This is a genomic window from uncultured Faecalicoccus sp. (assembly GCF_944327125.1).
In the GTDB taxonomy this organism is placed as follows: Bacteria; Bacillota_I; Bacilli_A; order Erysipelotrichales; family Erysipelotrichaceae; genus Faecalicoccus.
The window spans coordinates 1-48806 of sequence record NZ_CALVGO010000005.1 but is presented as its reverse complement, the minus strand read 5'-3'; the positions used below and the strand labels follow the sequence as shown (position 1 = coordinate 48806).

The 48806-nt window shown below is 41.8% G+C and carries 43 protein-coding genes, 2 tRNA genes, 1 pseudogene and 1 riboswitch; of the genes and pseudogenes, 34 read left to right on the top strand and 12 right to left on the bottom strand.

Translation table 11 applies throughout. The features are described from left to right. The 3 genes from Q0K03_RS01510 to Q0K03_RS01500 all read right to left on the bottom strand — a co-directional run. The coding region (locus Q0K03_RS01510; protein ID WP_297236996.1) for a hypothetical protein at positions 1–182 on the bottom strand (182 nt) is incomplete at its 3' end. A 58-nt stretch (positions 183–240) separates the two neighbouring features. After that, complete coding sequence (locus Q0K03_RS01505; RefSeq protein ID WP_297236995.1) at positions 241–1128, bottom strand: HNH endonuclease signature motif containing protein; 888 nt, start codon at positions 1126–1128, stop codon at positions 241–243. A 47-nt stretch (positions 1129–1175) separates the two neighbouring features. Beyond that, a complete protein-coding gene (locus Q0K03_RS01500; RefSeq protein WP_297236993.1) occupies positions 1176–2504 on the bottom strand; it encodes a class II D-tagatose-bisphosphate aldolase, non-catalytic subunit in 1329 nt (442 codons plus the stop codon). Positions 2505–2687: 183 nt separating this feature from the next. Between Q0K03_RS01500 and nagB the strand changes: the two genes are divergently transcribed. The 12 genes from nagB (at position 2688) to pyk (ending at position 14801) form a co-directional block, all read left to right on the top strand. Continuing rightward, positions 2688–3410 carry a glucosamine-6-phosphate deaminase gene (gene nagB / locus Q0K03_RS01495; protein WP_297236991.1) on the top strand — a complete coding sequence of 241 codons (723 nt, stop codon included), beginning with the start codon at positions 2688–2690 and terminating at the stop codon, positions 3408–3410. Positions 3411–3523: 113 nt separating this feature from the next. Further along, positions 3524–4540, top strand: a complete 1017-nt coding sequence (locus tag Q0K03_RS01490) for a GYF domain-containing protein (RefSeq protein WP_297236988.1) — start codon at positions 3524–3526, stop codon at positions 4538–4540. Positions 4541–4547: 7 nt separating this feature from the next. Continuing rightward, positions 4548–4925 carry a DUF2752 domain-containing protein gene (locus tag Q0K03_RS01485; protein ID WP_297236986.1) on the top strand — a complete coding sequence of 126 codons (378 nt, stop codon included), beginning with the start codon at positions 4548–4550 and terminating at the stop codon, positions 4923–4925. A 61-nt stretch (positions 4926–4986) separates the two neighbouring features. Then, positions 4987–5152, top strand: a riboswitch (Lysine riboswitch). 74 nt (positions 5153–5226) lie between these two features. Further along, the gene (locus Q0K03_RS01480; protein WP_297236984.1) at positions 5227–6054 is read left to right on the top strand and encodes a transporter substrate-binding domain-containing protein; all 828 of its coding nucleotides are present in this window, start codon (positions 5227–5229) and stop codon (positions 6052–6054) included. Between the two features lie 16 nt (positions 6055–6070). After that, a complete protein-coding gene (locus Q0K03_RS01475) occupies positions 6071–6799 on the top strand; it encodes an amino acid ABC transporter permease (protein WP_297236982.1) in 729 nt (242 codons plus the stop codon). Positions 6800–6808: 9 nt separating this feature from the next. Then, the gene (locus Q0K03_RS01470) at positions 6809–7546 is read left to right on the top strand and encodes an amino acid ABC transporter ATP-binding protein (protein WP_297236980.1); all 738 of its coding nucleotides are present in this window, start codon (positions 6809–6811) and stop codon (positions 7544–7546) included. A gap of 191 nt (positions 7547–7737) precedes the next feature. After that, complete coding sequence (locus Q0K03_RS01465; protein WP_297236979.1) at positions 7738–8634, top strand: endonuclease/exonuclease/phosphatase family protein; 897 nt, start codon at positions 7738–7740, stop codon at positions 8632–8634. Positions 8635–8704: 70 nt separating this feature from the next. After that, positions 8705–10015 carry a PTS transporter subunit EIIC gene (locus tag Q0K03_RS01460; RefSeq protein WP_297236977.1) on the top strand — a complete coding sequence of 437 codons (1311 nt, stop codon included), beginning with the start codon at positions 8705–8707 and terminating at the stop codon, positions 10013–10015. Then, the gene (locus tag Q0K03_RS01455; protein WP_297236976.1) at positions 9990–10826 is read left to right on the top strand and encodes a PRD domain-containing protein; all 837 of its coding nucleotides are present in this window, start codon (positions 9990–9992) and stop codon (positions 10824–10826) included. The genes Q0K03_RS01460 and Q0K03_RS01455 overlap by 26 nt, the downstream gene beginning before the upstream one ends. 21 nt (positions 10827–10847) lie before the next feature. Further along, positions 10848–12251 carry a PTS transporter subunit EIIC gene (locus tag Q0K03_RS01450; protein WP_297236974.1) on the top strand — a complete coding sequence of 468 codons (1404 nt, stop codon included), beginning with the start codon at positions 10848–10850 and terminating at the stop codon, positions 12249–12251. A 122-nt stretch (positions 12252–12373) separates the two neighbouring features. Continuing rightward, a complete protein-coding gene (gene pfkA / locus Q0K03_RS01445) occupies positions 12374–13336 on the top strand; it encodes a 6-phosphofructokinase (protein WP_297236972.1) in 963 nt (320 codons plus the stop codon). A gap of 34 nt (positions 13337–13370) precedes the next feature. Beyond that, a complete protein-coding gene (pyk, locus tag Q0K03_RS01440; protein ID WP_297236970.1) occupies positions 13371–14801 on the top strand; it encodes a pyruvate kinase in 1431 nt (476 codons plus the stop codon). 21 nt (positions 14802–14822) lie between these two features. Here the strand turns inward: pyk and Q0K03_RS01435 are convergent, their stop codons facing one another. The 3 genes from Q0K03_RS01435 to Q0K03_RS01425 form a co-directional block, all read right to left on the bottom strand. Beyond that, on the bottom strand, positions 14823–15809 hold the full coding sequence (locus tag Q0K03_RS01435; protein WP_297236968.1) for a hypothetical protein: 987 nt from the start codon (positions 15807–15809) through the stop codon (positions 14823–14825). Positions 15810–15891: 82 nt separating this feature from the next. Continuing rightward, the gene (locus Q0K03_RS01430; RefSeq protein ID WP_297236966.1) at positions 15892–19119 is read right to left on the bottom strand and encodes an FtsX-like permease family protein; all 3228 of its coding nucleotides are present in this window, start codon (positions 19117–19119) and stop codon (positions 15892–15894) included. 35 nt (positions 19120–19154) lie between these two features. Then, the gene (locus Q0K03_RS01425) at positions 19155–19859 is read right to left on the bottom strand and encodes an ABC transporter ATP-binding protein (protein ID WP_297236964.1); all 705 of its coding nucleotides are present in this window, start codon (positions 19857–19859) and stop codon (positions 19155–19157) included. Positions 19860–19975: 116 nt separating this feature from the next. Here Q0K03_RS01425 and Q0K03_RS01420 point away from each other — a divergent pair, with 116 nt between their 5' ends. Next, complete coding sequence (locus tag Q0K03_RS01420; RefSeq protein WP_297236962.1) at positions 19976–20842, top strand: DegV family protein; 867 nt, start codon at positions 19976–19978, stop codon at positions 20840–20842. Next, positions 20843–21694 (top strand): DegV family protein, encoded by an 852-nt coding sequence (locus Q0K03_RS01415; RefSeq protein WP_297236960.1) that lies wholly within the window; start codon positions 20843–20845, stop codon positions 21692–21694. Between the two features lie 53 nt (positions 21695–21747). On the opposite strand, the gene Q0K03_RS01410 is transcribed toward Q0K03_RS01415, so the two are convergent. Beyond that, positions 21748–22941 (bottom strand): aminotransferase class I/II-fold pyridoxal phosphate-dependent enzyme, encoded by a 1194-nt coding sequence (locus Q0K03_RS01410; protein ID WP_297236958.1) that lies wholly within the window; start codon positions 22939–22941, stop codon positions 21748–21750. Between the two features lie 132 nt (positions 22942–23073). On the opposite strand from Q0K03_RS01410, the gene nadA reads away from it, so the two are divergent. From nadA to Q0K03_RS01385, 5 genes and pseudogenes are all read left to right on the top strand, one after another. Then, the gene (gene nadA, locus Q0K03_RS01405) at positions 23074–23979 is read left to right on the top strand and encodes a quinolinate synthase NadA (protein ID WP_297236956.1); all 906 of its coding nucleotides are present in this window, start codon (positions 23074–23076) and stop codon (positions 23977–23979) included. After that, positions 23976–25244, top strand: a pseudogene (locus tag Q0K03_RS01400) (L-aspartate oxidase); the annotation flags it as partial. The gene nadA and the pseudogene Q0K03_RS01400, both read left to right, overlap by 4 nt. 12 nt (positions 25245–25256) lie before the next feature. Next, positions 25257–26108 (top strand): carboxylating nicotinate-nucleotide diphosphorylase, encoded by an 852-nt coding sequence (gene nadC / locus Q0K03_RS01395; RefSeq protein ID WP_297236998.1) that lies wholly within the window; start codon positions 25257–25259, stop codon positions 26106–26108. Position 26109: 1 nt separating this feature from the next. Continuing rightward, the gene (locus Q0K03_RS01390; RefSeq protein WP_297236954.1) at positions 26110–26610 is read left to right on the top strand and encodes a transcription repressor NadR; all 501 of its coding nucleotides are present in this window, start codon (positions 26110–26112) and stop codon (positions 26608–26610) included. Positions 26611–26619: 9 nt separating this feature from the next. Then, the gene (locus Q0K03_RS01385; protein WP_297236952.1) at positions 26620–27492 is read left to right on the top strand and encodes a type II CAAX endopeptidase family protein; all 873 of its coding nucleotides are present in this window, start codon (positions 26620–26622) and stop codon (positions 27490–27492) included. A 70-nt stretch (positions 27493–27562) separates the two neighbouring features. Here the strand turns inward: Q0K03_RS01385 and Q0K03_RS01380 are convergent. Together Q0K03_RS01380 and Q0K03_RS01375 are read right to left on the bottom strand one after the other, a co-directional pair. Next, positions 27563–27638 (bottom strand) — tRNA-Ala (locus Q0K03_RS01380). Between the two features lie 27 nt (positions 27639–27665). Then, positions 27666–27742: transfer RNA gene (locus Q0K03_RS01375), tRNA-Ile, on the bottom strand. 309 nt (positions 27743–28051) lie between these two features. Between Q0K03_RS01375 and ftsX (Q0K03_RS01370) the strand changes: the two genes are divergently transcribed. The 6 genes from ftsX (Q0K03_RS01370) to Q0K03_RS01345 are packed head-to-tail and all read left to right on the top strand — an operon-like array spanning position 28052 to position 34597. After that, complete coding sequence (ftsX, locus tag Q0K03_RS01370) at positions 28052–28954, top strand: permease-like cell division protein FtsX (RefSeq protein ID WP_297236950.1); 903 nt, start codon at positions 28052–28054, stop codon at positions 28952–28954. Next, entirely contained in the window at positions 28951–30321 is a 1371-nt protein-coding gene (locus Q0K03_RS01365) for a peptidoglycan DD-metalloendopeptidase family protein (protein WP_297236948.1), read from the top strand. Before ftsX (Q0K03_RS01370) ends, Q0K03_RS01365 begins: the two co-directional genes overlap by 4 nt. Before the next feature lie 14 nt (positions 30322–30335). Beyond that, a complete protein-coding gene (ftsE, locus tag Q0K03_RS01360) occupies positions 30336–31019 on the top strand; it encodes a cell division ATP-binding protein FtsE (RefSeq protein ID WP_297236946.1) in 684 nt (227 codons plus the stop codon). Further along, positions 31016–31918 carry a permease-like cell division protein FtsX gene (gene ftsX, locus Q0K03_RS01355; RefSeq protein WP_297236944.1) on the top strand — a complete coding sequence of 301 codons (903 nt, stop codon included), beginning with the start codon at positions 31016–31018 and terminating at the stop codon, positions 31916–31918. The genes ftsE and ftsX (Q0K03_RS01355) overlap by 4 nt, the downstream gene beginning before the upstream one ends. Before the next feature lie 13 nt (positions 31919–31931). Continuing rightward, positions 31932–33371, top strand: a complete 1440-nt coding sequence (locus Q0K03_RS01350; protein WP_297236942.1) for a S41 family peptidase — start codon at positions 31932–31934, stop codon at positions 33369–33371. A 59-nt stretch (positions 33372–33430) separates the two neighbouring features. Then, on the top strand, positions 33431–34597 hold the full coding sequence (locus Q0K03_RS01345; protein ID WP_297236940.1) for an iron-containing alcohol dehydrogenase: 1167 nt from the start codon (positions 33431–33433) through the stop codon (positions 34595–34597). An 11-nt stretch (positions 34598–34608) separates the two neighbouring features. Here Q0K03_RS01345 and nrdG read toward each other — a convergent pair whose 3' ends face one another. Together nrdG and nrdD are read right to left on the bottom strand one after the other, a co-directional pair. After that, positions 34609–35130 (bottom strand): anaerobic ribonucleoside-triphosphate reductase activating protein, encoded by a 522-nt coding sequence (gene nrdG / locus Q0K03_RS01340; protein ID WP_297236938.1) that lies wholly within the window; start codon positions 35128–35130, stop codon positions 34609–34611. Positions 35131–35190: 60 nt separating this feature from the next. Next, positions 35191–37365 (bottom strand): anaerobic ribonucleoside-triphosphate reductase, encoded by a 2175-nt coding sequence (gene nrdD / locus Q0K03_RS01335; RefSeq protein WP_297236936.1) that lies wholly within the window; start codon positions 37363–37365, stop codon positions 35191–35193. Positions 37366–37752: 387 nt separating this feature from the next. Between nrdD and Q0K03_RS01330 the strand changes: the two genes are divergently transcribed. From Q0K03_RS01330 to Q0K03_RS01300, 7 genes are all read left to right on the top strand, one after another. Further along, entirely contained in the window at positions 37753–38535 is a 783-nt protein-coding gene (locus tag Q0K03_RS01330; protein WP_297236934.1) for an alpha/beta hydrolase, read from the top strand. After that, on the top strand, positions 38532–39959 hold the full coding sequence (nhaC, locus tag Q0K03_RS01325) for a Na+/H+ antiporter NhaC (protein WP_297236931.1): 1428 nt from the start codon (positions 38532–38534) through the stop codon (positions 39957–39959). The genes Q0K03_RS01330 and nhaC overlap by 4 nt, the downstream gene beginning before the upstream one ends. Positions 39960–40020: 61 nt before the next feature. Next, positions 40021–40779, top strand: coding sequence for a glucose 1-dehydrogenase (locus Q0K03_RS01320; RefSeq protein ID WP_297236929.1), 759 nt, complete (start codon positions 40021–40023; stop codon positions 40777–40779). A gap of 69 nt (positions 40780–40848) precedes the next feature. Continuing rightward, on the top strand, positions 40849–42426 hold the full coding sequence (gpmI, locus tag Q0K03_RS01315; protein ID WP_297236927.1) for a 2,3-bisphosphoglycerate-independent phosphoglycerate mutase: 1578 nt from the start codon (positions 40849–40851) through the stop codon (positions 42424–42426). Positions 42427–42505: 79 nt separating this feature from the next. Further along, positions 42506–43777 carry a peptidoglycan bridge formation glycyltransferase FemA/FemB family protein gene (locus Q0K03_RS01310; protein ID WP_297236925.1) on the top strand — a complete coding sequence of 424 codons (1272 nt, stop codon included), beginning with the start codon at positions 42506–42508 and terminating at the stop codon, positions 43775–43777. A 74-nt stretch (positions 43778–43851) separates the two neighbouring features. Then, complete coding sequence (locus Q0K03_RS01305) at positions 43852–44538, top strand: response regulator transcription factor (protein WP_297236923.1); 687 nt, start codon at positions 43852–43854, stop codon at positions 44536–44538. Beyond that, a complete protein-coding gene (locus Q0K03_RS01300; protein ID WP_297236921.1) occupies positions 44531–45910 on the top strand; it encodes an ATP-binding protein in 1380 nt (459 codons plus the stop codon). Before Q0K03_RS01305 ends, Q0K03_RS01300 begins: the two co-directional genes overlap by 8 nt. On the opposite strand, the gene Q0K03_RS01295 is transcribed toward Q0K03_RS01300, so the two are convergent. After that, on the bottom strand, positions 45907–46878 hold the full coding sequence (locus Q0K03_RS01295; protein ID WP_297236919.1) for a hypothetical protein: 972 nt from the start codon (positions 46876–46878) through the stop codon (positions 45907–45909). The two genes, Q0K03_RS01300 and Q0K03_RS01295, sit on opposite strands and share 4 nt — an antisense overlap. 31 nt (positions 46879–46909) lie before the next feature. Here Q0K03_RS01295 and Q0K03_RS01290 point away from each other — a divergent pair, with 31 nt between their 5' ends. Together Q0K03_RS01290 and Q0K03_RS01285 are read left to right on the top strand one after the other, a co-directional pair. Further along, positions 46910–47275, top strand: a complete 366-nt coding sequence (locus Q0K03_RS01290) for a thioesterase family protein (RefSeq protein ID WP_297236917.1) — start codon at positions 46910–46912, stop codon at positions 47273–47275. 90 nt (positions 47276–47365) lie between these two features. Beyond that, complete coding sequence (locus Q0K03_RS01285; protein ID WP_297236915.1) at positions 47366–48565, top strand: FprA family A-type flavoprotein; 1200 nt, start codon at positions 47366–47368, stop codon at positions 48563–48565. The last annotated feature ends 241 nt before the right edge of the window (positions 48566–48806 follow it).

The following is a 48806-nucleotide window of genomic DNA, read 5'->3' as shown; positions in this document are numbered from 1 at the left end:
ACGATTGCGTCATAGCATTCATCGACCATCGCATCCATATATAGGTCATAATCAGGATCTGCCTTTGCTCGTTCTTCATCTTTGATCATTTTAAAGTACAGAGTTTGATTGATGCTGCAATGTTTAAAAAAAGTTCCTTTTGTGCTTGTTGCATAAAGAACAGGATATTGTTTCTGAGTCATAAAAACCTCCAAAATGTAGTTCTATTTTACCTTATCATGTGCAAATTGAAAAGTGATCTTAGATTTTGCCTAAAAAGATGTGTTTTCTATGATAATCCATATACAGTTTGCGGTTTTCGGTCATGATTTTTTTATTTAAATCGTGAAGCTGATAATGTTCTGGATGTTTTAACTGTCGGGATACAACTAATTTTCCTTCATCGGTATACGTGATATATCCCTGATCGAAGAGATAGTCATGATTTCGGCACAGCAATAATCCGTTGTTGTGGTCGGCGGCCTCAAAGATATGGGCACAGTCACGAAACGGCTTGATATGACTGGCAATCAGCATATGGGGCAAATGGATCCCGCAGACAGGACAAGTTCGGTTGAACTCATGCATAAGCGTGTCTTTAAAATAGATCTGGAGATCTTTGGATACATCTCGGTTTGTCGGGATTCCTCTTTTAGGCATGATTTGGTATAAAAAGTCACGGTTAGGCAAAGGAACAATGCTTCGATTTTCGTTTTTGTGAGGCATGTTTTTTGTCCTTTGTACAATCGAATTTGTATAGAGGATCGACAATGTATCACTCACGATCTTGTCTGGGTCTTCTTTTCGGATTCGGTCCATATATTCCAGCATGCGATGATCTTTGACTTCAAAACCAATTTCTTCCAGCAGTTCTTCATCATCTTTGAACATTTCCCAAAACGAGAGGTTTTCAATCAAACTGTTGGTCTTTGAACGCGCATAGATCACAGCGCAAGGGAACAGATCGATTTCTTCGTTGAGCCATTCCAATCCTCGGTGTTTTTCCAATAAATCGATGACTTTATATATTTTAGTGTCGGATAGCCCGGTTCGATCTTTGATCTCACGAAAGAGTTTTCTCTTTGTGTCACATATCAGACTTGCTTCGTTGATCGCAAGAATGACTTGTTTCAGATTTGATTTATTCATACTTCCATTCTAACATAAAAAAAACAAGTTGGAGTTTTCCAACTTGTTTACTCTTTAACGAGTTCTTCCTGATGCGTTGCGAAGGTATATTCTTCGATCGTGTAGGCAACTCTGGCCTTGATCAGGGCTTCTGGTGTGTTTTCCAGTTTTCCTTCCCGTACCAATGTATATTGGATTGGCATATATTGGGATAAAAGCGGAAGAGATACCGGATGTTCATGTAAGTTTGTAAGCAGTGTATTCAATGCTTTCTGTACTTTTGGATTTGGCATGTAGTAACGGGAACGATCCGAGAAAGAATATTTTCTTTTGAATGCGATCTCTTTATCGGTTCCGTGATAGTATGGGGCCCATTTTCCAGGGTTCTCCAACATTACCTCGTCTAAGACTTCTTTAAAATGACTGGTTTCAAATCCATAAACTTCAGCCAGTTCTTCTTCGATGCAGCAAAGAGAGAAGATTCCTTCACGGGCTGCGTAAGTAAGCCCTGGTCCTACTTTCAAGATTCCGACACCGTCTTCAACCAGTTCTTTCAGTTTGTATTTTGTCTGGTAATCTGTTGAATGACCTTCGAATACCAGATTGTCAAAATCTTTGATGGAAGCCATCAGATCTTTGGCACGTTCTCTGTCGTATTCTTCGCATCCGGCATCTTTTTCTTCAACGCCTGGCTGAACGACAGCGGCCATGACATATTGCCATGCGTCGTGAATTCCTAATTCCTCAAAAGCTTTTTCAAAGGTGGATACGGTTGCCTTGAAGTCTTCCGGTTTTGTCACCTGCATACCGGCATCTTCTTCGACGGCACCGCCCGGAATAGGAACTTCACTACCCACGATGTATACAGGATGAACGGCTTCAGGATTCTCTTCCAATAATTCTTGATAGGCTTCTTCACAGACTTTTGCCAAAGTCGCTCCTCGTTTGGCGATGACTTCATCGCTCAAACGTGTGTTTGGATCGTCATCAGCGACTTTCATACTGGTATCGATATGGATCTTGGTAAATCCGGCACGCACATAATCGTGGACCAGTGTTTTGGCGTAGTCCATGGCTTCCGCTTCCGGTTTACTGGAAACAGTAAGCGGACCTAAATGGTCTCCTCCCAGGAAGACTCTGTCTTTTGGCAAACCGATTTTCTCGGCGGTTTCTAAACAGTAATTATAGAAATCTTTCGGTGTCATTCCTGAATAACCGCCGTTTTGATCGACCTGATTGGCTGTGGACTCGATCAGTACCAGAGAGTTTTGTTTCTTGGCGGTTTCAATAGCGGCTTCGATCACAAAACTGTTGCTGGAGCAGCAGGAATAAACGCCGACGCTTTTCCCTGCTTTCTGTAATTTTATGATGTTTAATAATGGATTTTGTTTTGGCATAAAAACCCCTCCTATGTCTTTTATTATACTCTATCATTTGTACAACTTCATCTAATTCATGAAATATACAAATAAAAAATGCAAAAAGATAAAAGTTGTCAAAAAAGATAAAACCTTACTTAAAAAAGATACGAGGAAAGAAGATGCCTGTGATATAATTTTTTTAAAGTTGGAGGTAAAATCATGAAATTAATCGTATGCAAAGATTATGATGAAATGTCTGCGAAGGCATTCGAGGTAATGAAAGAAGTCGTTACCAGCAAGCCGGATGTTGTGCTGGGTCTGGCTACGGGAAGCTCGCCAGTTGGGCTGTATCAGTGCATGGTGAAAGATCACGAAGATAATGGAACCAGCTACAAAAATGTAAGAACGTATAATTTGGATGAATATGTAGGAATCGACCGTAACGACCCTCAGTCTTACTATACATTCATGAAAGAAAATTTGTTTGATCATGTTGATATCGATCCGGCCAACACCCATGTTCCTTATGGTAACTGTAAAGAAGACTGTGAAGCTTATGAAAAAGAGCTGGATAAAGTATCGATCGATTTACAGCTGTTAGGAATCGGACGCAATGGTCATATTGGTTTCAACGAACCAGGAACACCATTTGAAGAATTGACACATATTGTTGACTTGACGCCAAGTACGATCGAAGCGAACGCTCGTTTCTTCGACAATGATATGAACAAAGTTCCAAAACAGGCAATTTCCATGGGAATCGGTACAATCATGAAATCAAAGAAGATTCTGATGGTTGTTTCTGGAACGGATAAAGCCGAAGCGGTAAAAGGAATGGTTGAAGGTCCTGTTACTACGGATATGCCGGCTTCTGTTCTTCAGAATCATCCAGATGTAACGGTTGTTGTGGATGAAGCGGCCGCAAGCTTATTATCAAAGTAAAGGGATTTGAGATCTGTCAAATTATTGGCAGATCTTTTTTTATAGCTTTGAGTTTCGTTGTATTTTATATCAAATACTGTATAATTTAGTTTAAATACAAGGAGTTGATTTAAATGATCTGTAAAAACTGTGGTATGGAACTTTCTGATGAGGCAAAGTTTTGTTCAAATTGTGGAACTCCGGTTACAAAGGAAGAAATCGAAGAAACACAGGAAATTCAAGAAGAAAGCACGCAACTGATCGATGAAGCTGAAGATGTGAAAGAAGAACCGGTTGAGGAAGATTTAAAACCGGCTTCTGAATTGGAATCCGAAGCATCGGACGTTGATAAGGAACCCGAAGATTCACAGGAAGATCCAATCCAGTGGTATTATGTCAAAGGTTCTGAAGCGGCCGGCCCTTTTGAAGAAAAAATGATGCAGGAGCTTATCGAGAAAAAAGAAATTGGAAAAGATACGCTTGTCTGGAAAAATGGTTTTGAAGACTGGAAAAAGCTGGGGGAAACGGAGTTAAGCGCTTATCTTGCACAGTCGGAAACCAAAGACGAACCGCAATCCTGGTATTACATTGATGCCAATGGCAATCAAAATGGTCCGTATACCAAAGAACAGATGGAAAACATGGTCCGTTCGAAGCAAATCTATGGAAATACCTTTGTGTGGAAAACGGGAATGCCGGACTGGAAGCGTCTGAAAGAGACTGAACTGGCCGATTTAGCTCAGGCTTTTACCGATTCTGTGTATTCAGGCACAAATCAGCCCATCTATATCTCAGAAAGAAGCATCGGAATGTGTATCCTTCTTTCGATTGTGACCTGTAGCATTTATTCTTACTATTGGCTGTATTGTCTGGCCAATGATATTGAACGCTGCTGTCAGGCAAAGGGAAAGGCGAGTCCTGGAGATCCGGGGATGGTTGTCCTTTTGACCATAGTGACTTGCGGATTGTATGGGATTTACTTTTACTGGAAAGCGGGCAAGGTGCTTAACGAACTGGATTTCGACAATGGCTTCAAGGTCCCGGACAACAGTATCGTTATGCTGGTATTGCCGGTCGTTGGTTTAGGCATCATTTCTATGGCTATTTGTCAAAGTTCTTTGAATGATATCAGCCGTTATGGAAATCAATAAGAAATCAATGAAACTGATAGGAGCAATTGTATTGTTGCTCCTGTTTCTTCTGTTGGAAGGGATCCATTGTCCGTTTCAGGCGGTGTTTGGCATCCCTTGTCCAGGCTGCAATATGACGACCAGCCTGTATTACCTTCTTCATGGAAATATAGAGGCTTCACTTTTCTATCATGGTTTGTTGATTCCGACCATGATTTTCGCAATTCTGGTATTGTGGAGACATTTGAAGAAGGATGTCAAGGGAAGAAATTGCCTGGTCTGGATCTGGGTGGGGTGTATGTTTGTCTATTATCTTTACCGCATGATCTTTATTTTTCCCGATGTCCCCATGGTTTTTGATGAAACCAGCGTTCTTGCGCATATTCTTTCAATGATGGCACGGTAAGGGCAAAGCCCCTTGACATGTCTGGATAAAATGCCTATAATGACTGCATAAAAGTAAATCAGATGAAGATAGAGGTAGCGATGCATCAGAGTACCATAGGGAGCCGGCAGGCAGTGAAGTATGGAAAAGGTAATCATCGCCGAAAGAGACGGTATGGCAATAGCGTTTCTTGGGGCTTTGGGAAATACCCACTGCACTCCTTCGTAAGAAGAGGGGTTATCTTGAGGGCAAAGTCAATAAGCCATATGGATAACACATATGGTTTTTTTTCTATTTTCATGATACTTTAGGAGGAAGAAAAATGAAAAAATTATTAGCCGCAATCGCAGTTGGAACATTCGCTTTGGCAGGATGTTCAGGATCCGGAGCCGATTCAGCTCAGGATGATACGTTTACCGTAGGAATGGAGTGTGGGTATCAGCCGTTTAACTGGCAAACTTCCGATGCCCAAACGGACTCTGCCGTAGAAATCAGCGGCGGTGGAGGATATTGTGACGGATACGATGTAATGATGTCACAAGCCATTGCCGATGAATTGGGCCAAAAATTAGAAGTGAAGAAAATTTCATGGGATGGACTGCAGCCTGCTTTGGATTCCGGAGAAATTGATGCGATCGTTGCCGGTATGACAGCCAGCGATGAGCGTGAAGAAGGCATCGACTTTACGACTCCATACTATGAAAGTGAAGGAATGGTCATGATCGTTCGTGCCGACAGTGAAATGGCAAACTATACGGATATTCAGGATTTCTCCGGTCATAAAGTCATCGGCCAGAAAAATACAAATTATGATACCGTTATCGATCAGATCGAAGGTGTAGATCATCAGACACCATTAGCCACATATCCTGAACTGGTTGCTGCCCTTCAAAATGGAGTGGCCGATGGTATTACAGCGGAAATGCCGGTTGCCGAAGGTGTGGTAGCCGCCAATCCAGGACTTGCGATTGTACAGTTTGAAGATGGGCATGGCTTTGAAGTGGATACCACAGTATCTATCGGTTTGAAAGAAGGAACTCGCGATTCAGATTTCTTCAAGAGCGTACAGGACGCATTGGATTCAATTAGCCAGGATACAAGAAATGAATATATGAAAACTGCGGTTGAAAACGCACCAACCGAAGAATAGGAAGGTTTGATGATCCATGAGTATCGATTTTGGAAGGGCATATGAAATATTTATAGAGAATTGGAGCTTGTTTTCTTACGGTATCCAAAACACTCTCTTATTCGCAATCGTCGGTACGGTTGTCGGACTGGTCCTGGGATTGATAACCGGAGCCTTGCGTGCAATTCCGGAAGATCCTATGGATTCACTTCCTGTTAAGATTTTAAAGAAGCTTGCGAAATGGATCGTAGGCTTCTATGTCTGGTTTTTTAGAGGTACACCGATGATGGTACAGGCCTTGTTCTTTTTCTACTTGCTTCGTCCTATTTTAGGATGGACGGGTTTCTCGGCCGGTTTGATCATCATCTCGGTCAATACCGGTGCGTATATGGCGGAAATCATTCGTGGCGGTATTCAGTCTATTGATGCCGGACAAAGCGAAGCGGCAAAATCCCTGGGGATGACAACGTTTCAAACGATGGTTTCCATTATTTTTCCGCAAGCCATCAAAAACACCTTCCCGACGATTGGAAATCAGCTGATCGTCAATATCAAAGACAGCTGTATGTTAAATGCGATCCAGGTAACAGAGCTTTACTTCCAGTCTTCTTCGGTAGCCGGAAGTAACATGAAATTTGCCGAAGTTTACTTTTTGGAGATGGTGATTTACCTTGCCTTAACAACGATCGCAACATTGATCCTGAATGCTGTGGAAAGAAAAATCAACAAGACAAAGACAGTAACAATCAAGGAAAACTGTGCATAGGAGGTTTGTATGGAAACAGTCATTCAAGTACAACATCTGAAAAAACATTTTGGAGATCTTCAAGTTTTAAACGATATTGATTTTGAAATCAACAAAGGGGAAGTGGTGACGATCATTGGATCTTCCGGTTCGGGAAAAAGTACGCTTCTTCGCTGTATCAACTTATTGGAGATTCCGGATGGCGGAAACATTTTATATAAAGGAACAGACATTTTAAGTGGCAAACTTCCTTTGACAACCTATCGTTCCAAAGTGGGAATGGTTTTTCAAAGCTTTAATTTATTTGCGAATAAGACCGTTTTAGAAAATTGTATGATCGGTCAGATCAAAGTCTTAAAGCGTTCGAAAGAAGAAGCACAAAAAATTGCCATGCAGCACTTGGAAGAAGTTGGTATGCAGAATTTTGCCGATGCCAGTTCGACTCGTTTATCCGGTGGGCAAAAACAGCGTGTGGCGATTGCCCGTGCTTTATGTATGGATCCGGAAGTCTTATTGTTTGATGAACCGACATCTGCATTGGACCCGGAAATGGTTGGAGATGTTTTAGAAGTTATGCAGACACTAGCCAAAGAAGGCTTGACAATGGCTATTGTGACCCATGAGATGCAGTTTGCCAAAGATGTCAGTGATCGAGTGATCTTTATGGATAAAGGTGTCATTGCGGAACAAGGGTCGCCACAGAAGATCTTTGAAAATCCGGAACAAGATCGGACCAAACAATTTCTATCTCGTTATTTTGACCGATAAATTCGGTCTTTTTTTATTGACAAACACAGAAAAGAATCTTATTATTTTCAATGTAAAGATAAAAGAAGAGAAAACGTGTAACTGGTTATGCAGGCATAAGTTTCCGACGGGATACTTATGCCTTTTTTCTTCTTAATTTATGAGCTCATGATATTATTTTTACTAACTCAAAAAGGAGATGTGAGGGCATTATGAAAAAATTACTATCTATATTGTGTGCTGCCACTGTTATTACGTCTTTGGCGGCATGTAGTTCCGGAACCACGGAAGATTCAAAGGCTAATGGTGAAGAACTGATCGTGGGGACCTTTAATATTGATGCTAAATCGCAACCCGATGTTGAAGCACAGCGCGATTTAATGGCCGAAAACAATGTGGAAATTGTTGGTCTTCAAGAAGTGGATAAAAAGACAAAAAGAAATAACTATGATGTTGTAGAAAAATTTGCTCAAGATCCATATCAAGATGGGTACTACACAAACTGTATTGGATTCCAAGGCGGAGAATATGGTATTGCTACTATTTCTCAATATGAACTGCAAGAAACATCTGAAACAAAATTATACAGCGATCTTTTTAAAGGCGAAGAATTGGCCAATGAGTTGAAAGAAGCATATATGAATAATGATCCAGACGATCAAGCTTCCAATGATGCTTTAGATGCAGTATCTGCCAAAGGACCGGTTGAACCAAGATATTATCAAAGGGTTGTTTTTGAAAAAGACGGAAAGAAAATTGCGTTCTATAATACCCATCTTAGTTATGAAGATATGGATCTAAGAAAGCAGCAGATGGAAACATTAAAAGAAGCTTTGGATGAAGATACTTGTGAATATAAAATCTTGGTTGGAGATTTTAATGCGACTCAATCAACAAAAGAATTTGATTTGTTTAAAGAAGATTATAATATTTCCAATGGAAAAGACGGCAAATGGTTAGATACATTCAATGGGACTGATGATACTATGAACGTTAATAGTGTCGATAATGTGATCGTATCTAAAAATATTAAAATAAAATCTGTCAAAATGGTAGATTCAAAATTATCTGACCATAATCCAATAGTTGTAACTCTTGAATTAAAATAGTTTTAAAGGTTTTTGCAAAAAGTTCAATATTTTTGAGCTTTTTGCAACTTTTTGCTTTAATGGAGATGATATGGTGAAAATCTTATTCAATTTATGGGATAAACTTAAAAACTTATGGGCACTTTGCTGGCTGCCGATAAGTCTTTTTCCATTTATGTACATGACGTCATTTTTAGCCCAACGAATAATGATGATCATTAATATTAATTATCTTAATGTTCTAATTTCCTTGCCTGATTTATATTTAGATTTTTTACCGCTTATATTATCCAGTACTTTAGCCTATAAACTTTCCAAAACACAAGATGGAAGTGCGGTAATTAGCGGTGCAATCGCATATTTGATTTTAATCTCTGTCTTAAATGCAGATGTTTTGAATGAAGCGTTTTATTATATGCGTTTAAAAGTTGATAGCAGTTGCATGTATTTAGAAAATCCTTTGATTGGCTTATTCACAGGTTGTGTGGCAGCAAAAGTGTTTAATCGTTTTTCAGATTTACGTCTTCCCAATGCGATTGCCTTCTTTTCGGGAAGGAAATCGGTCCCTATTATCACAACATTGATTATGATTGGCATAGCACCTCTGGTTTATGTTTTTTATTCGATAATATTTCATGCGTTTAAGTCCATTATGGATTTATTTTATTCGTGGAATACATTAGGTCTTGGCTTAGCAGCCAGTATGGATACTTTTTTACAAGTCATAGGATTGAATGATTTGTTTCCTTCTTTTTACATTTTAACGGGAATGGATCAGGGATACCGTTATATAAGCGTTTTTCTCGTTATGATTGTTATTTTGATCCTTTACCAAAAAAGAACTATAAAAACCGTTTTTTATTATCTCTTTTTTTGTTTGGCTGTGGGTGTATTCACATTCCATTTTGAATCTTTGATGTACCTTTTAATGATATGTGATCCGGTTTGCTGGTTATTTCTAGTTGTGGCAAATGGCCTGTTTACCATTTTACTTTATGATGGGATAAACCTTTTGGTGATTTTCTGCACTGTCTTTGTTATTTTGATTCTTTTCGCGCACTACCATAATAATAAAATAAGCTTGCAATTGATATTTCCTGTCATCACAGAAGCGGATGCGGAAAACATATTGGATTCCCTGGGAGGCGTAGAAAATATTTTGGAGATGAAGTCCGAAAGTAATCGACTGAAAATCCAGTTAATAGATCCTGAATTTATTGATTCAAAGCAAATCGAAGAAAGTAAAATGTATCAGTTTTTTCATAAAAATGAATACTATATTATAGACTTTTTTTATGATGAAGAGCGAGCCTGTCGTATTTTTATGGAAAAATATCATGAAAACTTAGCGATGATGAAATTGGATGGTGAAATAGATGATGAAAATTTTAAAGGTCTATAATAACAATATTGTTTCCGCGGATAAAGAAGGATCTGAAGTTATTATTGTGGGTTCGGGTATTGGTTTTAAAAAGAAACCGGGAGATCTTATTGACAAGAATAAAGTGGATAAAATATATACATTTGAATCACGTCAGCAAAGCCAGCTTAAACAATTGTTGGATCGTGTTCCTTTATTATATTTTCGTATTTCAGAGGCTATTGCATCTAAAGCAAGCGAGAAGCTCCAAGTTCAGTTGAGCAACCAGATATTAATATCTTTAAGTGATCATATATGCTATGCCGTAGAGAGAAAGAGAAAAGGAATATCGGTTCCTAATCTTATGCTTAATGAAATTCGAAGCCTTTATAAACAGGAATTTAAAATTGGCTTATGGGCAATAAAATTTATTCAGGTAAACACAGGGATTGCATTGGATGAAAATGAAGCTGGGTATATCGCAATGCATATAGTGAATGCTATGGTAGGTTCGGATACAGAATATACCCAAATTAGTAAAATTCTTCGATTTATCAAGGATGTCCAAAGAATTGTAGAAGAGTTTTACAGCATTGAGTTCAATGAACAAGATTTAAACCATGCACGATTTATCACTCATCTAAAATTTCTAGGTCAGCATATTTTTTCTAAAGAATCTGGTCATAATGAAATCAAGGTGGATGATCTATTTTCGTTTTTGACAAAAAGAAATGATCGAATCCTTGAATGTGTGAATGAAATTTCTGCTATGGTGGAACATGACTATAATTATGTTTTACAGGAAAGTGAAAAAGTTTATTTGATGATTCATATTATTAAGATAATAAGTTGATGATTGGAAAGGCTGACATTTATGAAATTAAAAGACATTGGATCTTCATTACAACTGCCAATCGCAATTTTCCCTTTGGCTGCGATATTAAACGGACTAGGCTACTTTTTAGAACGAGTTCAAATTAAAGCGCTTTATGCATTTGCGACCTTGTTTAAGTCCATTGGTAATATGGTACTTGATCAAATGCCTATGCTATTTGCCATAGGTGTAGCCTTTGGTTTAGGGAAAGAAAGAAAAAATATATATGCTCTGAATGGTCTGCTATGTTATTTAGTTGTAAAAAACATTCTTATACATAATCAGCCACTAGAAATGTTTGGCATGAAACCGGAAATTATCAAAGAAGCTTTTTTAAATAGTGATAATCAGTTTATTGGTATTTTATCCGGGGTTCTGTCTGTTGCGGTTTTACGCTATTGGCTTACTGTAAAAAAAGACAATGCAATGTTTTCCGGTATTTTTGTTTCTGTTGCATCCATGATCTTTTTATCTTTAGTTTTGGTGTTATTCTGGCCCTTATTATATTCTATGTTGTTAGATCTAGGAAGAATGATTAGTGAACTCGGTCCAATAGGTGCGGGTATTTATGGCCTTTTAAACCGATTGTTATTGCCTATAGGAATGCATCATACGTTAAATTCTGTGTTTTGGTTTGATGTGCTAGGAATCAACGATATTGGAAACTTTTGGTCATCAAAAGGTATAAAAGGGATTACCGGAATGTATCAAGCCGGATTTTATCCCATTATGTTGGCTGGAGTTCCTGCGATGGCCTTGGCTATGTACAAGAATTCTTTTACTACACAGAAAAAAAGATTAAAATCTTTTTATTTTTCAGCAGGACTGTCTTCAATATTGACGGGGATAACGGAACCTCTGGAATTTTCCTTTATGTATCAGGCGCCCATACTGTATATATTTCACGCGATATTATGCGGATTTAGTTTGTTCTTATGTGCCAGTTTGAAATGGATAGCCGGTTTTAGCTTTTCAGCAGGTTTGATTGATTATATCTTGTCTTTGGCAATGCCTTTAGCTAATCATCCGTTAAATATCTTATTTCTCTGTATTCTATTTTTTGGAATCTATTATTTTTCATTTTCGTTTTTAATCCGACATTTTAATTTCCATACAGTTGGAAGAATAGTTGGATTGGAAGAAGGAAATTATATAGAGAATCAGGACATCAATGATGTAGTTACCAAAATTATAAAAGCATGCGGTGGCAGCGAAAACATTGTACATGTGAATTATTGTACGACAAGACTAAGAATAGAATTGAAAAACACAGAAAAGTTTAACTTTAAAGAGTTAGAAAATACAGGGGCAATAGATTATAAGTTTTTGTCCAACGAAGTACAAATTGTTTATGGAGTACAAGCAGAACACATTTATGATATGCTGCAAAAATATTATATCTGATAATAGTCAGAGAGATGTTGTAAGGAAAAAACTTACCATTCTTTTACTTCTTTTTCGATTCGCATTATGGTATATTTAAAGTGCTAGAGAATGGTTCTAAATCATTCTTAGGAGGAACAAATATGGTTAGAAGAATCGGGATTTTAACTTCCGGTGGCGATTCGCCAGGGATGAATGCAGCCATCCGTGCTGTTACAAAGGTTGGATTAAACAGCGGTCTTGAAGTATTTGGTATCTACAATGGCTATAAAGGCATGGTAGAAGGGTATATTGAGCCAATGACAAGAGAGACGATTCGTGAGATCGTAAACCGCGGAGGAACGATTCTTGGTTCCGCTCGTTTGCCAGAATTCAAAGATGAAGAAGTACGCCGTAAAGCCATTCATCAGTTAGGCAAACGGGGAATTGAAGCCGTTGTGGTCATCGGAGGCGACGGTTCATACCGAGGCGCCCTGTCATTGACAGAGATGGGTATCAACTGTATCGGCTTGCCAGGAACCATTGATAACGATATTACGTGCACCGACTTTACGATTGGGTTCCACACTGCATTAGAAACAGTTGTAGACGCCATCGATAAACTGCGTGACACTTCTAACTCGCACCACCGTTGTTCCATTGTCGAAGTTATGGGAAACCGTTGCGGGGACCTGGCATTATGGTCTGGTATCGCATCTGGGGCCGATATGATCGTAACCAGTGAAACAGGCTTTGATGAAAATGACGTTTTGGATCGTTTACGCGATTTGGATATCATCAAGAAGAAAAAACATGCCATCGTGGTAATTTCAGAGAAAATTACCGATGTGGACCAATTCGCTAAAAAAGTGACATTGAATACTGGATTTTCAGGAAGGGCAACGGTATTAGGTCACATCCAGCGAGGAGGATCTCCATGTCCGTATGACCGTATGTTGGCCAGCCAAATGGGGGAAAAGGCAGTGGATCTTCTGATGCAGGGAATTGGAGGACATTGTGTCTGCATTCGCGACAACAAGATCGTATCTTATCCAATTGAAAAGGCACTGAGCATGCCGGCGGAATCTCGTAAGTCGTTACAAAACTTATTTGAAAGATTAGTGTAAAGAAAAGTTGAAAAGGAAGGAATCGAAAACATTTATGTGTATTAGTGACAAGAAAACAAAGATTATCTGTACGATTGGCCCTGCCAGCGAGGATAAAGAAACTTTAAAGCGCCTTGTACAGGCAGGAATGAACATTGCCCGGTTGAATTTCTCTCATGGAAGTTATGAAGAACATGGAAACCGTATCAAACTGATTCGTGAAGTATCTAAAGAATTAAATACGCCAATTGGAATCTTGTTGGATACAAAAGGTCCAGAGATTCGTTTGGGAGATTTCAAAGATGGCGGATGTCAGTTTGAAACAGGGGATGTTGTCAAGATCCTTAAAGATGAAGTGGAAGGAACGCATGAACAATTTACCCTCCGTTGCCCAGAAGTATTCCATGATGTTAAAGTGGGAGATTCTATTTTAATGGATGATGGAAAACTGAAAGTTACAGTGCTTGAAGTCAGTGATGATATGATCAAGGGACGTATCGAAAATCCACATTACTTAAAGAGCCGGAAAGGGTGTAACTTGCCGGGCGTTGTGTTGACAATGCCGTTTATCTCTGAAAAGGATGAAGCGGATATCCGTTTTGGTTGTCAGCAGGATGTTGATTATATTGCCGCAAGTTTTACTCGCCGTAAAGATGATGTTTTAGCGATTCGTAAGATCTTGATTTCGGAGAGAAAAGACAGTATTCAGATTTTCCCTAAGATTGAAAATCAAGAAGGGTTTGATAACCTTCGCGAGATCCTGGAAGTCAGTGACGGTGTGATGGTTGCCCGTGGAGATCTGGGTGTCGATGTTAGTTTGGAAATGGTTCCAATCTATCAGAAACAGATCATTTCTATTGCCAATGAATTAGGTAAGCCAGTCATCACTGCGACACATATGCTGGAAAGTATGCAGACAAACCCTCGTCCAACACGTGCGGAAGCCAGTGACGTTGCCAATGCGATCATGGATGGAACAGATTGTATTATGTTGTCAGGTGAAAGTGCTGCCGGAAATTATCCGGTTGAATGTGTGCAGACGATGCATCGCATTGCCAATGCCATTGAACCAATGATTCCGTACCGTCAAAGATTAAAAGAAGGAATTCGCACGTCCCGCAATTCATTGAACGATGCCATTGGTGTCAGCGCGGCAGATACATCGATTGCCTTGGATATTAAGTGTATCATCGCCTTTACGCAAAGCGGATTGACAGCTCGTCGCTTGGCTCGTTTTAGACCACAGGCGCCAATTATCGGTGTATGTTTCGATGAAGTAACAGAACGTTCAATGCTTCCAATTTTCGGCGTTGATCCTTATTTCAGTGAAATTCAAAATACACGAGAAAATGATGTCGATCTTGCCAAAAACATTGCCTTGATGAAAGGTTGTCACTATGGAGATTTCATTATTGTAGTCGCTGGTTATCCGGAAGGACATGGCGCTACAAACATGATGAGAATCGTAGAAATTACTGAAAACTAAGCCTGTGAATCAGGCTTTTTTTTAGTTCACACTTAGATCCTGAATTCTTTTTGAGACGGTTTCCTTCAGCCTAGCATCCACTTTCAGGATTTCCATGGCCTGGTCGGCATCTATATGCAGTGCCTTCATCAGATTCCAGACATGTTGAACCGTTGATTCCAGATGACCTTGGGAATAGCCTCGTTTTTGTCCTTGAGAGTAGCCCTGTTTTTGTCCCTGGGAATAACCTTGTTTTTGCCCCTGGGAGTAGCCCTGTTTTCTTCCTTCTTGTAGCCCATCTTCATAGATCCCCTGACTGAAATTGCACATTTTATTTACCTCCCTGTCGAGTTCTTCTGTTATCAGTATATCATATTTTTCTGTGAGTATCTTCTTTATGTACTGTGGTTCCTCTTTCATCACAAACAGCACATACAGTAAAGACATCATGTCCTTTTTCAGTTCGTCTTTTCTTTTTGGCAGATAGATCATGACAATGGAAAGAAGGTCATAATTTTTTAGATCTTCCCTGTATTGTCCTGTATGAATGTTTTGATGTAAGGAATACTTCAGAATGGAGTCTTCTTTTCGGGTGGCCGGATGCATACAGATCCAGATCGTATGTACTTTTTTCATCTTCGGATACTCGTCTTTCTGAAAGCCGGAAGGATCGTTTTTCTGTCCGGCAAGCAGTCTTGTCCCATAATAAACGGCTCTTCGAATCAGGGGATAGGAAGGTTCTTTCTGCTGGGCCTCGATATTGATCCGATGGCCTTCAATCTCAAAGAGTAGATCATACTGGATCCTGGCACTGAATACACTCTGATCCTCGGTGTTATGTGATTTCAAGATCTCATGAAACCAGGGACCCAGGCGATCCTGGATTTCCTGAATGGACAGGTTCGAAAAGAAAGAAACACATTCTTTCAGGATGTAGGAAAGGATCTGTTTGTGAGACAGGATCTTCTTTACGCATTCATCGTATGCATTCATTTTCTTTTCCAGAGTATCGGATAAAATTTGATTCATTGATATCACCAGATATATATACGGTGAAAATGTGTGATTTTATTCTTTTTTTGACAAAAAAAATAAGGAGAGTTTTGTCTCCTTATTCGACGGCTTTCAAGGATTCCACCATTTGAATCTTTTTTAATTTGAAACTCATGAAGAAGTTTACGATGAAAGTAAACAACATGGTCAGTAAGAAACTGTATATGTAAGAAATTGGAAGAATTGTTCGTCCAAACATGACATCGTCCATTTCCGCAAGATTCATGATCAGATGGTGTAAACCGATTCCTATTACCAATCCAATACAGGCACCCATGATTGAAAGTAAGATTCCTTCACGGTTTACGTATTGATTGACTTCTTTTTTAGTGAATCCCAGTACTTTGATCGTTGCGATTTCCCGAACCCTTTCACTGATATTGACATTGCTCAAGTTGTACAATACGACAAAGGCCAGGGCCGCGGCACTGATGACCAGTACAACCACGACGAAGGAAATGCTGGAAATCATATCGGTGAAGTTTTTTTGAAGGGAGGAGTAGAACGTTACGCTGTTGACGCCGTCCAGCTTCATTAACCGGTTGCCCAGCTTTTCTTCAAAGGCTTCGGTTTGTTTGTCGGTCTTGATCATGTAGATCGAATCCGGTTTCTCTGCGTAATCCAGAGTATCAAAGTATGCAGATGTGACATAAATATGGTGTCCTACATAATTTTCAAAAATGCCTTTGACTTTCATAACGATTTTTTGATCATTTGTTCCGGTGATTGTGATTTCATCTCCTACTTCAAGGCCCATTTTATCTGCCAGTTTTTGAGAGATCATGGCGCCATTGTCATTCAGTTTCAAAGCTTCATTTTTGTGATTCTTTAAGGATGTGAAATCACTGAAATGTTTTTTATCCTGAATGATGTGAAGGGACACTGTATGATCTTCATCTTCGTAATAAGCGGTACCGGCAAGCTGCTGTTCTTTGAATACTTCATGAACACCTTTGATCTTTTCAATTTCACTTTGAAGCGATTCATTGTCCTGGTCAGTTCCGATCGTGGCGTTATACAAATAGATGTTTCCATATTGCTGCCGGGCAATGTCACCGATGCTGTCATTGATCCCAAAACCAGATACCAGTAAGGCGCTGCATCCGGCGATTCCAATGATCGTCATAAAGAATCGTTTTTTATAACGGAAAATATTTCGGGCGGTGACTTTATGTAAGAAGGACAGGCGATTCCAAAGAGGCTTGATTCTTTCTAATAGAATCTTCTTTCCGGCTTTCGATGCCTTTGGCCGCATAAGCTGACTAGGAACTTCCATCAGTTCAGAATAGATGGAAAGAATAGTGGCCAAAAGTGTGATGCCGGTTACCGATCCACTGGCTAGTAAGATCAATCCAGGCTGCCATAGGAAATGGATCGTTTCTAAGTTGTATAACATGTTCCAGGCGCTGAAGATCACGGTTGGGAAGATATACATGCCAATGGAACAACCCAGTACGCATCCAATGAGACTGGCAATCAAAGCATAGATCAAGTATTTACTGGCAATCTGGAATTTCGAATATCCCAATGCCTTCAAGGTTCCGATTTCATTGCGCTGTTCATCGACCATTCGGGTCATGGTCGTCATACAGACAAGGGCCGCAACCATAAAGAAGAAGACAGGGAACACAGCGGCAATTCCATCCATGCGGTCTGCACAAGCCCCATAATCGCGATACGAATAATGAGAATTCCGGTCTAAAACGATCCATTCTCCTTCGAGTTCATCAATTTGTTTTTGGGCTTCGTCGATTTGTTCAGAACCACTTTGTTTCTGGGATTCAAATTCTTCAATGTTTTTATTGAGTTGAGCTTGCCCATCCTGCAGCTCCTGTTTGGCATTTTCGATTTCCTGCAGACCGGAAGCGTATTGTGCTTCTCCTTCCACCAGCTGATTGTAGGCTTCCTGCAGCTGAACCTGGGCATTATACAAAGCATCTCTTTGGGAAATCAATGTTGCCTTCTGGGCAATGCCGTTTTCAATCTGGGCTTTTGTATTTTGCAGATTGGTCAGTTGAGACTGCAGGGACTCGATTTGCGGTCCTATGGATTCATAGCCGGTGATTGCTTGTTCGATCAAAGAGAGCTGATTGCTTACAGTTTCTTTTTGTGTCTGAAGGCTCGTGTTTTCCGGGTCTAAGGCAAGCTGTTCTTCAATGGCCTTTAAGGTGGCTTCCAATGTCGGTTTTGTCTGGATTGCCTGATCATATGTTTCCTGGAGTTCGCTTTGTTTCTGGATCAATAAATCCAATCCGGACTGGATCTGGGCAATGCCTTCATTGACCTGAGGCAAAGAGCTTTCTCCTTTTTCGATTTCCGCGATGGCATTTTCCAATGTTGGAAGATTGTCCAACAAAGCTAAACTGTTATAGTAATCGGCCCAGCCGCTGTCTAACTGGTTTCGAGAGGCAGCCAACTGCTGGCTTCCCTGATCCAGTTCGTTTTGCCCCTGTGTGAGTTTTTCTTTAGCTTCTTCGATCTGTGAAGAGGCATCCTGTATCTGGGTATCGAATTCCTTTTTTTGTTCGTTGAGAGCATCCTGACTTTCCTGGATACGTATTTCGATTTGATCGTCGGCAATCTTTTCAATCCGCTGGAGAACAGGATCTATGACATCAAAATATTCTTCGTCATAGGAATTATATTCTTTGGCTCCTTTTACCAGGACATCGACTTCTGTGTAATATTCGGAAAGGATATTGGTTTCAGGGACAAAGATAAAAGAATCCAGATTTCCGGAACCAATCTCGCTGCTTCCTTTCTGGTAGCTCAGATACGTCGGTGTGTAACAAGTTCCAACGATCGTATAGGTATCGCTTTTCAAGGAATCGCTGATGGGCGTTTCCGTTCCGCTGGTCAAAGTGATTGTGTCTCCGATCTTTAATCCGCCAAACAGTTGATTGGTTGCACTTTCCGCTTCGATCAGACATTCATTTTCTTTTTTTGGCATTCGTCCATCGATAAGCCGAATGGTATTGACATTTTGTTTGTCCGGCAAAGAGAAGAGTTTTAAAACCAGCTGGGTGTTCTCCTTCTGGGTCAAAACGTCCATAGAAAAAACGCCTTCTGCGGTTTTGACCCCTTTGATTTCCTGGATGGCTTTGACATCTTCCTTGGTCAGCCCCAGCGTGGAATAGATCTGGATATCCTGGAGATTCTGCTGATCAAAATACTGGTCAGCCGAATACTTCATATCCGGGGCACTGGCTTTAACGCCCGCAAAAAAGGCCACTCCAATGGCGACGATGGAAAGAATGGATAAGAATCGTCCTAAGGAGCTTTTCATTTCTAAAAATATATTCTTTAAAAAGGTTTTAGGCATTAGTATTCAATTTCATCGATGTCCATTGGATGTTCGTTGATCTCAACAGAGTCGATCTTACCACTTTTTACTTTAATGACTTTGTCTCCCATCGGAGTCAATGCCAGATTGTGCGTGATAACGATCACGGTTTTTTTCTGCTCTCTGCAAGTGTCCTGCAGCACTTTCAAAACTTGCTTTCCGGTTTTGTAGTCCAAGGCGCCTGTGGGTTCATCGCAAAGTAAAAGCTTTGGATTTTTGGCCAGGGCCCTGGCGATGGCTACACGCTGTTGTTCTCCGCCAGAAAGCTGACTTGGAAAGTTGTCCATTCTTTCTTCCAATCCAACAGAGCGAATCGTATCTTCTATATTTAAAGGTTCTTTACAGATTTGGGTTGCCAATTCAACATTTTCCTTTAATGTCAGGTTTTGTACAAGGTTATAAAACTGGAACACAAAACCGACATCATAACGGCGGTACAAGGTCATTTCTCTTTCATTATAGGCACTGATTTCGCTATTATCGACAAAAATCTTGCCTTCACTGACAGTATCCATTCCGCCTAATAAATTCAAGATCGTGCTTTTTCCTGCACCGCTGGCGCCGGCGATGATCACAAATTCACCTTGGTCGATCGTAAATGAAACGCCGTCAAGGGCATGGATCTTAACTTCGCCCATCGTGTATGTTTTCTTGACATTTTCAAATGTAATAAAATCAGACATAATGCACCTTCGTTCTAGAATCATTATATCATGAGACGCTAATTTCTGAGGACTGGATTGTGAAAAAAAGGACTTCGTGATACGATAGTACCGAATTAAAAAAGGAGAAATCGAGTATGAAAGTAAGAGTGTTGACAGACAGTGGATCGGGTCTGACAAAAGAAGAAGCAGCCCAATATAATTTAGATTATTTACCTTTGCAGGTCATTGTTGATAATAAAACGTATCTGGATGGGATCGACCTGACCATCGATCAGCTATATGATCTGGTGGATAAAGGATATATGCCGCAAACCAGTATGCCGCCTTTAGGTATGATCGAACAGCTTTTCGATCAGTATAAAGAAGAAGGCGTTACCGACGTTGTTGCGGTGACCTTATCCAGCGGCTTGTCAGGAACCAATCAGGCCATTCAGGCCAGCGCAAAATGGCATGATATCCAATTACACACTTTGGATATCTTTACGACTTTGGCCATTGAAAGATATTTGGCGATCAGTGCCGCAAAACTAAATGAAAAAGGCTATGTGCCTGAAGAGATCATTCATCGTTTGGATGAAGTTCTTGATTATTCCCAAGGGTTCCTGATCCCGGAAGATCTTGACCATTTGGCCCGTGGAGGGCGACTGACGCCTATGGCGGCCAAGATGGCAGGCATGTTAAAAATCAAACCGATCCTGGAAATCAGTAAAAATTCCGGAGGAAAAGTCGATACTTGCGAAAAAGTAAGAACCATGAGCAAGGCAATCTCCAAAGCGGCCAAGCTGGTGGCCAAAGGGGCTAAGGAAGCCGGCGACTGTGTCTTCTTTGTTGTGGATTCTGCTTCGGAAGAAAATGCCCAGCTGTGTATCAAGGAACTGCAGGAATTGATGGGAAAAGATCTTCCGATCCAAAGAGAGCCGATCTGCAGTGTAATTGCATCCCATACAGGATTAGGCTCGGTGGCTTATCAATACTGTAAAAAAGTGAAAGGAGCCGAATAAATGAAAATTGCCTTTGTGACGGATACAGGAACCGGCAAAGATCCTTCTTATTGGGAAGAAAAAGGCATCCATTGTTTTCCACTTCAAATCGAATACAATGGAAACTCTTATGATGAATTCGTCTCGATTCCTTATTCAAAAGTAATCGAAAATCTGCATAATGAAGTGTTGATGAAGACCAGCCTTCCAAAGCTGGGTGTGATTGAGGACTGCTTCGCCCGCTTAAAAGAAGAAGGCTATGATGCGGTATTCTGTGTTCCTATTTGTAAAGGACTTTCCAGTACGTATGATTCTTTGGAAATGATTGCCAATCAGGTGGGACTGCAGTTTTATGGGGTCGACTGTTATGTGACGGCGGTCGTGCAGACACGCATGATCGAGATAGCTAAAGAGATGATCGAATCCGGGGCTTCCATTGAAGAAACGATCCAAAGACTGGAACGAATTGCGGAAAGCTGTGAAACGATCCTTCTTTGTGATGATCTCCAACATATGAAAAGAGGCGGAAGATTGACGCCAGCTGCGGCTGTATTAGGCGGCTTATTAAAAATCAAACCGATCCTTTATCTGGATAAAGGAACCAAAGGACGTGTTGATGTAATGGCCAAGGTCCGGACGATGTCAAAAGCCCAGGATAGGGTAATCAAATTTATCCAGGATAAAGGAGTTCAATCCAATTATACGTTTATTGTCGCTCATGTCGATGTGATCGATGCGGCGGTAGATTATGCACAGAAGATCCAGAGATCTTTTGAAGGGGCAAAGGTCAAGATCATTGATCTTGTCAGTGTTGTGGGAATCCACACAGGATTAGGATGCCTGGCCCTTCAAGTATTCAACGAAAATGCATAGACTGGCTTATTGCCGGTCTTTTTTTATAGAAAAGGCGAACCTTGAGGCTCGCTTTATCGGATAACATAAGTTTTTAAACGATCAAAAGCTTCCTGAACCAGTTCAAAAGGAAGCGCCAGATTCATACGAATCGTATTTTTTTTCTGGAAAGGCCGTCCGTCCTGCCACAGGACACCGACTTTAATGCCTTTTCTCAGCAATTCATCTAAAGATATCTCTTTCTTTTCAAGATATTCGGTACAATCGAGATAGAGCATATACGTTCCCTGCGGTGCACTCACCTTAAGATCGGGGAAGTTGTGATGAATGAAATCCAGGGCGTAGTGAATGTTTTTATCCAAGACCTGGCATAATTCATCGACCCAGATGCCCCCTTCTTTGGTGTAGGCACCTATCAAAGCGTAGGTGGATAAAATGTTGGGTGAATTGTAATGAGATCTTGCCTCTGTTTTTAAGATGGCTTCTCTCAGTTCTGGATTGTAGATGATGTGATAGGATCCTACCATCCCCGCCAGATTGAATGTTTTGGATGGAGCGTATAAAGAAATTACGCGGTTTTTGGCATCCCTTGAAACAGACTGGGTAGGGATGTGCCTGTATCCAGGTAGAACCAGATCGCTCCAGATCTCATCGCTGATGACGATACATTGGTTGGTGCGATAGACGTCCATTGCCTTTTTGATTTCTTCTTTATCCCAGACGCGCCCGGTTGGATTGTGCGGGGAACAAAAGATACAAACTTTGATTCCATACTGTTTGATTTTTTGATCCATATCTTCATAATCCATTCTCCAGATTCCGTTTTCATCCTGAATCAAAGAAGAATGTATGATCGTTCTATGGTTGTTTTTAAGGGTAGAGGTAAATCCAATATACGTTGGAGAGTGAACTAAAATAGGATCGTTTTCTTTGGTAAAAGTCTGAATCACGCTGGCTACGCCGCCCAACACACCGTTTTCATAACCAATATGTTCTTTACGGACAATCAGATCGTGACGATCTTTCTGCCATTGGATAATGCGATCATAGTAGGCTTCCGGCAGGGAAAAATAACCAAAATGCGGTTGATCCAGACGGGATCGTACAGCTTCCTGAATGCCGGGGAACACTTTAAAATTCATATCGGCCACCCACATAGGAATCTTGGAAAAATTAGGGTCGACACAGGCATCTTTTATAGGTAGAGAATCAAGTGCCAGGGCGTCATGGCCTTCGCGGTCCAGCTTTGAATAAAAATCATATTTCATAGAAAACATCTCCTTTTCCTAGACAAGTGTATCACAAACCAGAGAAGGAAATCATTATTTTTATTTCACTGTCTTGTCACCTGTAAACAGTCGTTGTATAATGTCCGAGAAAGATTTTTGGAGGGAACGATCGTGTTAAAGGAAGAGATACAGAAACTGAAAAAAGAAAAAAATGCCATTCTTCTGGCTCATTATTATGTACCGGAAGATGTACAGGATATTGCGGATTTTGTAGGAGATTCATTTGCTCTTGCGAAAAAGGCAAAAGAGACAGAGGCGGATATTATTGTTTTTGCGGGCGTTCGCTTTATGGGAGAAAGCGCCAAGATCCTAAATCCGGATAAAAAAGTGCTGATGCCGGATATGGAAGCCGATTGTCCGATGGCGCATATGGCCGATGTGAACAAAGTAAAGGAAATGAGAGAAACGGTGAAAGATCTGGCTGTGGTTTGTTACGTAAATTCAACCGCGGAGCTAAAAACAGTGAGCGATGTTTGTGTCACAAGTTCCAATGCGATGCAGATCGTAGAAAAACTGCCCAATGAAAATATTTACTTTATTCCTGATCAGCATTTGGCTTCCTTTGTCAAAGCAAAACTGACAAACAAAAACATTATTTTAAATGAAGGGTATTGTGCGACCCATCATGCCTTGACCAAAGAAGATGTATTAAAAGCCAAAGAACAACATCCGCAGGCGCTTGTTCTGGTGCATCCCGAATGCAAAAGCGAAGTTGTCCAATGTGCGGATTATGCCGGAAGTACGGCAGGAATCTTAAACTATGCCCGGCAAAGTGATCAAAGTGAATTTATTATTGGAACGGAAATGGGTGTTTTATACGAACTGAAAAAACAGAATCCGGACAAGACATTCTATTTAATGAGCGATAAGCTGGTTTGTGACAATATGAAGAAAGTCACTTTAGATAAAGTATATGAATGTCTGGACAAGGAAATCAATGAAATCGAATTGGATCCAGAAACGATGACTAAGGCTGCCGGTGCCATGGATCGCATGTTGGAGCTGACAAAGTCATGAGAACCATTCAAACCGATCTGGTGATCGTTGGGAGCGGATGCAGCGGATTGTTTGCGGCCCTTCATGCTCCAGAAGATAAAAAAATCGTGCTCCTGACCAAGAAAACACTGAAAGAAAGTGATTCCTACCTGGCTCAAGGCGGGATCTGTGTCTTAAAGGATGAACAGGACTATGACAGTTTCTTTAAAGATACGATCAAAGCAGGACATTATGAAAACCGCAGGCAGTCGGTGGATATCATGATTCGATCTTCAAAGAATATTATTTCTCAGCTGGAAGACTATGGGGTTCGTTTTACCAAGGATCCCCAGGGGAATTTTGTCTATACCCGGGAAGGTTGTCACTCTAAGGCACGAATCTTGTTTCATGAGGACATCACCGGAGAAGAAATCACCAGCCATCTTTTGACAGCGGCCTTGAAAAGGAAAAACATTGTCTGGATGGAGCATACCGAAATGCTGGATATCATCGAGGAGGACAATCGATGTTTTGGGATCCTGGCAAAAGATAAAGACGGACTCTTTTCAATTGAGAGTGATTTTACGATCCTTGCCACCGGCGGGATCGGCGGACTCTTTAAAAACTCAACGAACTATCCTCATTTGACCGGCGATGCTCTGGCCATCAGTTTAAAGCACCATGTGGCCCTGGAGCATCCGGATTATATTCAGATCCATCCTACCTCGTTTTATTCAAAACGAAAGGGAAGACGATTTTTGATCAGTGAAAGTGTCCGCGGCGAAGGCGCCAAACTTTACGGCAAAGATGGAAAACGGTTTGCCGAAGAAACGCTTCCACGGGATCTTCTGACTCAGGAGATCTACAAACAAATGAAAAAAGATAACATGCCTTATGTCTGGCTGGATATGACGGTTTTGGGAAAAGAACAGATCCTAAAACATTTTCCGCATATTTATCAGCACTGTCTGGAGGAAGGGTACGACTGCACCAGGCAATGGATCCCGGTTGTCCCAGCGCAGCACTATTTTATGGGCGGGATCCATGTGGATGCGTATTCCAGAACAACCATGGAGCAGCTTTATGCCGTAGGGGAAACCGCATGCAACGGTGTCCATGGAGCCAATCGCCTTGCCAGCAACTCGCTTTTGGAAAGTCTTGTGTTTGCCCAAAGGGCGATGGAAGATATTTGTCATAAAAAAAGTATCCGTTCTTCTCATTTTGAAGAATTGGTCAAACAATGTGTTGAGAAACTCAATACCGAAGAATATCCAGACATGATCTGGAATGTGATCAGGAAAAAGAAAGAAGGGAAGAAAATGAATTCAATTACAATGTCAATGAATGTTGATACACTGATTCTGCAGGCTTTGCGGGAAGATGTGACAAGCGAAGATATTACGACCAATGCGATCATGAAAGGCTATCATTCTGGAAGTGTGCAGCTGATCTGCAAAGAAGATGGAGTCTTGGCCGGACTTCCGGTATTTGAACGGGTATTTCATCTTGTAGACCCTAAAACCGAGGTCACTTTCTTTTTTGAAGATGGCGATGCCGTAAAAAAAGGAGAGCTGGTCGCAGAGATCTATGGCGATATACGCTCGCTTTTAACTGGGGAACGGACAGCGTTGAACTACTTGCAGCGAATGTCAGGCATTGCGACCTATACTCATGAGACGGCCAAACTGTTAGAAGGGACAGGAATCAAACTGCTGGATACAAGAAAGACAACCCCAAACATGAGAGTGTTTGAAAAATATGCGGTCAAAGTTGGAGGCGGATACAATCATCGTTACAATCTCAGTGACGGAATCTTATTAAAGGACAATCATATTGCCGCGGCCGGCGGGATCGCCAATGCGGTCAAGATGGCTAAAGAATATGCTTCGTTTGTCCGCAAGATCGAAGTGGAAGTTGAAAATATGGAGATGGTCAAAGAAGCGGTGGAAGCCCAGGCGGATATCATCATGTTGGACAATATGAGCATTGAACAGATGAAAGAAGCTGTGGAGTATATCCAGGGACGGGCCTTAACGGAATGCAGTGGCAATGTGACCCGAGAAAACATTGCCCAGCTTGCCTCGACAGGCGTTGATTATATTTCAAGCGGAGCCCTGACACATTCGGCCAAGATCCTGGATCTTTCCTTGAAAAATTTAAAGCTGGTGTAATATGACAAAAAATGAACGTTTGGAAGCTTTGAAGAACTTATTGGAAAATACAAAAGAACCCATGTCAGGAAGTGCCCTGGCTAAAGAACTGCATGTATCAAGACAAGTCATCGTCCAGGATATCGCTTTATTAAAAGCCAGTGATGTGCCGGTGCTCTCGACCAATCGGGGATATATTCTTCCTGATCAGGGAGTCAAAGAGATCATCAAGGTTTCTCATTCTTCAAAGCAGATGGAAGAAGAATTGAATATCATTGTGGACTGTGGGGCGTGGGTCGAAAATGTCTTTGTGGAACATCCCACGTATGGTCATATTGAAGTGGAACTGATGATTCGTTCACGAAGGGATGTTAAAGCGTTTCTTCAAAAGATTCGGAAAGAAAAGGCACAGCCTTTGAATAAACTGACGCAGGGGATCCACTATCACACGATCCATGCCCCTTCTCTGGATGCTCTGGAAGAGGTCAAGGCATGTTTAGACAAACATCATATTCTCTGTTAAAATAATTTTATGAAAAAAAGTACTTTATTTGATGCGGTAAAAAAAGAGTTTAGAAAGGTATCAGGACTTGTGCTCGTACATAGTACCCTGGTGCTTATCCTGAGTATGGTCCTTGTTGCTCTGATCTTTAGAATGGAAATTTCGTTTTCAATGATCATGCTTTTGAGTGCTCTGATTCCTATGGCAATCACGATGGGAATGTTCTTTTTAGGGAAAGCATGGCTCAAACCGAATTTGGACCGAAGGCTCTTTTCTAAGAAATTACCGCATTTTTTCAGTTATCTGGTAATCTTATTAGGTGTCAATTTCTATGTTTCCTTTATCTACCAGCTTGTCATAAATCATTTCGATGTACCGACAACCGATATAAGCATACTATTTACCGGAACGGTTTGGATCGATCTGGTGATTTTAGCGTATACCGTGCTGATTGGCCCGGTTTTTGAAGAACTTCTTTTTCGAGGCGTCATTCTTCGAACCCTGGATAAATATCATAGAACTTTTGCGATCTTGGTCAGCTCGGCCTTGTTTGGTATGATGCATATGAATCTTTCCCAGGGCGTTACCACTTTCTTTATAGGCTGTGTTTTGGCCTATGCCAGCCTGAAAGAAGAATCGATGACCTTGCCAATCGTATTGCATATCGTCAATAATTTGGTTGCGGTATTGTCGGTGGCACTTCCGGTATTGTCCATCTTCTTTTCTTTGGGATTGATCGCATGTTTTGTGGGGATGGTATACTTGTTGCATAGGCACAAGGATAAAATTCCGGAACTCTTTAAACGCGAACATTGTGATTATCCGTATGGAAAGATGTTTTTCAGCTGCTGGACAATGATCGTATATCTTATTTTATTTGTATTGTTTGGCTTAAGTTTCTAGACGACGCGGTCGTCTTTTTTTGTGAACATGAAAAAAGCCTCTATCTTTCGATAAAGGCTTTGTTTTTAAATGGTGGAGCGTAGGAGGATCGAACTCCTGACCCCCTGCGTGCAAAGCAGGTGCTCTCCCAGCTGAGCTAACACCCCACAAAGATATATGTGGAAGACAACAAATGGTGGGCCTGAATGGATTTGAACCAGCGACCTCACCCTTATCAGGGGTGCGCTCTAACCAACTGAGCTACAGGCCCATTTGCTGACTGCCTTAATATAATAGCATCCACCTATAGCAATGTCAAATAAAAAAATAAAAAAAATTCCACAAAAATAACACCCCGATCTTTGAGGTGTTATTCTTGATGATATTGTAATTTAGGAGAGAGATATGAAGGGTGTTTATCGTGTTCCCTTAACACAATTATAATTTAAGATAAAGTTATCGTTCAATTATTAGATGGTTATGTGAAAGTATGTGACATTTCAAAATAATTTGTAAAATTATCGAGTTTTTTTGGTTCTTTACCGTATATGTTATAATGACAAGGATTGGAAGTGGGAGTATGTTTTTATTCTTGAAATGTCTGCCTCGTTTGTTTTCTCAGGCAAATAAAGATCTAAAGCGCCATTTTGTTTTGACTTTTTCCTCCTCGTTATCGATTGCGATTGCGTTGCTGATGGCTATGGTCATGACGGTACTGGCCGTCAATGTGTCTTATTTTACGGAGAATATTGAAGAACAGCTTGTGATCCAGGTTTCCATCAATCCCACTTTTCAAAACGATGAGATAGAAAATCTTCAAGATGAATTACAAACGATCAAAAATGTAAAAACGATTGAATACAGCGATTCGGAAGAAGAGCTTGATAAACTGATCAAAGATTATGGGGAAACCTTTGCCCAGTATCAGGGAGAAGATAAAAATCCCCTCTACGATGTTTTTCTGGTTGAACTGAAAGACAATGCCAAAATCGAAGAAACGACTTCTGCGATTCAAAAGCTTGACGGGGTCATGGAGGCAACTTATGGCACCAGCACAGTCAATACGATGGTACAGATGTTTTCCGGTCTAAGAATCGGTGGAATGATTTTTGTAGCAGCTTTGATTTTTCTGGCAATTTTCCTGATTCGCAATACGGTCAAGCTGGCGATCCAGGTTCGAAAAGATGAAATATCGATCATGAAAACCGTGGGCGCCACCAACTGGTACATTTTGTTTCCCTTTGTTTTAGAAGGGATGCTTACGGGATTCTTTGGTGCTTTACTTCCTTCGCTTTTTTGTGTTTTAGGTTATACTTCGTTATACAATGCGTTAAATGGAACGTTGATGTCAGATATGTTCACTCTAATAAAACCGTATCCGTTTACGATCTACGTTGTACTGATGTTATTGGGTATTGGTATTTTGGTGGGAATGCTGGGAAGTTATCTGGCGACTAGAAAGTATTTGAGGTGGACTCGATGAAACAAAAAAAATGGATCAGTTTCTTTTGTGCGCTGGCTTGTATCGGCGGTATGATCCATCCTGTATATGCACAGGATTACAGTGATGAAGACGCGTGGATCGAACAATGTTCAAAACCCCAGACCACACAGGAAGGGGTCAATGCCTGCCAGGGCTTTCAGGATTATCAGCAGGAACGCTATGATCAGCTTCAAAAAGATGTAGAACAATATTCCAAAGATATCGAAAGCCTGGAATCGGATACAGAAAAGATGGAGGCTTTGGCCAAGACCCAGAAAGATCTTCAGAAACAGCTGGAGTCACAGATCCAGGAAAAACAAACAATGATCGATTCGATTGAAAAGGAAATCAAAAGTCTGGATGAAAAAATCCAGAAGAAACAAAAAGAAATTGATACCTGGGATAAACAGATCAAAACGCGAATGAAAAATGAACAGGCTTCTACAGGCACCAATATGTTGATTGATTTGATCATGGGGGCGCAGGATCTGAATGATATGCTTCGGCGGATCACAGGGATCGAGCGGATCACAGAAGACGATCAAGATCAAATTAATCAATTGAATCGTTTAAAAGAGGAGCTCAATCTTCAAAAATCAGAACAAGTGCGCTTGGAAGAAGAGACAAAAAGTAAGAAAAATCAGCTGGAAGAACAGAAAAGTCAGGCCAAAGAGCTGGAGGATTCATACAATCAACTCGTTGAACAGTATAAAAAACAGATGGCCGATCTGGAAGCTGCCAAACGGGCTGCTTTCAACGATATTGAATCCATTCGCTCCAACATGATCTCGGTGAGTTATTCTGGGACGCTGCCTAATGTCAGCGGATTTACAGCACCAATCAGCGGCGGGCGTATTTCGGCTCATACGTGGGCCTATCCTGGGGGAGGCCTTCACTTAGGAATGGATTATGCGGTTCCGATTGGAACACCGGTCTTGGCACCTGCCAGCGGCGTGATCTTATACGCTGATAATCCTGCGCCATCCAACGGAGGTTATCTGGGAAACTGGTCTGGATATCCTTATGGCGGCGGAAATACGATTGAAATGGTATGCCGGGTCAATGGAACGACCTACGCAGTAAGTTTTGCCCATTTATCCAGAGAAGGTTTTGCGGTAAGTGCCGGACAGTCGGTTGCCCAGGGACAAACGATTGCCTTGACGGGCAATTCGGGCAATTCCAGCGGTCCGCATTGTCATATTGAAGTATACAATCTGGGAAATATGTCTTTGGAAGAAGCCGTTTCCCGTTTTTCCGGCTCAGCGGATTTTGCCTGGGGTACCGGTTGGAATTCCACCGCAACCGCTTGTGAAAACGGATATGGGACCCCATGCCGCGAACGGCCGGAACGATTCTTTACTAATTAAGCAGGAGGATTGGAATGATTGAATTAAGAAATGTCACCAAATCATATCCTAATGGAGTTCATGCCTTAAATCGAATCTCTTTATCGATTGAAGATGGTGAGTTTATTTATATCATAGGGCCTACAGGTTCGGGGAAAAGTACGATCATTAAGATATTGAATGGAGAAGAAGTGCCCGATTCGGGAACGGTGGTCGTGGATGGCATCAATGTAGGGGCTCTCAAACACCGTAAAGTTCCATACTATCGTCGGAATATAGGCTGTATTTTTCAGGATTACCGCCTTCTTCCTAAATTGACAGTTCAGGAAAATATAGCGTTTGCCCTGGAAGTCCTGGGAATCTCCAAAAAAAAGATCCGCAAGCGTGTGACAGAGATCCTGGACCTTGTCGATTTAAAAGAAAAGGCCCGAGCCTATCCCGATGAATTATCCGGCGGTCAGCAGCAGCGTGTAACCATAGGCCGTGCGATTGCCAATAAGCCTAAACTTTTGATAGCGGATGAACCGACCGGGAATCTCGATCCGGAAAAGTCCAAGGAAATCATGGAGTTGCTTGAAAAGATCAACGCGATGGGAACAACGGTTTTGATGGTGACTCACGATATCGTCCTAGTGGAAAAGTTCAAGAAAAGAACGGTAACATTGGACCAGGGTTTTGTGGTCAAAGATTCTAAGAAAGGCGGCTATGTCAGCCTATGAAACGTATTTTAAACTTGTTTCTATATGAGTTGAAATATGCCTTTCGAGGAATCCGTAAACATTTGGTTCTCAGCTTTTCGGCTATCAGTTCCATGGCGGTATCTGTTTTCTTGATTGGCTGTTTTCTTTTGATCGGGATCCATGTCGATCATTTTGCCGCTAATGTTCAACAAGACATGCAGATCCATGTTGTGCTGGATTCCAACCTTACATCGCAGGACGAAATCGATTCCATGGAGAAAAAAATCAAAAAGATCGATAATGTAGAAACGGTGATTTTCTCCAGCAAGGACGATGAGCTGGAATTGATGATCCGTGAAAAAGGGGAGGCCTTCAGTCAGTATCGAGGCCAAGAGAATCCCTTATCCCATGCATTTTTTGTCGTCGTCAAAGAGAGCTCGATGATCGAGGAAACTGCTGCGGAAATCGAAACGCTTGAGGGGGTTGATTCTACAGCGTTTGGCGGCTCCAGCGTGACAGAATTGATTCATTTGATGGACGTTGTCCGAAAAGCGGGATATGTTTTATCGGCGTTATTGTTGATTTTATCACTGTATCTTATATATAATACGATTCGTACGACAATTTATTCCCGTCAGGATGAAATCAATATCATGCGTACGGTAGGGGCGACGGATAGTTTTATTCGCACACCTTTTGAAGTACAAGGCATATTGATTGGCCTGCTGGGGGCTTTGATTCCATTTTTGTTGGTATATTTTGGGTATCCGATACTCTATGAAAGAATGAATGGTGTCTTATTTGCCAGTTTGTTTTCTTTGATCGATAGTTCTACGATTCGTTATATCGTCGGTTTTGGCATGCTGGGATGCGGACTTTTTGTCGGCTTTTTTGCCAGCTTCTTTGCGGTGAGAAAAACGATCAAAGCAAAGCGGTAAAAGGAGGAAAAATATGAAAAAAGCGAAGACAAGAGAATATACTTTTACCCTTCTTGTTGTGATCCTCTGTTTGGTTTTCTTTGCCCTAGGTGTGGCGGTTCCTCTGGTTTTTGATCGCAGCGGTAAAGAAGAAAGCGTGTCTGAAACGGAAAAATTTGATGCGGTCTATGACCTCTTAAAGAACGAATGGTATTTTTCCGATGAAGTGGAAGATATCGACCAGACACTGATGGAGCAGGCGATCCAGGGAATGACATCTTTGGAACAGGATCCGCATACAGAATATTTTGACCTTGAATCCGCCAAACAGTTTTCCGATGTTTTGGAAGGTTCCAATGTCGGCCTGGGATTTTCTTACTTTTTAGATGAGAATGATAATTTTGTCCTTCGGCAAATCTTTATCGGCTCTCCTGCCGAAAAAGCCGGTCTTCAAAAAGGCGATGTGATCACCAAAGTCGATGGCGCCGAATGTTCTTCCACGGCTTCCAGTAAACTTGTGAAACGAATCCAACAAAGTGAAGGAAAGTCGATTGAAATCGAATTTCAAAGAGGGCAAACAACCAAAACGGCCCATATCGTACCTTCTGAATACGATGAAACAGTCTCTTTGGAGCTTAACGAAGAAAAAGGGTATGCACTGATTGCTTTATCCAGCTTCTCTGAACAAAGCGGGGAAGATTTTGCGAAAGCCATGGGCCAGATCCAAAAGGCCGGAATCCATCAGCTGATCCTGGATCTTCGCGACAATACAGGAGGGTACTTGAGTGCGGCTCTGGATATTGCCAGTTCTTTGCTGCCAAAAGACAGCGTTGTGTTTCTGGAAGAAGATAAAGAGGGAAATACAACCGAACAAAAAACCAACGATTCTTATGGGCAGGTTGAAATGGATCAAATTGTCATCCTTCAAAATGAAAGCACTGCCAGTGCCAGTGAAGCATTGATCGGTGCTTTAAAAGATAATCTGGGCGATGTGGTCACCACGGTGGGAACGACGACCTATGGAAAAGGAACGGAACAAAGCACCGTACCATTTAGTGATGGAACCAGCATCAAGTATACGATTGCCAAATGGCTGACCCCAAAAGGAACATCGATCCATGAAAAAGGATTTGAGCCGGATGTAGAAGCACAGCCTTCAGCGGTTTCCCAAATTAGTTATTCAACCACTGAAGAAGAGAACACGATAAAAAAGGATACGGTCAGCGCCAATGCCAGTGCCCTTCAGCAGTTCCTGGAATATCTGGGATATAAAGTTGATCGCGTTGATGAGTACTTCAGCCCTGCCTCCAGCGAAGCTCTAAAAGAGTTCCAGACCCAAAATGGTTTGGAAGCAACCGGTGACTGTGATCCAGACACATGGAAGCTATTAAAGGAGCAGGCATTATTGAAATACAATAAAGAAACACTGGCTTCGGATACGCAGGTAGAAAAAGCCATTGAACAGATCAAATAGCGGCTGTAAGGCGGCTATTTTTTTGTGAAGGTGATACAATGAAACCAGGAGGTTCTGTTATGAATAATTTTAGTTTTCATTCCCCTACACGCATTGTTTTTGGAAAAGGGGCTTTGGATCAAATGAAAAAATATATCGGTCCTTTGGGAAAGAAGGTCCTTCTGGTCTATGGGAAGGGAAGCATCAAGAAAAACGGCGTCTATGATAAGATATGCAGCCAGCTTTCCAATCATGAGATTTGGGAGCTTAGCGATGTGATGCCCAATCCTCGCGTTGATAAAGTAAAAGAAGGGGCAGATCTTTGCCGTGAACACGGAATTGATGTGATCGTTGCGGCAGGAGGGGGCAGTGTATTTGATTGCAGCAAAGCGATCGCCGCTGCTTGTTTCTATGATGGAGATCCCTGGGATCTTGTTGTAGGGAAGGCAAAAGTCAGTCAGGCTCTTCCGATTGCCTGTGTGGTTACGATGAGTGCTACCGGTTCGGAGATGAATGATACGGCTGTCATTTCCAACTGGGATCTTCACCAGAAGATCGGTCTGCATGATGATCATATCTGTCCGACAGTTTCTTTTTTAGATCCGGAAAATTTGTTTACCGTTCCCTTTTCGCAAATGGCTGCCGGCATTGCGGATATCTTGTCGCATTTGTTCGAACAGTATTTTACGGATGTGGAAGATGCCTATGTACAGGATGGATTGGCTGTGGGCTGTATGAAAGCGTGTATCCATTACGGACCGATCGTGTTAAAGGATCCTTCCAACTATGAGGCTTGTTCCAATTTGATGTGGGCGGCGCCGATGGCGTTAAACGGACTGTTGAAAACGGGATACTCTATGGGATGGTCCTGTCATCCTATGGAACATGTACTGAGTGCTTATTATGATGTGACCCATGGGGTGGGTCTTGCGATTTTAACGCCTCGCTGGATGCGTTATATTCTTGATGAATCCACGATCTCCCGATTCAAAAAGTATGGGGTCGAGGTCTGGGGAATCGATGCAAACCTGGACGATTTTGAGATTGCCCGCAAAGCCATCCAGAAAACAGAAGAATTCCTGTTTGAAACTTTACAGCTTCCACGTTCACTTTCGCAGCTGGGCATCCTTGAGGAAAGCTTGCCGGAAATGGCAAAAAGCTGTGTGGAAACCAAGGGCGGAAGTGTGCAAGGATACAAAACGTTGTATGAAAAGGATGTTTTGGCAATCTATAAAGCGTGTTTATAAGAAAAAGGAAGTTACTCTAAATAGAGAATAACTTCCTTTTCTTTTAAGCTTTTCTTCAAGTCGATCACACGTTGATTTTCACTGCCTCTAAACGCAAGAGAAATATTCTTTCGTTCCTGTTTGAACGGGCCATCCACTAAGATGTCGATGTACGAGAGCATCTCATCAGTGACTTCGCAGTGTCTTCGGCCGCCGTCCAATAGATCCTGGTCCAGAACAAATCCGGTATACGCCCAGATATCTTTTTCCGGGCAGGTTTCTTTCACTTTTTTTAGAAGCGATACAAGCACTTTCTGGTTCTCGATTTCGAAAGGCTCTCCGCCTAACAGGGTGAGTCCCTGGATATATTCTGGTTTCAATGCGTCCAGGATCTCTTGTTCGGTTTTTTCTGTATAAGGAGCACCATACTGAAAATCCCATGTCTCCGGCTGGAAACAGCCGGGGCATTTGTTTGTGCAGCCTGAAACGAACAAAGTAACGCGAACACCTTCGCCATCGGCTATGTCATATTTTTTTATATTTCCGTAATTCATAGGCAATCCTCGATTCTTTCTTCCATTATATAGTAAAAAAAGAGAGAACACTCTCTTTTTTTATAAATGCAGAACGCGTTCCTTGATTTCCTGAGTACGTCCCTGATTCCAGAACTGGGTTCCAATATAACCGCAGGTACGACGGGCCACGTTCATTTTTTCCTGATCGCGGTTTCCGCAGTTTGGACATTCCCAGACAAGTTTGTGGTTTTCATCTTCGATGATCTGGATCTCACCGGTGTATCCGCATTCCTGACAGTAGTCACTCTTGGTGTTGAGTTCAGCGTACATGATGTTGTCGTAAATGTGCTGGATCACAGCCATAACGGCAGGGATGTTATTTTCCATATTCGGTACTTCAACATAACTGATGGCTCCTCCAGGTGAAAGCTTCTGGAACTGTGATTCAAACGTCAGCTTATCAAAGGCGTTGATTTCTTCGGTTACGTGGACATGGTAGCTGTTTGTGATGTAGTTTTTATCGGTAACTTTTGGGATCACACCGAAGCGATCCTGCAGTTTTTTGGCGAACTTATAAGTTGTCGATTCCATTGGCGTGCCATACAAAGAGAAGTCCATGTTGTTTTCTTTTTTCCATTTGGCACAGGCATCGTTAAGATACTGCATGACACGAAGGCCAAACGTAGTTCCTGGTTCTTCTGTGTGCGGAACGCCCGTCATATACTGTACACATTCGCACAGGCCGGCGTATCCTAACGAGATCGTTGAATATCCGCCGTAAAGAAGCTTATCGATCTTTTCGCCTTTTTCCAAACGAGCCAGGGCTCCGTTCTGCCACAAAATTGGAGCTACGTCGCTTGGGGTTCCTTTCAAACGTTCATGGCGGCACATCAGGGCGCGGTAGCATAAGTCTAAACGCTCATCCATGATTTGCCAGAAACGTTTCTCATCTCCTTTTGAAGAGCAGGCCACATCGACCAAATTGATGGTGACAACGCCCTGGTTGAAACGTCCGTAATATTTTGGCTTTCCGTTTTCATCAACGTATGGGGTCAAAAATGAACGGCATCCCATGCATGGATAACACTGACCTTCTCCATTTTGATCGACTTTTAACTGTTTCATCATCTTTTCGGAGATGTAATCTGGAACCATACGTTTTGCGGTACATCTGGCTGCCAGTTCGGTTAAATAGTAGTACTTGCTGTTTTTGTGGATATTGTCTTCTTCCAAAACGTAGATCAGCTTAGGGAAGGCCGGTGTGATCCAAACTCCTTTTTCATTTTTAACGCCCTGGATCCTTTGTTTCATGACTTCTTCAATGATCAATGCCAAATCGTCACGAGTCTGTCCTTCCGGCACTTCATCAAGATACATGAACACAGTAACAAATGGGGCCTGTCCGTTGGTTGTCATCAAAGTGATGACCTGGTACTGGATCATCTGCACCCCTTTTTCGATTTCTCTTAATACACGCATTTCCGCAATCTTGTTGATCTTGTCATCGTCTACATCCATCTGCATGGCTTTAAATTCATCGCGAACTTCCTTGCGTGCTTTTTCGCGGCTGACCTGAACAAAAGGAGCCAAATGAGAAAGAGTGATGCTTTGACCTCCATACTGGCTGCTTGCCACTTGAGCAATGATCTGGGTGGCAATGTTGCAGGCTGTAGAGAAACTGTGCGGTTTTTCGATCATGGTTTCTGAGATGACCGTACCGTTTTGAAGCATGTCTTCCAGGTTGACCAGGCAGCAGTTATGCATATGCTGGGCAAAGTAGTCAGAATCGTGGAAATGGATCAGCCCTTGTTCGTGGGCTTCGATGATATCCTGTGGAAGCAGGAATCGTTTTGTGATATCTTTGGAAACTTCTCCGGCCATGTAGTCACGCTGTACGCTGTTGACCAGAGGGTTTTTGTTTGAGTTTTCCTGTTTGACTTCTTCGTTGTTTCTTTCCAGTAAAGACATGATCTGCTGGTCGGTGGAATTGGCTTTTCGAACCAGAGCTCTTTCATAACGATAGGTGATATAGTTGTGGGCAACCGCAAAGTATTCTTCTTTCATGATGGCGGTTTCAACCATATCCTGGATTTCTTCTACGCTTGGGCTTCGTTTCATGGCCTCGCATTGATTTTCGACCAGTTTGGCGATTTTAAGGATGGTGGCTTCGCTCATTTGTGAATGAGAAGTTGCTTTGTTTGCTTTGCGGATCGCATTTTCGATTTTCTGGACGTCAAAAATGACTTCTTCACCGCTTCGTTTGATTACTTTCATAGTGTGTGCTCCTTTTCTTTTATTGAAATAGTTGAACCGTCAACTATTTTATTCGATGTACTTCTAAGTATACTTTGTTTCGTTGAAAAAACAAGGGCCAGTTTGGACCAATTTTTTGAAAATCCCATAAATAAAGGAAAGTCGAAAAAAAAGAAATTTTTCACGTGTTAAAATGTGCAAATTGGGTTCATAAAAATTAGTAAAATGCTTAAACAGTATAGCTTGAATGGAGTCCATTTGTCAGGTGATTTGCACTGAAAAAGCGAAATTTTTGACAGCGCGCCTATAAGGAATGTTTACGTATCGTAAACATATATTCACGAAACGTTGACATATTCTCTTTTTAGGCTTAAAATAAAACGTGTTTTTATAGAAAAGGAATTGAGTATGGAGAAATATGTAGAACTGAACAGTCAGGGAAACGTCCTGCGGGGGATGATGCATATTCCGGAAGGAATATCCTCTTCGATCCCGTTTGTGATCTTGTTTCATGGCTTTCAAGACGATCGAAACGAAATCAATTTTGTTCACACCGAGCTTTCCCGCCGCCTGTGTCAGGCCGGCATCGGATCGGTTCGCTTCGATTTTTTGGGAAGTGGAGAAAGCGATGGCACCTTTTCGGACATTACGGTATCCAAAGAGATCCAGAATGGGATCGATATTCTAGACTATGTTTTAAATCTGGACTTTGTGGATAAGCGCCGGGTTGCTTTGCATGGGCTCTCTCTAGGCGGCTGTGTTGCCAGTATGGTGGCCGGGCTGCGGAAAGAAGACGTCTGTGCTTTAAGCTTGTGGTGTCCGGCCCTTGATCTTGTCTATAACTTACAAAAGAAAAATCTTTGCGGCATGGATGTCTTTGATATCGAAGAAAAAGGATATGCCGATGTCGAAGGGCTTATGCTTTCTTTGGATTTTTATAAAGACTGTCTGAATCTGGATCCGTATCAGGTCGCAAGCCTGTATACGGGGCCGGTCAATCTTGTGCATGGCGATCAGGATATCACAGCCAGTCCTCAGGTGTCTTATCGTTTGAAAGAGATCTATCAGGAACGTGCACAGCTGACAATCGTAGAGGGAGCTGAACATCGTTTCTTGTCTATGGACTACCGGAAAGCGCGAATGGATAGCGCAGTTCAGTTTTTAATAAAAAGTTTGGGGGAATCAAGATGAAAAGAGAAAAGAAAAAGCCAACTACAGCCTTTGCCTTAGGCTCCTTTTTATTGATCATTGCCGTTCTGGTCGTACTGATCAATCTGGGCGTCAATACGACCGTCTCTATTTTTATTGGAGCGGTGGTTGCGGTAGGCATTGCCCTGGCGTTAGGAATCTCCTGGGAAGAGATCGAAAATACGATCAAACAAGTCATTGCCGACAGTACACCTACCTTTTTGATCGTGATCATGGTCGGCATGCTTGTCGGGATCTGGATGGCAGGAGGAACCGTGCCGGCTTTGATGTATTATGGCATGAAGCTGATCTCGCCTTCGATCCTGGTGCCGCTGGCATTTATTCTATCGAGTATTACTTCTATCTTTACCGGGACTTCTTTTGGCTCGGTGGCGACGATGGGGCTTGCCATGGTGGGAATTGCCATGACGACCGATTTATCCATTCCCCTTGTTGTCGGGGCGGTGGTTTCCGGTGCGTGGCTGGGCGATAAAATGTCGCCTTTATCGGATACGACCAATATGGCCAGCGGTGTCAGCAAGGTGCCGCTGTATGATCATATCGGTTCGATGATGTATACGACCTTGCCGGCGGCCGTTGTGGCAATCGTTTTATTCGCAATTGCCGGTTTTGTCTCTGGCGGAGGCAGCATGGATGCCAGCCAGTCGCAGCTGATCATGACGACATTGGAAAATAATTTCAATATGAGTCTGTTACTGATCGTACCGGCGATCCTGGTTCTTCTGGTATCGGTATTTAAGATGCCGGCGATTCTGGGCATGGGTTTGACCGTAATTGTCAGTGCCGGCTTTGCGATGTTGTTTCAAGGGGTTGGCTTTGTCGAACTGATGAACTATGCCTTCAACGGATTTAGTATTGAAACCGGAGTATCCATCGTGGATCCGATGCTCAATCGCGGCGGTGTTACCAGTATGATGGAGCTTTTAGGGATCTTTATGGTGGCTTCGGTTATGGGCGCTGTGATCACTTCCACCGGGATCCTGGATGTGATTGCCAAAAATGTTTTATTGCGTTTTATCAAAAATCGCGTGATTTTGGTATTTACATCGCTGATTTATTGTTACATCGTGAATTTTCTGGCCGCTGGAGGACAGATCGTTTCCATCATTGTCACGGAACAGACGTTTGAAGAAACCTATGATCGAATGGGGATTCATCGCAAGGTGTTATCGCGAACGTTGGAAGATGCCGGAACCTTAAGTGCTCCCATTGTTCCTTGGGGTGTTGCCACGATCTATGTCATGAGTGTGTTAAGTGTGGATGCTTCGTATATTCCTTACTGCTGGTTTATTTTCCTCGTTCCTGTTTTCTCGATCCTGTGTGCGGTAACCGGAATTGGGATCTGGAATACAAAAGGGGAAAAGATGTGGGGAAAAAACAAGGCAGAAGCGTCTCCTATCGAGTAAAAAGTGTCGGTTGACACTTTTTTTCTTTGATATAATAAAGGTAAGAAGAGGAGGGCCTGTTATGCGTCTAGAAGGAAAATCAATTGTAGTAACTGGTGCGAGCTCAGGAATGGGAAAAGCCATCGTGGAACGCTTTGTGAAAGAAGGCGCCTATGTTGTGGCGGTGGCCAGAAGATACCAGAGGCTTGAAGAATTGAAAGAGAGTTTGAAAGAAGAACCTGGAAAAGTGGTGATCTTCCAGGGCGATGTGTCCAAACGGGAAGATAATGAAAAAATGATCGATCTGGCAATTTCAGAATTTGGCAAACTGGATGTACTTGTCAACAATGCCGGGATCATGGACGACATGTCCGGGATAGGCGATGCGACCGATGAAAAATTCGAACAAGTTATGAAGGTCAACGTTTATGGACCGATGTGTGCCATGCGTAAGGCTGTTTCAGTATTTAAAGAACAGGGAAATGGCGGCAACATCATCAACGTTGCCAGCGTTGGCGGGATGCGTTCGGTAGCCGGTGCCATCTATTGCGCCAGCAAGGCGGCAGTGTTATCGATGACGAAAAATACTGCTTTTATGTATTTCCCGGATAAGATTCGCTGCAACGCCATTGCCCCAGGCGGTATTCAGACGGAAATCAGCAATTCTATGGGGATGCCGAACATGGAAGGTTATGGCCGTGTGCAGAAGATCTTAGCGGCTGCTCCGGAAATGGGAATGCCGGAAGATATTGCCAATGCGGCTCTCTTTTTGGCCAGCGATGAATCATCGTATGTCAGCGGGGATACATTGATCGTCGATGGCGGATGGATTGCGGGTTAGTCCATACGAATTCGTTGAATTCAACCTTTGTTAGTGGTATATTAAGAACGGTAAAATGGAGGAACAATAATGAACAAAAGACCTGTAATCTTGGTTGTAATGGACGGTGTTGGAATCAACAAAAGCGAATTTGGAAACGCCGTGGCATTGGCCAATAAACCGACTTTGGACAAATTATGGAATGAATGTCCTCATACACAGCTTCGCGCTCATGGTTTGGCTGTGGGACTTCCTAGCGATGGAGATATGGGAAATTCAGAAGTAGGACATAATGCGATTGGCTGCGGTCAGATCTATTCGCAGGGAGCCAAACTGGTTAACGAAAATATTGAAACAAAAGAAATTTTCCAATCAAAAACATGGAAAGAACTGGCAGAAAATGCGAAAGGGCATACTATGCATTTTATCGGTTTGCTCAGTGATGGAAATGTGCATTCTCACATCAATCACTTGAAAGCTTTGATTGCTCAGGCAAAAGAAGAAGGAATCCATGAAGTCCGTGTACACGCTTTGTTGGATGGACGTGATGTACCGGAAACAAGTGCCTTGACGTATGTAGAAGATATTGAAAACTACATGGCGGGTTTGAATGATGATACCTTCCATGCCTGCATTGCCAGCGGCGGCGGACGTATGCAGATCACGATGGACCGTTACGAAGCCAACTGGGGCATGGTTGAAAAAGGATGGCATATCCATGTTATGGGAGACGGCCGTCAGTTTGAAAACGCCACCCAGGCTATTGAAACATACCGTGAAGAATTGGGTGTGATCGATCAGGATCTTCCTGGATTTGTCATTGCCAAAGATGGAAAACCGGTGGGAACCATTGAAGATGGCGACAGCGTGATCTTATTCAACTTCCGTGGAGACCGTGCTCAGGAATTGTCTTTAGCTTTTGATACGGATGAAAGTTTTGACAAATTTGATCGTGTTAAAAATCCGAAAGTGCTGTATGCCGGTATGCTTCAGTATGATGCCGACCTGGACATCCCTCATAAATATTTGACCGAACCGCCAAAGATCAAATACACATTGACAGAAGAACTGTGTAAACACGGAATCAAAGAATATGCGATCTCTGAAACACAGAAATATGGACATGTAACGTATTTCTGGAATGGAAACCGTTCGGAAAAATTTGATGAAGCTTTGGAAACCTATGTAGAAATTCCAAGTGACGTGATTCCGTTTGAACAGCGTCCTTGGATGAAGTCGGCAGAAATCACAGATCAGCTGATCGAAGCCATTGAAAGCCAGCAGTATGATTTCTTGCGTACCAATTATCCTAACGGAGATATGGTAGGACACACTGGAAGTCTTCCAGCGACGATCATTGGAGTGGAATCGGTCGATCTGGCTCTGGCTCGTTTGATCAAAGCGGTGGATAAAGTCAATGGTATCCTGTTGGTGACAGCTGACCATGGAAATGCGGATGAAATGTATGATAAGCCTAAAAAAGAAGGGGCTCCAATCAAGTCAAAAACATCGCATACATTGAATCGTGTTCCATTCATCGTGTATGGAGCGGATGTGACTTTGAAACAGGATGACACTTTAGGATTGTCCAATATCGCAAGCACGGTTGCGGATTTGCTGGGTGTTGAACCAAACGAACACTGGAACGAAAGCATTATTGAAAAGTAGAAATCGTTTTTAAGGACTAAAGTTTCGCTTTGGTCCTTTTTTTCATGGTATAATGGTTTACGCTTAAGGAGAGATGACTATGATTTTTACGGAATTGACACAGAATGAATTTGATCAGTTTGCCTTGCATCATCCATTAAGAAACTTCTGGCAAACTTCGAATATGGCAAAAATGCGGGAAGCAAAAGGTTTTTCTACGGATTATGTCGGCATCAAAGACGACCAGGGAAATATTCTTGCCGGATCGATGCTTTCGAGCATTCCGGTATTTATGGGCTCGACACTGGTTCAGGCTCTTCGCGGACCGCTTTTAGACTATAAAGATGAAAAAATGGTGCGTTTTTTTCATGAACATTTGATCGAATATCTAAAAAAAAAGAACTGTCTTTATTTTCATATCGATCCTTATGTGCCTTATGTGCCCCATGATCTGGATGGAAATGTGATTGAAGGAAGCTGGGACAATAAGGACGTAGTCGAACTGTTAAAAAAACTGGGATATCGTCATGAAGGATTTACCCGCGGTATTGATTTAACTCGTGAACCACGATGGATCTATACGGTTCCTTTAAAAGATAAAACGCCGGAAGAACTGATGAAACAGTTTGAAAGGAAAACGATGCGAAGCATCAAAAAAGCCTTGAATTATAACGTGCAGGTCAATGAGCTGGACCGTGATCATATTTATGTCTATGAAAACGTATTGAAACAGACCAGCGAAAAAAGAGGGTTTGAAGGAAGAGACGATGAATATCATCATCGTCTGTACGATGCCTTCCATGACGATGGATATGTAAAGTTTTTGAATGCGACCGTGAATCTGCAGGATTATAAAAAAGACCTTTTAAAAGATCTCAAGAAACAGGAAGATGTTTATGAATCTTCCAGAAAACGTCTGGAAACGCAGGAAAGTCCCAAGATCCAGAAAAAAATGGAACTGGCAAAAGAGCAGATCGATCAGCTTCATGCCAAATTAAACGAAGCTGACCAGATGATTGCCAATGATGGAGAGGTCCTGGATCTTGCCAGCGGTATCTTTTTCACATATGGAAGCGAAGTTCTTTGCCTCATGAGCGGTGTTTATGAAAAATATACGCGTTTTGCGGCACCTTATGCCATGCATTGGAAGATGATGAACTATTGTATAGAACATGGAATGGATCGGTATAACTTATATGGAACCAGTGGAAACTTCAGTCCGGATGCGGAAGACTATGGGGTCTATTTATTTAAGAAAGGATTCCAGGGAGAAGTCGTTGAGCTGATTGGAGATTTTGAATACATCGTGGATCCCAAAAAATATAAGTTGTACAACACATTGAGAAACATCAAGCATAAGATACGCAAATAGGACCGGTTTTACAGGATTTTTACTTTGCCTTGTCGCATCTATGATAAAATAAGGTATGAAATGAGGAATGAAACATGGTTCGTATATGCGTAGTCGAAGACGATGAAAGCATACGCCAGTTGTTGAAACTGACATTGGAGAATTTTCAATATGAGATCGTAGATTTTGACAACGGGGAAGATGCTGATCATTATCTTCAGGAAAATAAAGTGGATCTGGCGATCCTGGATCTAATGCTGCCAAAGAAAAACGGCTATGAGATCTTAAAAGGCCTTCGTCAAAAAAGTATCAATAAAGAAACGCCGGTCATTATCCTAAGCGCAAAAGATCAGGAAGTCGATAAGATTTTGGGACTGGATCTTGGGGCAGACGACTATATGACCAAACCGTTCAGTGTACTGGAACTGGCGGCTCGTATCCGCGGCTTATTACGAAGAACGAAAAAGAATGTCAATATTATGGAAGAAGGCGTTCTTTCGGTTGATCTGGATCAAAGAATCGTTCAGGTGGAAAATCAGCCGGTGGAATTGACATTTAAAGAATTTGAACTCTTAAAGTATTTGATGAACAATCCCGGACGTGCCATTTCCAGAGAAGAACTATTGAATCAGGTATGGGGCTATGATTTTGTCGGAGAAACAAGAACATTGGATGTTCATATCAATTCTCTTCGAAAAAAACTGGGGCCCATTGGCCGAAATTATATTAAATCGGTACGCCAGTTAGGCTATCGTTTCAGTGCGGGTGATGGAAATGCGTAAAAAGATCATCCGCTCTTTTATGTTTACCTTTCTGATTTCTTTTCTGATTGGCTTTACTATCTTGTTTGGCATCATGTACATGGTCTTTTTAAATACACAGCAGACCCGTCAGTTTGATCAGCTGCGGATCATTGAGAACATGAATGAGGTCGAAAAGAAAGATGTTGGAAAATATTTGGAAAAACTGGATTCCCGTCTGACCGTGATCGATGAGGATGGACAGGTTTTATATGATAATATCGTGGATACGATCGACGAAAATCATTTAGAAAGAAGCGAAGTGAAACAGGCTTTGGCACAAACCCAGGGAAGTGCGGTCCGAAAATCGGATACAACGAATATCGATTATCTTTATACAGCTATCTACGATGAGACCAGTCACATCATTGTGCGTCTGGCTACGCCTTTTGACGGGATCGCACAATCTTCCTTTGCCTTGCTTCCCAGCTTTATCATGGCCTTTTTGATCGCATTGGTTACCGTCTGGTTTATTTCAAAGCGCATGGCTTCCACGATCATTTTGCCTTTGCAGGAGATCTCTCAGAAAATATGGACGACGCGTATCGGCAAGGAAAAGATCCGATTTGAAATGTATCAATATCCGGAGCTTTATGAGATCACGGAAGCGATTGAATCGATGAATGAAGAAATCAGTGAAAACATCAGTCAGCTCGAAAAAGAAAAAAAGATTCGTCAGGAATTCTTTTCAAACGCTTCCCATGAATTGAAAACGCCGCTGACTTCGATCATAGGGTATACAGAGCTTTTAAAAACGAACACGATCACCGATAAAGAACAAAAACAGCGCTGCCTGGATCTGATCATGAAAGAAAGTCAGCACATGAAGCAGCTGGTGGAAGATATCTTGACCATTTCAAAACTGGAAAGCGAAGAATATAAGGCTTCTTTGAGTCATGTGTCTATCCCTGAGCTGATGAACGCTGTATTGGACCGGTTTCAAGTCTCGATGGAGACAATGGGGCTTATTGTGGATGTGCAATGTGATCCGCTTCTTGTCTATGCCGATAAAAGACACATTGAAGGACTTTTCGAAAATCTCATCAGCAATGCGGTTAAGTACAATGTCCAGGGTGGAAAAATATCCATTGCCTGTTATGGGGTGAACCAGGATATGATCTTTAAAATACAGGATACGGGAATTGGTATTTCAAAAGAAGATCAGGAACGAGTGTTCCAGCGCTTCTATCGGGCGGACAAACAAAGATCCAAAGTGATCTCGGGAACGGGCCTGGGTCTTGCCATCGTGAAGCATATCGTTCAGTACTATGATGGGTCGATAAAACTGGAAAGTGAAGAAAAAAAAGGAACAGCCATCACGCTGTCCCTGCCTGTTTTAGTAAAGGATCATTAAGTTTTGGTTAAAGGACGTAACGCCCACAAAAGGATCGCATAGCGAACAAGTTCTACGATTGCGAAAAGAATGAAAACGCGAATCGGATACGCTCCGGAAGTGATGTAACCAATAAATTTGGGCATGTACGCCGCCAGTGAAATAATTTCTCCTATAGCGCATCCGATCAGGATGCGTTTTGAATAAGGGTGGTTATAATACATAAAGAATATCGGAATGGTCCAGATCACCGCTGTGATGATGGAGAGAATAAAAATGTCTTTTGTCGCAAAGACCGTTTGCAGATCGTTGCTGACAAAGAAGTTTGAGAATATCTGCACCACAATAGGGAAGACCATCAAACTGGCATATATACAGATTCCCAGCCGAACAGAGACCTGAGGAAGTGTATAAGGCTCCGCTTCATAGTCTTTCTCTTCATATTCATATTTTGGATAGACTGGTTTTTTGATGGGCTCATAGAGTTCTTCTTCCTGGTCGTACTCTCCATATTCCTCTTCTTCGGATTCTTCATCGATCTCAACGACATGATCGTATAAGATCTTGCTCCAGCGGTTGTGTCCCAGACTATGACCAACCGCATACAGGAAAATCAGCTTTATAAGCATGCAGCCAATCCACGCGGCATAGAACATGAAACTGGGAATGTCCTGGATCAAATAATAAACCGGCAAGGCGACCAGCAGGAATTCAAAGAAAAAACAGATCCAGTAAAAAATTCGAAATACTTTAGCACCCGATACCAGCATCAAAAATAAAATAAGATACAAAGCCAGCTGACCGCCGGCCAGGATGATCAAAAATAACGGAGGCAATGGGTTATCCAGAAAATCAAGGTTCAATAAGAAAAATGACCCGACAAAATACAGCACCAAAAAAATATAAGAAAAGAAAAGCCGTATTGAAGTTCGGGTTTTTGCCTTTTGATAAAGAATCGCATCCTTTTGTTGATAATTCATCTTTTCCATGTTAAATGTATTATATGAAAAGGAGATTCGAATGTCAAAAAGTGTAATTATAGAAAGAATTGTTGAAGAAAAACACCTGGCTTCACAAATGAAGAGCGGTTCGCTGGATGTGCTGGCCACTCCGCAGATGATTGCCTGGATGGAAGAAGCCAGCTGTCTGGCTTTAAACTTGGAAGAAGGGAAAACCAGTGTGGGGACATTTATGTCTGTAAGTCATGACAAAGCCAGTCCGCTGGGGGCTAAAATTGAGATCCATGCGGACTTGATTGAACAGGACGGACGTAAACTGGTTTTCAAAGTTTCGGCTTTTCAGGATGGTGCCTGCATTGGGAAAGGCGATCATCAGCGCTTTATTGTGGACAGTGAGCGATTCTTACAGAAGACGTACGGAAAATAGAGGCGCTGCCTCTTTTTTTGTATGAGCACAAAAACTTGAAACAAAAAGAAATCAAGGTACAATAGAAGTGGATACTAAGGAGGAGATTCGATGTATAATGTTCGTAAAGTTTATAATGATTTATATTGGATAGGAGCCAGTGATCATCGCCTGGCGCTTTTTGAGAATATTCATCCCATTCCCAGAGGCGTTTCCTATAACTCTTATGTATTGATGGATGAAAAAAATGTATTACTGGATACCGTGGACTGGTCTGTATGCCCCCAGTTTTTAGAAAATTTATCGCATTTATTAGAAGGAAAAACATTGGATTATATCATCGTTCATCATGTTGAGCCTGACCATATGGCAAGTCTTGGCGAAGTGATGCTGCGATATCCAGAGGCACAGATCGTCGCAAGTGCTAAAGCTATTTCCATGATGCAACAGTTTGGCTTTGATGTATCTGCCAAGGCCCAGGCCGTTAAAGAAGGCGACGTCCTTTCGACGGGAAAACATTCTTTGACCTTTGTGATGGCACCAATGGTGCACTGGCCGGAAGTCATGGTGTCTTATGATACACTGGATAAGACATTGTTTTCAGCCGATGCTTTTGGAACTTTTGGCGCCTTAGATGGTAAATTATTCAACGATGAGGTGAATTTTGACCGTGACTGGATCGATGATGCGCGTCGCTACTATACCAATATCGTAGGAAAATATGGAGCTCAGACAATGAACCTTTTGAAAAAAGCTTCTGGTCTGGAGATTGCCCGCATCTGTCCGCTGCACGGACCGATCTGGCGTAATGATCTGGAATACTTTATTGACAAACACAAACACTGGGCTTCTTATACACCAGAAGTTCAGGGTGTTATGATCGTATATGCTTCTATATATGGACATACAGAAAGTGCGGCTCAGGCATTGGCTTCGAAACTGGTTCAAAATGGAGTGAAAGATGTTTCGGTTTATGATGTATCCAATATCGATGTTTCGTATCTGGTATCCGAAGCATTCAAATATTCACACATCGTATTGGCATCGAGCACATACAATGCGGATATCTTCCCGAAAATGAAAGATTTCCTGGAACATCTGAAAATGTTGAATCTTCAAAATCGAACCGTGGGTATTATGGAAAATGGTTCCTGGGCAAGTACTGCAGGAAATGCGATGAAAAAGATTCTGGAATCCATGAAGGATATGACGATCCTGGATACAGAAGTAAAAATCATGAGTTCGCTCAACGATGAAGAAAAATTAGATAACTTCGCTGATGCGATCACACAATCATTAAAAGCACAATAACGCGACGATTCGCGTTATTTTTTTAGTCCAATTCGGTCCGTACAGAACAAAGCTAAAGAGAAAGAGTTAAACTAAGATTACTCTATATACTATAAGAAAGGATTGAGGGCTTATGAAGATACGGAGTAAGATCTGTTCTTTGATCATGGTTTTAGGACTTTTTGTTTCGGGTATGACAATCACGTTTGCTCAGGAAGAACCTACGCCTGAAATCATTATCAATCAGACAGAAGAAACAAAC

Excerpts from the sequence above, each read along its gene's own strand:
- Q0K03_RS01505 (WP_297236995.1), bottom strand. The coding sequence starts at position 1,128 with ATGAATAAATCAAATCTGAAACAAGTCATTCTTGCGATCAACGAAGCA.
- Q0K03_RS01500 (WP_297236993.1), bottom strand. The coding sequence starts at position 2,504 with ATGCCAAAACAAAATCCATTATTAAACATCATAAAATTACAGAAAGCA.
- nagB (WP_297236991.1), top strand. The coding sequence starts at position 2,688 with ATGAAATTAATCGTATGCAAAGATTATGATGAAATGTCTGCGAAGGCA.
- Q0K03_RS01490 (WP_297236988.1), top strand. The coding sequence starts at position 3,524 with ATGATCTGTAAAAACTGTGGTATGGAACTTTCTGATGAGGCAAAGTTT.
- Q0K03_RS01485 (WP_297236986.1), top strand. The coding sequence starts at position 4,548 with ATGAAACTGATAGGAGCAATTGTATTGTTGCTCCTGTTTCTTCTGTTG.
- Q0K03_RS01480 (WP_297236984.1), top strand. The coding sequence starts at position 5,227 with ATGAAAAAATTATTAGCCGCAATCGCAGTTGGAACATTCGCTTTGGCA.
- Q0K03_RS01475 (WP_297236982.1), top strand. The coding sequence starts at position 6,071 with ATGAGTATCGATTTTGGAAGGGCATATGAAATATTTATAGAGAATTGG.
- Q0K03_RS01470 (WP_297236980.1), top strand. The coding sequence starts at position 6,809 with ATGGAAACAGTCATTCAAGTACAACATCTGAAAAAACATTTTGGAGAT.
- Q0K03_RS01465 (WP_297236979.1), top strand. The coding sequence starts at position 7,738 with ATGAAAAAATTACTATCTATATTGTGTGCTGCCACTGTTATTACGTCT.
- Q0K03_RS01460 (WP_297236977.1), top strand. The coding sequence starts at position 8,705 with ATGGTGAAAATCTTATTCAATTTATGGGATAAACTTAAAAACTTATGG.
- Q0K03_RS01455 (WP_297236976.1), top strand. The coding sequence starts at position 9,990 with ATGATGAAAATTTTAAAGGTCTATAATAACAATATTGTTTCCGCGGAT.
- Q0K03_RS01450 (WP_297236974.1), top strand. The coding sequence starts at position 10,848 with ATGAAATTAAAAGACATTGGATCTTCATTACAACTGCCAATCGCAATT.
- pfkA (WP_297236972.1), top strand. The coding sequence starts at position 12,374 with ATGGTTAGAAGAATCGGGATTTTAACTTCCGGTGGCGATTCGCCAGGG.
- pyk (WP_297236970.1), top strand. The coding sequence starts at position 13,371 with ATGTGTATTAGTGACAAGAAAACAAAGATTATCTGTACGATTGGCCCT.
- Q0K03_RS01435 (WP_297236968.1), bottom strand. The coding sequence starts at position 15,809 with ATGAATCAAATTTTATCCGATACTCTGGAAAAGAAAATGAATGCATAC.
- Q0K03_RS01430 (WP_297236966.1), bottom strand. The coding sequence starts at position 19,119 with ATGAAAAGCTCCTTAGGACGATTCTTATCCATTCTTTCCATCGTCGCC.
- Q0K03_RS01425 (WP_297236964.1), bottom strand. The coding sequence starts at position 19,859 with ATGTCTGATTTTATTACATTTGAAAATGTCAAGAAAACATACACGATG.
- Q0K03_RS01420 (WP_297236962.1), top strand. The coding sequence starts at position 19,976 with ATGAAAGTAAGAGTGTTGACAGACAGTGGATCGGGTCTGACAAAAGAA.
- Q0K03_RS01415 (WP_297236960.1), top strand. The coding sequence starts at position 20,843 with ATGAAAATTGCCTTTGTGACGGATACAGGAACCGGCAAAGATCCTTCT.
- Q0K03_RS01410 (WP_297236958.1), bottom strand. The coding sequence starts at position 22,941 with ATGAAATATGATTTTTATTCAAAGCTGGACCGCGAAGGCCATGACGCC.
- nadC (WP_297236998.1), top strand. The coding sequence starts at position 25,257 with ATGAATTCAATTACAATGTCAATGAATGTTGATACACTGATTCTGCAG.
- Q0K03_RS01390 (WP_297236954.1), top strand. The coding sequence starts at position 26,110 with ATGACAAAAAATGAACGTTTGGAAGCTTTGAAGAACTTATTGGAAAAT.
- Q0K03_RS01385 (WP_297236952.1), top strand. The coding sequence starts at position 26,620 with ATGAAAAAAAGTACTTTATTTGATGCGGTAAAAAAAGAGTTTAGAAAG.
- ftsX (WP_297236950.1), top strand. The coding sequence starts at position 28,052 with ATGTTTTTATTCTTGAAATGTCTGCCTCGTTTGTTTTCTCAGGCAAAT.
- Q0K03_RS01365 (WP_297236948.1), top strand. The coding sequence starts at position 28,951 with ATGAAACAAAAAAAATGGATCAGTTTCTTTTGTGCGCTGGCTTGTATC.
- ftsE (WP_297236946.1), top strand. The coding sequence starts at position 30,336 with ATGATTGAATTAAGAAATGTCACCAAATCATATCCTAATGGAGTTCAT.
- ftsX (WP_297236944.1), top strand. The coding sequence starts at position 31,016 with ATGAAACGTATTTTAAACTTGTTTCTATATGAGTTGAAATATGCCTTT.
- Q0K03_RS01350 (WP_297236942.1), top strand. The coding sequence starts at position 31,932 with ATGAAAAAAGCGAAGACAAGAGAATATACTTTTACCCTTCTTGTTGTG.
- Q0K03_RS01345 (WP_297236940.1), top strand. The coding sequence starts at position 33,431 with ATGAATAATTTTAGTTTTCATTCCCCTACACGCATTGTTTTTGGAAAA.
- nrdG (WP_297236938.1), bottom strand. The coding sequence starts at position 35,130 with ATGAATTACGGAAATATAAAAAAATATGACATAGCCGATGGCGAAGGT.
- nrdD (WP_297236936.1), bottom strand. The coding sequence starts at position 37,365 with ATGAAAGTAATCAAACGAAGCGGTGAAGAAGTCATTTTTGACGTCCAG.
- Q0K03_RS01330 (WP_297236934.1), top strand. The coding sequence starts at position 37,753 with ATGGAGAAATATGTAGAACTGAACAGTCAGGGAAACGTCCTGCGGGGG.
- nhaC (WP_297236931.1), top strand. The coding sequence starts at position 38,532 with ATGAAAAGAGAAAAGAAAAAGCCAACTACAGCCTTTGCCTTAGGCTCC.
- Q0K03_RS01320 (WP_297236929.1), top strand. The coding sequence starts at position 40,021 with ATGCGTCTAGAAGGAAAATCAATTGTAGTAACTGGTGCGAGCTCAGGA.
- gpmI (WP_297236927.1), top strand. The coding sequence starts at position 40,849 with ATGAACAAAAGACCTGTAATCTTGGTTGTAATGGACGGTGTTGGAATC.
- Q0K03_RS01310 (WP_297236925.1), top strand. The coding sequence starts at position 42,506 with ATGATTTTTACGGAATTGACACAGAATGAATTTGATCAGTTTGCCTTG.
- Q0K03_RS01305 (WP_297236923.1), top strand. The coding sequence starts at position 43,852 with ATGGTTCGTATATGCGTAGTCGAAGACGATGAAAGCATACGCCAGTTG.
- Q0K03_RS01300 (WP_297236921.1), top strand. The coding sequence starts at position 44,531 with ATGCGTAAAAAGATCATCCGCTCTTTTATGTTTACCTTTCTGATTTCT.
- Q0K03_RS01295 (WP_297236919.1), bottom strand. The coding sequence starts at position 46,878 with ATGGAAAAGATGAATTATCAACAAAAGGATGCGATTCTTTATCAAAAG.
- Q0K03_RS01290 (WP_297236917.1), top strand. The coding sequence starts at position 46,910 with ATGTCAAAAAGTGTAATTATAGAAAGAATTGTTGAAGAAAAACACCTG.
- Q0K03_RS01285 (WP_297236915.1), top strand. The coding sequence starts at position 47,366 with ATGTATAATGTTCGTAAAGTTTATAATGATTTATATTGGATAGGAGCC.